Source organism: Streptomyces sp. NPDC012888 (genome assembly GCF_042900645.1).
In the GTDB taxonomy this organism is placed as follows: domain Bacteria; phylum Actinomycetota; class Actinomycetes; order Streptomycetales; family Streptomycetaceae; genus Streptomyces.
This window is the reverse complement of the sequence record NZ_JBIBBM010000004.1, coordinates 195122-252792: the sequence shown is the minus strand read 5'-3', so window position 1 is coordinate 252792 and position 57671 is coordinate 195122. Positions and strand designations below refer to the sequence as shown.

At 74.2% G+C, this 57671-nt stretch carries 48 protein-coding genes (1 of these 48 cut by a window edge); 29 read left to right on the top strand and 19 right to left on the bottom strand.

Annotation, left to right across the window (positions count from 1 at the left end):
* Nucleotides 1-182, bottom strand: partial view of an RrF2 family transcriptional regulator gene (locus ACFY61_RS08540; RefSeq protein ID WP_389468721.1) — the 5' end (the start) only. Its footprint begins 289 nt before the window's first position; only the first 182 of its 471 coding nucleotides appear in the window; its start codon is at nt 180-182; its stop codon lies off the left edge, out of view.
* Nucleotides 183-379: 197 nt separating this feature from the next.
* On the opposite strand from ACFY61_RS08540, the gene ACFY61_RS08535 reads away from it, so the two are divergent.
* The 4 genes from ACFY61_RS08535 (at nt 380) to ACFY61_RS08520 (ending at nt 3846) form a co-directional block, all read left to right on the top strand.
* On the top strand, nt 380-1789 hold the full coding sequence (locus ACFY61_RS08535) for a family 2B encapsulin nanocompartment shell protein (RefSeq protein ID WP_389468718.1): 1410 nt from the start codon (nt 380-382) through the stop codon (nt 1787-1789).
* A gap of 4 nt (nt 1790-1793) precedes the next feature.
* Nucleotides 1794-2837, top strand: a complete 1044-nt coding sequence (locus ACFY61_RS08530) for a family 2 encapsulin nanocompartment cargo protein polyprenyl transferase (protein ID WP_389468715.1) — start codon at nt 1794-1796, stop codon at nt 2835-2837.
* A gap of 126 nt (nt 2838-2963) precedes the next feature.
* Nucleotides 2964-3566 carry a GNAT family N-acetyltransferase gene (locus ACFY61_RS08525; RefSeq protein WP_389468712.1) on the top strand — a complete coding sequence of 201 codons (603 nt, stop codon included), beginning with the start codon at nt 2964-2966 and terminating at the stop codon, nt 3564-3566.
* Between the two features lie 82 nt (nt 3567-3648).
* The gene (locus ACFY61_RS08520; RefSeq protein WP_389468711.1) at nt 3649-3846 is read left to right on the top strand and encodes a hypothetical protein; all 198 of its coding nucleotides are present in this window, start codon (nt 3649-3651) and stop codon (nt 3844-3846) included.
* A gap of 52 nt (nt 3847-3898) precedes the next feature.
* Here ACFY61_RS08520 and snpA read toward each other — a convergent pair whose 3' ends face one another.
* Entirely contained in the window at nt 3899-4549 is a 651-nt protein-coding gene (snpA, locus tag ACFY61_RS08515; protein ID WP_389468708.1) for a snapalysin, read from the bottom strand.
* Between the two features lie 219 nt (nt 4550-4768).
* Between snpA and ACFY61_RS08510 the strand changes: the two genes are divergently transcribed.
* The 3 genes from ACFY61_RS08510 (at nt 4769) to ACFY61_RS08500 (ending at nt 8116) form a co-directional block, all read left to right on the top strand.
* On the top strand, nt 4769-5716 hold the full coding sequence (locus ACFY61_RS08510) for a LysR family transcriptional regulator (protein WP_389468705.1): 948 nt from the start codon (nt 4769-4771) through the stop codon (nt 5714-5716).
* Nucleotides 5717-6270: 554 nt separating this feature from the next.
* A complete protein-coding gene (locus tag ACFY61_RS08505) occupies nt 6271-7197 on the top strand; it encodes a DUF4097 domain-containing protein (RefSeq protein ID WP_389468703.1) in 927 nt (308 codons plus the stop codon).
* A 1-nt stretch (nt 7198) separates the two neighbouring features.
* Nucleotides 7199-8116, top strand: a complete 918-nt coding sequence (locus ACFY61_RS08500; RefSeq protein ID WP_389468700.1) for a helix-turn-helix transcriptional regulator — start codon at nt 7199-7201, stop codon at nt 8114-8116.
* A 50-nt stretch (nt 8117-8166) separates the two neighbouring features.
* Here the strand turns inward: ACFY61_RS08500 and ACFY61_RS08495 are convergent, their stop codons facing one another.
* The 5 genes from ACFY61_RS08495 to sodN form a co-directional block, all read right to left on the bottom strand.
* On the bottom strand, nt 8167-8706 hold the full coding sequence (locus ACFY61_RS08495) for a GNAT family N-acetyltransferase (protein WP_389468698.1): 540 nt from the start codon (nt 8704-8706) through the stop codon (nt 8167-8169).
* Nucleotides 8707-8776: 70 nt separating this feature from the next.
* Nucleotides 8777-9334, bottom strand: coding sequence for a Clp protease N-terminal domain-containing protein (locus ACFY61_RS08490; RefSeq protein WP_389468695.1), 558 nt, complete (start codon nt 9332-9334; stop codon nt 8777-8779).
* Nucleotides 9334-9543 (bottom strand): helix-turn-helix domain-containing protein, encoded by a 210-nt coding sequence (locus tag ACFY61_RS08485; protein WP_389468693.1) that lies wholly within the window; start codon nt 9541-9543, stop codon nt 9334-9336. Before ACFY61_RS08485 ends, ACFY61_RS08490 begins: the two co-directional genes overlap by 1 nt.
* A 72-nt stretch (nt 9544-9615) precedes the next feature.
* A complete protein-coding gene (locus tag ACFY61_RS08480; protein WP_389468692.1) occupies nt 9616-10578 on the bottom strand; it encodes a zinc-binding dehydrogenase in 963 nt (320 codons plus the stop codon).
* A 141-nt stretch (nt 10579-10719) separates the two neighbouring features.
* Nucleotides 10720-11115, bottom strand: coding sequence for a superoxide dismutase, Ni (sodN, locus tag ACFY61_RS08475; protein ID WP_389468690.1), 396 nt, complete (start codon nt 11113-11115; stop codon nt 10720-10722).
* 161 nt (nt 11116-11276) lie between these two features.
* On the opposite strand from sodN, the gene sodX reads away from it, so the two are divergent.
* Nucleotides 11277-11699 (top strand): nickel-type superoxide dismutase maturation protease, encoded by a 423-nt coding sequence (gene sodX / locus ACFY61_RS08470; protein ID WP_389468687.1) that lies wholly within the window; start codon nt 11277-11279, stop codon nt 11697-11699.
* Here sodX and ACFY61_RS08465 read toward each other — a convergent pair.
* Nucleotides 11603-12232: a CGNR zinc finger domain-containing protein gene (locus ACFY61_RS08465; protein ID WP_389468684.1), complete on the bottom strand. Its 630-nt coding sequence runs from the start codon at nt 12230-12232 to the stop codon at nt 11603-11605. The two genes, sodX and ACFY61_RS08465, sit on opposite strands and share 97 nt — an antisense overlap.
* Before the next feature lie 88 nt (nt 12233-12320).
* On the opposite strand from ACFY61_RS08465, the gene ACFY61_RS08460 reads away from it, so the two are divergent.
* Entirely contained in the window at nt 12321-13088 is a 768-nt protein-coding gene (locus ACFY61_RS08460; RefSeq protein WP_389468683.1) for a class I SAM-dependent methyltransferase, read from the top strand.
* 109 nt (nt 13089-13197) lie between these two features.
* Here ACFY61_RS08460 and ACFY61_RS08455 read toward each other — a convergent pair whose 3' ends face one another.
* From ACFY61_RS08455 to ACFY61_RS08445, 3 genes are all read right to left on the bottom strand, one after another.
* The gene (locus ACFY61_RS08455) at nt 13198-13959 is read right to left on the bottom strand and encodes an amino acid ABC transporter ATP-binding protein (protein ID WP_389468682.1); all 762 of its coding nucleotides are present in this window, start codon (nt 13957-13959) and stop codon (nt 13198-13200) included.
* Nucleotides 13959-14903: an amino acid ABC transporter permease gene (locus ACFY61_RS08450; RefSeq protein ID WP_389468679.1), complete on the bottom strand. Its 945-nt coding sequence runs from the start codon at nt 14901-14903 to the stop codon at nt 13959-13961. Before ACFY61_RS08450 ends, ACFY61_RS08455 begins: the two co-directional genes overlap by 1 nt.
* Nucleotides 14904-14964: 61 nt before the next feature.
* Nucleotides 14965-15924 (bottom strand): ABC transporter substrate-binding protein, encoded by a 960-nt coding sequence (locus ACFY61_RS08445; RefSeq protein ID WP_389468678.1) that lies wholly within the window; start codon nt 15922-15924, stop codon nt 14965-14967.
* 521 nt (nt 15925-16445) lie between these two features.
* Between ACFY61_RS08445 and ACFY61_RS08440 the strand changes: the two genes are divergently transcribed.
* Together ACFY61_RS08440 and ACFY61_RS08435 are read left to right on the top strand one after the other, a co-directional pair.
* Entirely contained in the window at nt 16446-17663 is a 1218-nt protein-coding gene (locus ACFY61_RS08440) for an NADP-dependent malic enzyme (protein WP_389468675.1), read from the top strand.
* A 197-nt stretch (nt 17664-17860) separates the two neighbouring features.
* Nucleotides 17861-20821: an FG-GAP-like repeat-containing protein gene (locus tag ACFY61_RS08435; protein WP_389468673.1), complete on the top strand. Its 2961-nt coding sequence runs from the start codon at nt 17861-17863 to the stop codon at nt 20819-20821.
* A gap of 49 nt (nt 20822-20870) precedes the next feature.
* Here the strand turns inward: ACFY61_RS08435 and ACFY61_RS08430 are convergent, their stop codons facing one another.
* Entirely contained in the window at nt 20871-21056 is a 186-nt protein-coding gene (locus tag ACFY61_RS08430; protein ID WP_010061466.1) for a DUF6104 family protein, read from the bottom strand.
* Nucleotides 21057-21195: 139 nt separating this feature from the next.
* Between ACFY61_RS08430 and ACFY61_RS08425 the strand changes: the two genes are divergently transcribed.
* The 7 genes from ACFY61_RS08425 (at nt 21196) to fxsT (ending at nt 33856) form a co-directional block, all read left to right on the top strand.
* Nucleotides 21196-23268: a trypsin-like peptidase domain-containing protein gene (locus ACFY61_RS08425; RefSeq protein WP_389468670.1), complete on the top strand. Its 2073-nt coding sequence runs from the start codon at nt 21196-21198 to the stop codon at nt 23266-23268.
* Nucleotides 23269-23367: 99 nt separating this feature from the next.
* A complete protein-coding gene (locus tag ACFY61_RS08420; RefSeq protein WP_389468668.1) occupies nt 23368-24378 on the top strand; it encodes an AAA family ATPase in 1011 nt (336 codons plus the stop codon).
* Nucleotides 24379-24384: 6 nt separating this feature from the next.
* The gene (locus ACFY61_RS08415; RefSeq protein ID WP_389468665.1) at nt 24385-27681 is read left to right on the top strand and encodes an SAV_2336 N-terminal domain-related protein; all 3297 of its coding nucleotides are present in this window, start codon (nt 24385-24387) and stop codon (nt 27679-27681) included.
* A 98-nt stretch (nt 27682-27779) separates the two neighbouring features.
* On the top strand, nt 27780-27983 hold the full coding sequence (fxsA, locus tag ACFY61_RS08410; protein WP_389468664.1) for an FxSxx-COOH cyclophane-containing RiPP peptide: 204 nt from the start codon (nt 27780-27782) through the stop codon (nt 27981-27983).
* 180 nt (nt 27984-28163) lie between these two features.
* Nucleotides 28164-29531 carry an FxsB family cyclophane-forming radical SAM/SPASM peptide maturase gene (locus tag ACFY61_RS08405; protein ID WP_389468662.1) on the top strand — a complete coding sequence of 456 codons (1368 nt, stop codon included), beginning with the start codon at nt 28164-28166 and terminating at the stop codon, nt 29529-29531.
* Nucleotides 29528-30793: an HEXXH motif domain-containing protein gene (locus ACFY61_RS08400; RefSeq protein WP_389468660.1), complete on the top strand. Its 1266-nt coding sequence runs from the start codon at nt 29528-29530 to the stop codon at nt 30791-30793. Before ACFY61_RS08405 ends, ACFY61_RS08400 begins: the two co-directional genes overlap by 4 nt.
* Nucleotides 30794-30877: 84 nt before the next feature.
* Nucleotides 30878-33856, top strand: coding sequence for an FxSxx-COOH system tetratricopeptide repeat protein (gene fxsT, locus ACFY61_RS08395; protein WP_389468658.1), 2979 nt, complete (start codon nt 30878-30880; stop codon nt 33854-33856).
* A gap of 46 nt (nt 33857-33902) precedes the next feature.
* On the opposite strand, the gene ACFY61_RS08390 is transcribed toward fxsT, so the two are convergent.
* Nucleotides 33903-34889: a helix-turn-helix domain-containing protein gene (locus ACFY61_RS08390; RefSeq protein ID WP_389468656.1), complete on the bottom strand. Its 987-nt coding sequence runs from the start codon at nt 34887-34889 to the stop codon at nt 33903-33905.
* Between the two features lie 162 nt (nt 34890-35051).
* On the opposite strand from ACFY61_RS08390, the gene ACFY61_RS08385 reads away from it, so the two are divergent.
* Both ACFY61_RS08385 and ACFY61_RS08380 read left to right on the top strand, forming a co-directional pair.
* Nucleotides 35052-35399: a hypothetical protein gene (locus ACFY61_RS08385; protein ID WP_389468653.1), complete on the top strand. Its 348-nt coding sequence runs from the start codon at nt 35052-35054 to the stop codon at nt 35397-35399.
* A gap of 107 nt (nt 35400-35506) precedes the next feature.
* Nucleotides 35507-35719 (top strand): hypothetical protein, encoded by a 213-nt coding sequence (locus ACFY61_RS08380; protein WP_389468650.1) that lies wholly within the window; start codon nt 35507-35509, stop codon nt 35717-35719.
* Between the two features lie 116 nt (nt 35720-35835).
* On the opposite strand, the gene ACFY61_RS08375 is transcribed toward ACFY61_RS08380, so the two are convergent.
* From ACFY61_RS08375 to ACFY61_RS08360, 4 genes are all read right to left on the bottom strand, one after another.
* Nucleotides 35836-39750, bottom strand: coding sequence for a multifunctional oxoglutarate decarboxylase/oxoglutarate dehydrogenase thiamine pyrophosphate-binding subunit/dihydrolipoyllysine-residue succinyltransferase subunit (locus ACFY61_RS08375; RefSeq protein ID WP_389468647.1), 3915 nt, complete (start codon nt 39748-39750; stop codon nt 35836-35838).
* Between the two features lie 259 nt (nt 39751-40009).
* Complete coding sequence (locus ACFY61_RS08370) at nt 40010-41068, bottom strand: ATP-binding protein (RefSeq protein WP_389469293.1); 1059 nt, start codon at nt 41066-41068, stop codon at nt 40010-40012.
* Between the two features lie 188 nt (nt 41069-41256).
* Nucleotides 41257-41997, bottom strand: a complete 741-nt coding sequence (locus ACFY61_RS08365; RefSeq protein WP_389468644.1) for a response regulator transcription factor — start codon at nt 41995-41997, stop codon at nt 41257-41259.
* A gap of 59 nt (nt 41998-42056) precedes the next feature.
* Complete coding sequence (locus ACFY61_RS08360; protein WP_389468642.1) at nt 42057-42740, bottom strand: spermidine synthase; 684 nt, start codon at nt 42738-42740, stop codon at nt 42057-42059.
* 852 nt (nt 42741-43592) lie between these two features.
* On the opposite strand from ACFY61_RS08360, the gene ACFY61_RS08355 reads away from it, so the two are divergent.
* The 4 genes from ACFY61_RS08355 (at nt 43593) to ACFY61_RS08340 (ending at nt 48928) form a co-directional block, all read left to right on the top strand.
* A complete protein-coding gene (locus ACFY61_RS08355) occupies nt 43593-45032 on the top strand; it encodes a hypothetical protein (RefSeq protein ID WP_389468640.1) in 1440 nt (479 codons plus the stop codon).
* Nucleotides 45029-45892 carry a sulfurtransferase gene (locus tag ACFY61_RS08350; RefSeq protein WP_389468637.1) on the top strand — a complete coding sequence of 288 codons (864 nt, stop codon included), beginning with the start codon at nt 45029-45031 and terminating at the stop codon, nt 45890-45892. The genes ACFY61_RS08355 and ACFY61_RS08350 overlap by 4 nt, the downstream gene beginning before the upstream one ends.
* A 104-nt stretch (nt 45893-45996) precedes the next feature.
* Nucleotides 45997-48396 (top strand): endopeptidase La, encoded by a 2400-nt coding sequence (lon, locus tag ACFY61_RS08345; protein ID WP_389468634.1) that lies wholly within the window; start codon nt 45997-45999, stop codon nt 48394-48396.
* Nucleotides 48397-48490: 94 nt separating this feature from the next.
* Nucleotides 48491-48928 (top strand): MarR family winged helix-turn-helix transcriptional regulator, encoded by a 438-nt coding sequence (locus ACFY61_RS08340; RefSeq protein WP_389468631.1) that lies wholly within the window; start codon nt 48491-48493, stop codon nt 48926-48928.
* A gap of 67 nt (nt 48929-48995) precedes the next feature.
* On the opposite strand, the gene ACFY61_RS08335 is transcribed toward ACFY61_RS08340, so the two are convergent.
* Nucleotides 48996-49787 carry a hypothetical protein gene (locus ACFY61_RS08335; protein WP_389468628.1) on the bottom strand — a complete coding sequence of 264 codons (792 nt, stop codon included), beginning with the start codon at nt 49785-49787 and terminating at the stop codon, nt 48996-48998.
* A gap of 420 nt (nt 49788-50207) precedes the next feature.
* Here ACFY61_RS08335 and ACFY61_RS08330 point away from each other — a divergent pair, with 420 nt between their 5' ends.
* Genes ACFY61_RS08330 through ACFY61_RS08310 form a run of 5 tightly spaced genes read left to right on the top strand, consistent with a single transcriptional unit; the run spans nt 50208 to nt 56233 of the window.
* Nucleotides 50208-53435 (top strand): nitrate- and nitrite sensing domain-containing protein, encoded by a 3228-nt coding sequence (locus tag ACFY61_RS08330; RefSeq protein WP_389468625.1) that lies wholly within the window; start codon nt 50208-50210, stop codon nt 53433-53435.
* Entirely contained in the window at nt 53432-53935 is a 504-nt protein-coding gene (locus tag ACFY61_RS08325; protein WP_389468622.1) for a roadblock/LC7 domain-containing protein, read from the top strand. Before ACFY61_RS08330 ends, ACFY61_RS08325 begins: the two co-directional genes overlap by 4 nt.
* Nucleotides 53932-54327 carry a DUF742 domain-containing protein gene (locus ACFY61_RS08320; protein WP_389468619.1) on the top strand — a complete coding sequence of 132 codons (396 nt, stop codon included), beginning with the start codon at nt 53932-53934 and terminating at the stop codon, nt 54325-54327. Before ACFY61_RS08325 ends, ACFY61_RS08320 begins: the two co-directional genes overlap by 4 nt.
* Nucleotides 54308-54928, top strand: a complete 621-nt coding sequence (locus ACFY61_RS08315) for an ATP/GTP-binding protein (protein WP_389468616.1) — start codon at nt 54308-54310, stop codon at nt 54926-54928. Before ACFY61_RS08320 ends, ACFY61_RS08315 begins: the two co-directional genes overlap by 20 nt.
* A 12-nt stretch (nt 54929-54940) precedes the next feature.
* Nucleotides 54941-56233 carry a styrene monooxygenase/indole monooxygenase family protein gene (locus ACFY61_RS08310; protein WP_389468613.1) on the top strand — a complete coding sequence of 431 codons (1293 nt, stop codon included), beginning with the start codon at nt 54941-54943 and terminating at the stop codon, nt 56231-56233.
* Here ACFY61_RS08310 and ACFY61_RS08305 read toward each other — a convergent pair.
* Nucleotides 56155-57384, bottom strand: a complete 1230-nt coding sequence (locus tag ACFY61_RS08305; RefSeq protein WP_389468610.1) for an NlpC/P60 family protein — start codon at nt 57382-57384, stop codon at nt 56155-56157. The genes ACFY61_RS08310 and ACFY61_RS08305 overlap by 79 nt on opposite strands.
* Nucleotides 57385-57671 lie beyond the last annotated feature (287 nt).

The following is a 57671-nucleotide window of genomic DNA, read 5'->3' as shown; positions in this document are numbered from 1 at the left end:
CCGCGGCCGCGCCGGGCCTCGACCAGGCCGAGGTGCTGCAGCCGGGCGACCACCTTGGCGGTGTGCGTGTACGGGACCCGCATCGTCTCGGCGACCTCGCGGGTGGTGGGCAGCTCCGTGCGCTCCACGGCCAGGCGCATCAGGACGCGCAAGGCCAGGTCGGTGAATCGGGTGAGCCGCATGGGGCGACCGTAGAAAAGTTGCATCTGATGTGCAAGTTAAGTGGCCGAAACCGGGCCCCGCGCGCGCCCGGGGTGACCATAGAGAGTGCCCAGCTCCCGGCGGATCAACCCCACACTTTTGTGTAATGGCCTCGTCACAATCCGTCCTGGAAGGCTTCCGTCCCGCAGACCATGGAGTGATCGAAGGGGAAAGCCACATGTCGGTCCAGGCGGGTTCCGGAACCGAGGCACAGTCGCTGCCGCAACGCAGTCTCGCCACCTCGGCCGCGCGGAACTTGGCAAGCACGACCAAGTCCGTGCCGCAGATGCAGGAGATCACCTCCCGGTGGCTCCTGCGGATGCTGCCGTGGGTGTCCGTGCAGGGCGGCACGTACCGGGTCAACCGCCGCCTCAGCTACGCCGTGGGCGACGGCCGCGTCACGTTCGTCCAGACCGGCGACCAGGTCCAGGTCATCCCCGCCGAACTGTGCGAACTCCCCCCGCTGCGCGAGTACGACGACCTCGACGTACTCGGCGAACTCGCCCAGCGCTGCCGGCAGGTCGACTTCGCCGCCGGCCAGGAGCTCACCTCCTTCGGCAGCCCCGCCGACCAGGTCTTCCTGCTCGCCCACGGCCGCATCGACCAGGTCGGCCCCGGCCCCTACGGCGGCGACGCCGTCCTGCGCACCGTCGCCGACGGCGCCTACTTCGGCGAGGACGGCCTCGTGCACGAAGGGGCGATCTGGGAGTACACCGCCCGCGCCACCACCCCCGGCACCGCCCTCGTCCTCAGCCGCCAGGACTTCCTGCTCCTCGCCGACCGCGTCGACTCCCTCCGCGCCCACGTCGACCGCGTCCGCGCCACGCCACCGCAGCGCACCAACCAGCACGGCGAAGCCGAGATCGACCTCTCCTCCGGCCACGTCGGCGAGCCCGTGCTGGCCGGCACCTTCGTCGACTACGAGGCCACGCCGCGCGAGTACGAACTCTCCATCGCCCAGACCGTCCTGCGCGTCCACACCCGCGTCGCCGACCTCTACAACAAGCCGCACAACCAGACCGAGCAGCAGCTGCGGCTCACGGTCGAGGCGCTCCGCGAGCGCCAGGAGCACGAGATGCTCAACAACCGCGAGTTCGGCCTGCTCCACAACGCCGACTACGGCCAGCGCATCCAGCCCCACGACGGCGCGCCCACCCCGGACGACCTCGACACCCTGCTGTCCATGCGCCGCGGCTCCAAGCTGTTCCTCGCCCACCCCGAGGCCATCGCCGCCTTCGGCCGCGAGTGCAACCGGCGCGGACTGGTCCCCGGCAACATCGACGTCGACGGCACCCGGATCATGACCTGGCGCGGAGTACCCCTCTTCCCGAGCAACAAGATCCCGGTCAGCGACGCCCGGACCACCTCCATCCTGTGCATGCGCACCGGCGAGGACGAGCAGGGCGTGATCGGGCTGCACCAGCCCGGCCTCCCGGACGAGCTGGAGCCCAGCCTGTCGGTCCGCTTCATGGGCATCGACGACCAGGCACTCATCAAGTACCTGGTCACCGCCTACTTCTCGACCGCCGTGCTGGTCCCCGACGCACTCGGCGTCCTCGAGAACGTCGAGCTCGGGCGCTGGTACTGAGCCGGTGAGCGCGATCGCCACCGGCGAGGGCCAGGAAGCCGTGGCCCTGCTGGAACAGACGAGAGAAACGGTCACTCCCGAACTCCGCCGCGCGGTCGAGGGACTGCCCGGCCCCATGCGGCGCGTGGCCATGTACCACTTCGGCTGGGAGGACGCGGACGGCAGCCCCTCCGCCGGCCGGCCCGGGAAGGCCCTGCGGCCCGCCCTGGTCCTCGCCGCCGCCCGGGCGCTCGACGTACCCGGCGGCCGGGCCGCCGAGAGCGCCGTGCGGGCCGCGGTCGCCGTGGAGCTCGCGCACAACTTCACGCTGCTCCACGACGACGTCATCGACGAGGACCCCAAGCGGCGCGGCCGGGCCACGGCGTGGACCGTGTTCGGCATCCCGGACGCGGTCGTCACCGGGGACGCCGTGATGGCGCTCGCCCTGCGGCTGCTGGCCGACGACCCGCACCCGGCCGCCGCGGCCGCGGCGGCCCGGCTGACCGCCTGCGTGATCGAGCTCTGCGCGGGCCAGCAGGCCGACTGCTCCTTCGAGCGGCGGACGGACGTCTCACTGGCCGAATGCACCACCATGGCCATGGCCAAGACCGGCGCCCTGCTCGGCTGCTCCTGCGCGCTGGGAGCGCTGTACGCGGGGGCCGGACCGGACGAGGTCGAGGCGATGGACGCCTTCGGGCGGGAGGCCGGGCTGGCCTTCCAGCTGATCGACGACCTGATCGGCATCTGGGGCGACCCCGAGCACACGGGCAAGCCGGCGGGGGCCGACCTGCTCGCCCGGAAGAAGTCCCTGCCCGTGGTCGCCGCGCTCACCTCCGGCACCGACGCGGGCCGGGAGCTCGCCGAGCTCTACGCCGGGCCGATGACCTCGGACGACATCCGGCTGGCCGCGGAAGCGGTGGACCGGGCCGGGGGCCGCGACTGGGCGCAGGCCCACGCCGCGGACCGGATGGGCCGGGCCGTGCAGCAGCTCTCCCGGGCGGTCCCCGACCTGGGGGCGGCGGGCGGACTGCTGGCGCTCGCGGAGTTCGTGACCCGCCGGACCTGCTGAGGACGCGCCGCCTGTCCCGGAAGGCCTGTTCCGGCACCTCATGGTGCCGGAACAGGCCTTCCGGCGTGCCCGCCCCAACTCTAGGATCGCCGTGGGACGTTGAGGGGCGAACGAAGGGTGGGGCCGGTGGGGCTGGCGATACGCAGGGCCGAACGGGCGGACCGGGACGCGGTGGCCGGGCTGCTCGACGCGGCGTTCCGGGACGACCCGGTGAGCAGCTGGGTGTTCCCAGACCCGGAGCACCGCCGCCGGGTGCACGGCAGGTTCCTCGGCGTGTTCGTGGACGTGGCCCTGGAGCAGGGCCGGATCGACTACGCGGAGGACGGCAGCTGCGCCGCGCTGTGGCTGCGGGTCCCGGCCGGCGAGCACGGCGGCGAGGACGCGGAGGACGACGTACCGGCCCGGATGCGGGCCGCGGCCGACCCGGACAACGAGCGCTGCGAGCTGGTGGGCCGGCTCACCGGGGAGGTCCACCCCACCGCCGAGGAACACGAGTACCTGCTGATGATCGCGGTGGACCCGGCCCGGCAGGGCGAGGGGCTCGGCACGGAGCTGATGCGGCCGGTGCTGGAGCGCTGCGACCGGGACGGGGTCCCGGCGTACCTGGAGGCCTCCAGCGAACGGAGCATGCGGCTGTACGAGCGACTGGGGTGGGAGTTCACCGGTACGGCCGTCCGGCTGCCCGAGGGGCCGCTGATGTGGCCGATGTGGCGCAAGCCGCGCGGCTGAGGCGGGCGGCGCGGGCGGGTGCACCGCGCCCGCCGGCCGCGGTGGAGGCGCTGAACGCCGGAAACCGGCCTACCGTGTAGGTATGACCGGTCATGACCAGCATCCGCACCCCACGGTGGCACCGCAGGCCGGGCACGAGCAGCTCTACTGCCCGGCCTGCGGGCGCCCCGTGGAGACGGTGATCACCAGGCGCAAGGTCCTCGGGGCCTGGGTCCCGGCGTGGGGCCCGGGCCCCTGCCGCAACACCGACTGCCCCGCGTACCAGCCGCCGGACGGCTAGCCGGCGGGTGGCCGGCCGGCCCGCGGTGGTCCGGCGGTGGTCCGGCGGTGCGTCACCGCGCGGCGACCAGCCCGTTGCGCCACAGGTAGTCGACCCGGGAGCGCTCGGCGGAGTTGGGCGTCGCGTTCGTGCAGGACGTGCCGGGGCCGCCGCCCGACATCAGCTCGCTGCACGGGCCCGAGTAGTGGTCCGGGAGGCCGAGCACGTGCCCGGTCTCGTGGGAGGTCACCCGGGTGGAGTTGTAGATCTGGTTCTGCCGGTAGTCCAGGAAGATGTAGCCGCGGCCGTGCCCGTCGGTGCTCGCGTACGAGCCGCGCGAGTCGTTGCCCTCGTAGTAGGCGAAGTTGCCGCCCGAGGACACCTCCTGGAGCTTGACGTTGCTCACCGAGCTGTTCCAGATCTGGGTGGAGCGGGCTATCTGGGTGCGGAAGCTGGGCGCGTTGCGGGTGTTGTAGGTGACGGTGACCGCGAGCGCGCCCGGGTTGGCCTTGCGCTGTTCGGCGACCGAGCGCTGGACCGCCTCGAAGAAGGCGCGGTTGGCGTCCGCGTTCTCCTTGGACCGCTCGTACGCCGCGTAGGCGGCGGGGGATCCGGCGGGGGCGGGGGCCGCGCCGGCGGTGGGCGTGGCGCCGAGGGCGGCGGCGAGGCCGAGCCCGATCGCGGCGGCGAACAGGCTGCGGCGGGGGTGACGGGAGAGGGGCATGTGGGGGGCTCCTACTCGAATGCGGTGCGGGGGGTGGGTCGTTCGGTACCGGAGTCTGAGGGAGCCGAAGCGGGCGGCGGATGATGTCAGAGGCCGATAGCGCCGACCTATCGCTCGGTTTCGGAAACCCCAACCGGCTTTCGTGGACGTGAAATTGGCGTGAATCGGTGGGGTGCCAGTGGCTGGTGCGGTGCGCCGGGCCCGTCCTACCCTCGGGTCATGGAGCTAGAGGTGAGGCATCTGCGGGCGCTGTGCGCCATCGCCGATGCCGGAAGCCTCCACAAGGCGGCGCGGCAGCTCGGCGTCAGCCAGCCCTCCCTGACCACGCAGCTGCAGCGGATCGAACGGGCCCTGGACGGACAGCTGTTCCTGCGCGAGCGCAGCGGCTGCCGGCCCACTCCGTTCGGCCGGGCGGTACTGGGGCGGGCCCGGCCGCTGCTGGACGGGATGACCCAACTGGTGGCCGAGGCGCGGGCCCAGGCGTACGGGCCGCGGCTGCGGATCGGCTCCACCGCCAGCCGGGCCCTCCCGGGCTGGCTGCGACGGCTGCGGCGGCGCCTGCCGGACACCGAGACCACGCTGGTGGTGGACGTCTCGGCGAACGCCCTCCTGGGCATGACGGCGGCCGGACAGCTCGACGTCGCGTTCGTGCACGAGGTCGAGGGCAGCCCGCTGCGGGTGCCGGCGGGGCTGCGGACGCGGGTGCTGGTGGAGCGCGAGCCGCAGTTCGTGTCGATGTCGCGGGCGCATCCGGCGGCCCGGCAGGAGGTCGTGGACCTGCGGGACCTGGCGGCGGACCGGTGGACGGTGGACCCGTCGGTGGACGGCGAGTGGGACGGCCTGCGGCGGGTCTTCGCCCGGGCCGGACTCGACCCGCCGGTGCTGCACACCGACTACCACACGGCGGCCTCGCTGATCGTGTCCGGGGAGGCGGTGGCGCCCTGCCAGCCGACGTCCGGGCCGCGGGAGGACATGGCGATCCGGCCGCTGCACGGGGACCCGCTGGCGGTACGGCTGCTGCTGGCGACGGGGCCGGGGGCGGGGGCGGAGTGCGCGGCCGCGGTCTACGCGGACCTGCGTGCGGCGTACCGCGAAGCGGCCCTGCGGACCCCGCCGTACCGTGCCTGGCTCCGCCGCGCCGGCAGCCCCTTGCTGACCCCGCTCTGACGCCCTCGGCACCGCCTGCCGCGCAGCCCCGGCCCGGGCCGGCCCCGCGCGCCTGCCGCGCTGGCCGGCCCCGCTCGGTGCGCCCGGGCGGTGCGTTGGCTGCGCGGGCTTGGCTCCGCCGGGGCCCGCTCAATCGCCGCTCGGGCTGGATGCGCGGCCCCCGCTCCGTCACGTGCCCGGAGCCCGGGCTGGAAGTGCGGCCCCGGCTCCGTCACGTGCCCCAGGGCTTCGCCCGGGCCCGCTCAATCGCCGCTCGGGCTTGGTGGGCCCCTCGTTGGGTGTGGCCCTGCGGGCCGGTTCCGGGTGGGTGAATCCAGCCACTCCGGCGTTTGAGGCGCGGGTTCGGGGCGGAGCCCCGTGGGGTCGGGCGGAGCGTTGGTGGTGCGGCTATAAGGCCGCCGGGGCCCGCTCGGGCGGGCGGTGCGGTCCGGCCCCGCGACGTGGCCCGGGCCCGGGGGCCGGGCCGGGGCGCTTGACTTGGATGGGGCGCGATATATCGTGTCTATCGGGAGACGCGATATGGCGCGTCCCGCGTCACGAGGAGGAACCGCACCATGGCCCAGCAGACCTGGTCCGTCGCCGAACCGCAGACGCTCGCCTTCGAGGAGCCCGTCGCGGAGCTCCGCGTCCGGATCGTCGGCGGCACCGTGAACGTCGTCGGCACCGACGACGGCGGACCCGCACGTCTTGAGGTCGCCGCCGTCGACGGCCCACCGCTCCAGGTCGTGCAGGACGGCGGCACGCTCACCGTCTCCTACGAGGACCTCCCCTGGAACGGCGCCCAGAACTTCAGGCAGTGGCTCGACACCAAGCCGTGGAAGAGCTGGGCCGCCGGCTCCGGCGGCGGCCGCAAGGCCTGGGAGCGCAGCGCCGTCGTGTCGCTGACCGTCCCCGCCGGAACTCGCGTGCGGATCGCCGCGGTCGGCGCGGCCGCGCTCGTCTCCGGGGTGCGCGGCGGCACCGAGGTCACCGGGGTCTCCGGGGACGCCACCCTCGTGGGCCTGGCCGGGCCCGTCCGTACGCACACCGTCTCCGGCAACGTCGAAGCGCAGTCCCTCCGCGGAGACTTCGGCTTCCACTCCGTGTCCGGCGGGCTCACCCTCGTCGAGAGCGGCAGCGGCACCGTACGCGCCGACTCGGTCAGCGGCGACATGCTGCTCGACCTCGCCCCCGCCGCGGACGGCGACACCGCCGCCCGTCCCGTCGACATCCACCTGAACTCGGTCTCCGGCCAGGTCGCCATCCGGCTGCCGCACCCGGCCGACGCCCGCGTCGAGGCCAACAGCGCCACCGGCGGCGTCTCCACCGCCTTCGACGACCTGCGGGTCACCGGCCAGCTCGGCGCCAAGAGGATCACCGGGACGCTGGGGTCCGGTACCGGTACCCTCCGGGCCACCACGGTCTCCGGCGCCATCGCCCTGCTGCGCCGCCCGTCCGACGAGGCCGCGGCCCCGCTCGCGCTCGACAAGAAGGTGCTCTGACATGCCGCCCGTCTTCGCCCACGGCCGCCTCCGGCTCTACCTGCTGAAGCTGCTGGAGGAGGCGCCGCGCCACGGCTACGAGGTGATCCGCCTGCTGGAGGAGCGTTTCCAGGGGCTGTACGCGCCCTCGGCGGGCACCGTGTACCCCCGCCTCGCCAAGCTGGAGGCCGAGGGCCTCGTCACGCACACCACGGAGGGCGGGCGCAAGGTGTACTCGATCACCGACGCGGGCCGCGCCGAACTCGCCGACCGCAGTGGTGAACTCGCCGACCTCGAAGTCGAGATCCGCGCCTCCGTGTCCGAACTGGCCGCGGAGATGCGGGACGACGTACGCGGCGCCGCCGGCGACCTGCGCCGCGAACTGCGCGCCGCCGCGGCCGCGTCCGCGCCGCCGCGGCCCGAGGACGACTCCTGGGCCGCGGCGAAGGAGGAGCTGCGCCGCGCCCGGCAGGAGTGGAAGGAACAGGCGCGGCGGGCCAAGGACGAGAGCCGCCGGGCCCGCGAGGAGGCTCAGCAGGCGCGCCGCCAGGCCAAGGAGGCGCAGGACCGGGCCCGCGAGGAGCTCCAGCGCATCACCGGGCAACTGCAGGAGCAGTTCGCGAAGTCGGGGGTCCGCGGACTGTCGGACTTCACGGACCGGCTCGGGGCGTGGCTGGGCGGCACCGCCCCGACCGGCCCGACCGGCCCGACCGCCCCGACCGCCCCGGCGGGCCCCCGGCCCACGGACTGGGCCGCGGACCTCACCCCGACCGGGGATCCGGCCCGTGACCTGGACCGGCTCCTCGACCGGTTCCGGGACGACGTGCGCGACGCGGCCCGGGACCACCGGGTGGGCGGGGCGCAGGTCGCGGAGGTACGCGGCCACCTCGCCGAGGCGCTCGCCCGGGCCCTGGACGCCGTCCGCGGCGGGGAGGCCTGAGGGTGCCGTACGGGGCCGTGCACCGCCGGGGCTGACGCGCGGGGGGAACGTCAGGCCTTCGCGCCACGGGCGATGCGGAACAGCACGTTCGGGCGCAACGGTCCTTCGGGCGCGGCGGGGTCGTCGAAGTCGTCGGCCGGGTCCCGGGTCATGCCGATCCTGCGCATCACCGCCTGGGAACGGAGGTTGGAAGCCGTGGTAACGGCGAGGATCTCGGGAAGCCCGAGCGTGCCGAAGCCGTGGGCCAAGGCGCCCAGCGCGGCCTCGGTGGCGTAGCCCTGGCCCCAGGACGGCCGGGCGAGCCGCCAGCCGATCTCCACGCCGGTGAACGGCATGCCGTCATCCACCCGGTCCAGGCCCGCGAAGCCCACGAACTCGCCCGTGGCCCGGACCTCCACGGCCCACCAGCCGTACCCCCGGCGGTCGAACTCGGCCTGGAAGCGTGCCACCGAGGCATCGCTCTGTTCACGGGTGAGCAGGTCGCCCAGGTGCTCCCGGACTTCGGGGTCGGCGTTCATCGCCGCCCACGGTTCGAGGTCGGATTCGCGCCATCGACGCAGGAAGAGGCGTTCGGTGTGCAGTTCGGTCATGCCGCCCAGCCAACGTCAGCCCTCCCCCCGGGGCAATCCGTTTCCCCGGCCCCGTGCGACACCGACGCCCTCAGGCGGCCAGGGCGCGTTCCGCCGTGGCGTAGGTGACGCCGTGGTCCGCCAGGGCGTCGGCCGCCGGGCCCGGGCGGGAGACCAGGGCCAGCAGGAGGTGCTGCGCGCCGATGGTCCGGTCGCGGCGGCCCAGGGCGATGCGCAGTGACTGCTCCAGCACCCGCTTGGCGCCGCCGGTGAAGGGCCGGTGCCCGGCCGCGCCGGGCTCGCGGCGCCGCGGGAACAGGGAGGCCGGGAAGCGCCTCGGTGTCGGCGCGGCGGCGGCGAGGACGCCCTCGCCGTGGGTGTCCTCGACCCGGGCCACGACCTCCGAGACGTCGATGCCGAGCTCCGCGAGCGCCGCCTCGTCCGCCTTGGACAGCCCGCCCCGGCGGCGTGCCGCGGCCAGCGCCGACCGCAGTCCCGCCCGGTCCACACCGAGGGGGTCCAGCGCGCCCGTTTCCAGCAGGGCCAGCAGCAGGTGCTCCTCGGTGATCGCGGGCGCCCCGGCCCGGGCCGCCTCGGTCCGGGCGTCGACCACCGCCTGGCGCGCCTCCGCCGTGAACCGTTCGAACATCACAGCCTCCCGTACTTCTTGTGCACGGCCTGCCGGCTGACGCCCAGCTCGGCCGCGATCTCCTGCCAGGACCATCCCTGGGTCCGGGCGCTGCGGACCTGTACCGCTTCCAGCTGTTCCAGGAGCCGCCGCAGGGCGGCGACCGCGCGCAGTCCCACTCGGGGGTCGCGGTCGCCGGCCCGGGCGGCGAGATCGGTTGCCTCGGTCATGCATGTCAATCTAGGTTGACAGGGGAGGGCTGTCAACCCTGATTGACATGACGGACGGGGGCCCGGCGCGCGTCAGACCGTGAGGACCACCTTGCCGAACAGCTCGCCGGTGGCCAGCTTCTCGAAGCCCTCCCGGGCCCGGTCCAGCGGCAGCACCTCGTCGATGACCGGACGCACACCGGTCGCCGAGCAGAACGCCAGCAGGTCCTCCAGCTCGTCCTTCGAGCCCATCGTCGAGCCGACGACCCTGAGTTCGAGGAAGAAGATCCGGGTGAGCTCCGCGTGCGCCGGGCGGTCCCCGCTCGTCGCCCCCGAGATGACCAGCGTCCCGCCGGGCCGCAGGGACTTGACCGAGTGCGACCAGGTCGCCGCGCCCACCGTCTCGATCACCGCGTCCACCCGCTGCGGCAGCCGCGCACCCGGCTCGAACGCGTCCACCGCGCCCAGCTCCACCGCCCGCTTGCGCTTCGCCTCGTCCCGGCTGGTGGCGAAGACGCGCAGCCCGGCGGCCTTGCCGAGGACGATCGCGGCGGTGGCGACCCCGCCGCCCGCGCCCTGGACCAGGACCGAGTCGCCGGGGCGGACGCCGGCGTTGGTGAACAGCATGCGGTAGGCGGTCAGCCAGGCCGTCGGCAGGCAGGCCGCCTCCTCGAAGGAGAGCCCGGCCGGCTTGGGCAGCACGTTCCAGGCCGGGACGGACACCTGCTCGGCGAAGGTGCCCTGGTAGCGCTCGGTCAGGATCGACCGCGGCTCGTCCGGGCCGACCCCGTGCCCGGTCTGGCCGATGACGGAGTGCAGGACGACCTCGTTGCCGTCCTGGTCGATCCCGGCGGCGTCACAGCCGAGGATCATGGGGAGCTTGTCCTCGCCGAGGCCCACCCCGCGCAGCGACCACAGGTCGTGGTGGTTGAGGGAGGCGGCCTTGACGTTCACGGTCACCCAGCCGGGGCGCGCCTCGGGCGCCGGGCGCTCGCCCAGCTCGAGGCCGCTCAGCGGCTGGTCACGGTCGATACGGGCGGCATAGGCAGCGAACATGCCTCCGCACGCTACCGCCCGGTAGGGCCTGTTGGCAGCGCTTCGTGACGCGGATCGCGTCCCGGGGACGCCGGACACGCCCGAGGGGCCCGGCCGCGGTCGCGGACGGGCCCCTCGAAGTCGTGCTCGACGCGGCAGGGGTCAGGCCTGCTTGGTCTCCCAGAAGATCTTGTCGATCTCCGCGATGAGCTCCAGCGCCTTCTTGCCGGTGGCCGGGTCGTTCGACCCCTTGGCGGCCGAGATGGCCTTCAGGGTGTCGTTCACCAGCTGGTGGAGCTGCGGGTACTTCTCGAAGTGCGGGGCCTTGAAGTAGTCGCTCCACAGCACGGAGACGTGGTGCTTGGCGACCTCGGCGCGCTGCTCCTTGATGATCAGGGCGCGGGTGCGGAAGTCGGCGTCGGTGTTCGCCTGGTACTTCTCCTGGCACCCGACGACCGACTCGATCTCGATACGGGCCTGGGCCGGGTCGTACACGCCGCACGGCAGGTCGCAGTGGGCGGAGACCTTCACCTTGGGGGCGAAGAAGCGGGAAAGCATGGGGGCTGTCCTCCTCGTGATCGTCTTCTCAAGAGGGGAGATTACTCCGTGGGACAGTCGATTTCGCGGGCGCCCCCGGGGGCTTAGGACAAAAGTCCAGGGCCAGGATGGGGGCGGTGAGCGAACGTACGGACGCCGGGCACCGGCGGTGAGGAGGCGGAATGCCAGGTACAGCGCGCGAACAGCGGCGGATCGGTGTCGCGGAGGTGACCGGTCCGTCGATGGCGCCGACCCTTCGGGACGGGGACCAATTGCTGGTCCGCTACGGGGTACGGGTCCGTCCGGGTGACGTCGTCGTGTTGCGGCACCCCTTCCAGCAGGACCTGCTCGTGGTGAAGCGGGCGGTGGAGCGCCGCCCCGGCGGCTGGTGGGTGCTCGGCGACAACCCGTACGCCGTGCCGCCGGGCGACAGCACCGACTACGGTGCCGTGCCCGACGAGCTGGTGCTGGGAACCGCGGTGCTGCGCTACCGGCCGCGGCGGAAGGATCAGACCTCGCCATCGGCGCGGCTCGGCTGGGCGGCCACCGCGGTCCGCCCGCTGTTCCCGGACGCGTCCGCCTCCAGGCGCTTGCGGGCCCGGTAGGCGGCGACGTTGGCCCGGGTGGCGCAGCGGTCGGAGCAGTAGCGGCGGGAGCGGTTGGTCGAGGTGTCCAGGTAGGCGTTGCGGCAGGGCGCCGCCTGGCACAGGCCGAGCCGGTCCGCCCCGTACGAGGTGAGGTGGAAGGCCAGTCCCATGGAGGCGATCGCCGCGTAGCCGGCGGTGGCGTTGGAGGGGTGGTCGGCGAGGTGCATGTGCCAGTTGGGGGCGCCGTCCTCGCCGAGGGTCTCGTGGCCGGAGATCTGCGGGCTGACCGGGAACTCCATCAGCAGGGAGTTCAGCAGGTCGACCGCGAGCACGTGGTCGCCGGAGTCCGCGGCCTCGAAGACGGACCGGAGCCTGCCGCGGACGTTGCGGAAGCGGGTCACGTCCGCGTCGGTGACCCGGCGGGCCATCTGGACGCTGGGGCCGAACAGGGCGCGCACGGCGTCCACCGAGGTCAGCCCGTCCTTGTTGCGGGCCGGTTCCTCGGTGTTGACCAGGCGCACGGCGTAGTCCGAGTAAGAGGCCAGTTCCACTTGTAGTCCTTACGAGGGCGGTCTAAGCTCGGCGTAACGGCCGAGATGTATTCGAGGGTATTACGTTCGTCGTTGCGGAGGGGTTCTGATGACGGAAGCGGTGACCGGATCCGGTACCGACTGGCAGGCCTGGCAGCAGAGCTGGGACCGCCAGCAGGAGTGCTACATGCCCGACCGCGAGGAGCGGTTCCGGGTGATGCTGGACATGGTGGAGGCCCTGGTGGGGCCGGCCCCCCGGGTGCTGGACCTGGCGTGCGGTACGGGAAGTATCACGGCCCGGCTGCTCTCGCGGTTCCCGGAGGCCACCAGTACGGGGGTGGACCTCGACCCCGCCCTGTTGACCATCGCCGAGGGCACCTTCGCCGGCGACCCCCGGGCGGGCTTCGTCACCGCCGACCTCAAGGACCCCCGGTGGACGGAGGCCCTTCCCCACGACTCCTACGACGCCGTGCTGACCGCCACCGCCCTGCACTGGCTGCACAGCCCGGAGCTCGCCGTGCTGTACGGGCAGATCGCCCCGCTCGTCCGCGAGGGCGGCGTCTTCCTCAACGCCGACCACATGCCCGACCCCGCCACCCCGCGGATCAACGCGGCCGACCGGGCCCAGCGGCACGCCCGGATGGACCGGGCACGGCAGGACGGCGCCCTGGACTGGGCCGAGTGGTGGGCGGTGTGCGCCCAGGACCCGGTGCTCGCCGCACCGACCGCCCGCCGGTTCGAGATCTACGGGGAGCACGCCGACGGGGACACCCCGGACGAGGCCTGGCACGCCCGCACCCTGCGCGAGGCCGGCTTCGCGGAGGCGCGGACCGTCTGGCGGTCCCCGTCCGACGCGATGGTGCTGGCCCTCAAGTAGCGCCCATCGAGCAGCGCCGGACCCGCGCGTCCCCGTGGCGTGCGGACCGCGGAACGCCGGAGGGGCGGTACGGGGGTTCCCGTACCGCCCCTCCGGGCCGGCTGGAGACCTACAGGACCTTCGAGAGGAAGGCCTTCGTACGGTCGTGCTGGGGGTTGGTCAGGACCTCGCGGGGGTGACCCGACTCGACGACCACGCCGCCGTCCATGAACACCAGGTTGTCCCCGACCTCGCGGGCGAAGCCCATCTCGTGGGTCACCACGATCATGGTCATGCCCGACTCGGCCAGGTCCCGCATGACGTCCAGGACGTCACCGACCAGCTCCGGGTCCAGTGCCGAGGTCGGCTCGTCGAAGAGCATCAGCTTCGGCTCCATGGCCAGCGCGCGGGCGATCGCCACGCGCTGCTGCTGGCCGCCGGAGAGCTGCGACGGGTAGTTCGCGCCCTTGTCGCCCAGACCCACCCGGTCCAGCAGCTTGATCGCGCGCTCGCGGGCCACGGCCTTGGACTCGCCCTTGACCATGACCGGCGCTTCCATGACGTTCTCTATGGCCGTCATGTGCGGGAACAGGTTGAACCGCTGGAAGACCATGCCGATGTCCCGGCGCTGGGCCGCGACCTCGCTGTCCTTCAGCTCGTACAGCTTGTCGCCCTTCTGCCGGTAGCCGACCAGCTCGCCGTCCACGTACAGCCGGCCGCCGTTGATCTTCTCCAGGTGGTTGATGCACCGGAGGAAGGTCGACTTGCCGGAACCGGACGGTCCGATCAGGCAGAACACCTCACGCGGGGCGACCTCCAGGTCGATGCCCTTGAGGATGTGCGCCGCGCCGTAGGACTTGTGGACGCCCTCGGCCTTCACCATGGCAGTCATCAGGCCACCACCTTGTCGCGGGTCGAGAAGCGGGAGAGGTTCGCCTTGACCTTCTGCCACGGCGTGGGCGGCAGCGTGCGCAGCGCACCGCGCGCGTAGTGCCGCTCCAGGTAGTACTGGCCGACCGAGAAGATGCTGGTCAGGACCAGGTACCAGATGGACGCGACGAAGAACATCTCCATCACGGCGAAGGAGGTGGAGGCGATGTCCTGGGCGGCGCGCAGCAGGTCGGGATACTGCACGGCGACCACGAGCGACGAGGTCTTCAGCATGTTGATGAACTCGTTGCCCGTCGGCGGGACGATCACCCGCATGGCCTGCGGCAGGACGATCCGCCGCATGGTCTGCGTCTGCTTCATGCCGAGCGCGTGGGCGGCCTCGGTCTGGCCCTCGTCGACCGACTGGATGCCGGCCCGGACGATCTCCGCCATGTAGGCGCCCTCGTTCAGGCCCAGACCCAGCAGCGCCGCGAGGAACGGCGTCATGACCTGGGTCATCTCGTCCTTGTAGAACCCGAGGTTCAGGATCGGGAAGATCAGGGCGAGGTTGAACCAGATGAGGAGCTGGACGTAGACCGGGGTGCCCCGGAAGAACCAGATGTAGAACCAGGCGATGGTGCTCGTCACCGGGTTCTTCGAGAGGCGCATCACGGCGAAGACGACGCCGAGCACGAGGCCCAGCGCCATCGACGCGATGCTGATCAGGACGGTGTTGCCGAGACCCGTGAGGATCGACGGGTCGAACAGCTTCTCCGGGACGGTCGCCCAGCGCACGTTGCCCTGCGAGAAGGCGTAGACGAGGGCGACGACCAGGGCGATGACGACGACGCCGCTGACCCACCGGCCGTAGTGGCGGACCGGGATCGCACGGATCATCTCGGGAGGAACGGTCCCGGCCGGCGGGGTGTCCGCCGGGCCGGAGGCCTTGTCGAGCTTGTCAGTCACAGTGACTGCCCTTCAGTGCTGCAAGTACTACGGAGTGGGGGAGGGGCCACTCCGGGGGAGGTCACTGCCCGGCGTTGATCTTCGCCTCGGTCACGGCGCCGGAGCCGGCGTTCCACTTGTCCAGGGCGGCCTTGTAGGTGCCGTCCTTGATGGTGGCGTCGAGGGCGGCCTTGAGGGCGTCGCGCAGCTCGGTGTTCTTCTTGTCGACGGCGATGCCGAACAGGCCGGCGTCGGTCGGGTTGGCGATGGCCTCGAAGTCGTTGCCGCCGCCCGCGGTCTTCGCGATGTACGCGGCGACCGGGGAGTCGTTCAGGTCGGCGACGGCGCCGCCGGCCTTCACGCGGGTCTGGGCCTCGGCGTCGGTCGGGAAGGACTCGACCTTCAGCTCGCCCTTGCCGTCCTTCTTGCACTTCTCGGCCTGGTCCTTGGCGGACTGCTCGTAGGTGGTGCCGCGCTGGACGGCGACCGTCTTGCCGCACAGGTCGTCGAGGGTCTTGATGCCCTCCGGGTTGCCCTTCTTGACCAGGATGCCGGTCGAGGCGGTGAAGTAGTCGACGAAGTCGACGCCCGCACCGGTCTTGGCGCCCTTGTCGTCCAGGCCCTCCTGGCGGGCCTTGGTGTCGGTCAGGGAGGACATGACCATGTCGCTGCGACCGGTCTGCATGCTGCCGATCAGGGTGTCGAAGGTGCCCGACTCGAACTTGAACTGCACGCCGAGCTGCTTGCTCAGGGCCGCCGCGATGTCCGGGTCGACGCCGACGATCTTGCCGCCCTCGGTGAACTCCATCGGCGCGTAGGTCGCGTCCGTGCCCACCTTGATGACGCCCGCGTCCTGGATCTTCTTGGGCAGCTTGGAGAACAGCGGGGCGCTGTTCGCACCGGCCGACGGGGAGGACTTCGTCCCCTGGTCGGTCTGGTCTCCGCAACCGGTGAGGACCAGGGCGCCGGCGACCGCGATCGCGCCGACCGCGGCGATCCTGGACCGGGAGGCGGTCGTACGACGAGTGGTGCTAGCGGTCATGAGCGGTTCCTCCGACGGGGAAGAGAGCATCGATGCGGTCGTGGCACGCACCTTCGAGTGTCGCGACCTTGTGTGATGAGGGGCATCTTGCCATTCGGACCGACGCATTCAGGCTGCTCGTCAGGTCAAAATCGGATAACGGGCGACCCGGTCAGCGCACATCACAGTGGACCAACCGGACCGGCGCCGAAGTTTCTGCCGTGCGACGCCTGTTCGACAGCGATTTCTACGGCTCGTCTCGATCATCGAAGACAGCCTGTTGGACTTTTCGCCGAAATCTGGACAACAGGTTTAGGTTCGAGTCGGAATCGACTCGTCTGGGCGAGTGTTCTTCGGGTAGAACAGATCCTTACACCCCTCATCCGGGGCTCTGGGCGCGTGTGCGGCGCGCCCGCGCGTACGAACCTCCCCTTCGCGGAGACGGGCCAACCGTCGATGCGGAGCACGGACGCGGTGCCCGCCCACCCCTTAACCAGGAGTGGTCACCCTCAATGATTCAAAGACTTAAGGGGCCAAGAGAAGTGGCAGCGGAGATCGTCAATCCTCGCAGCGACAGCGACAGCGAGAACGACGTGACGGACAACAACCCGGATGCGGTCTTCGCACTGCACCGGGGCGGCAAGATGGCCGTGCAGGCGACCGTTCCGGTCCGGAACAAGGACGACCTGTCCCTCGCGTACACGCCCGGCGTGGCGAAGGTGTGCACCGCCATCGCCGAGCAGCCCGAGCTCGTCAACGAGTACACCTGGAAGTCCAACGTGGTCGCCGTCGTCACCGACGGCACGGCCGTGCTCGGACTCGGTGACATCGGGCCGGAGGCCTCCCTCCCCGTGATGGAGGGCAAGGCCATCCTCTTCAAGCAGTTCGGTGGGGTGGACGCGGTCCCGATCGCGCTCGCCACCAAGGACACGGACGAGATCGTCGAGACCGTCGTCCGTCTCGCGCCGTCCTTCGGCGGCGTGAACCTGGAGGACATCTCCGCCCCGCGCTGTTTCGAGATCGAGCGCCGCCTGCAGGAGCAGCTGGACATCCCGATCTTCCACGACGACCAGCACGGCACCGCCATCGTGACGCTGGCCGCCCTGCGGAACGCCGCCAAGCTCACGGGTCGCACCCTCGGCGACCTCCGGGCGGTCATCTCCGGCGCGGGCGCGGCGGGCATCGCCATCGCCAAGATCCTCGTGGACGCCGGCATCGGCGACGTGTGCGTCACCGACCGCAAGGGCGTGGTCGCCGCCGACCGCACCGACCTGACGGACGTCAAGGCCGAGATCGCGGGCCTCACCAACAGGACCGGTCTCACCGGCTCCCTGGAGTCGGCCCTGGCCGGCGCCGACGTGTTCATCGGCGTCTCCGGCGGCACCGTGCCGGAGGAGGCCGTGGCCACCATGGCCGAGAACGCCTTCGTCTTCGCCATGGCCAACCCGAACCCGGAGGTCCACCCGGACGTCGCGCACAAGTACGCGGCGGTCGTGGCCACCGGCCGGTCGGACTTCCCGAACCAGATCAACAACGTGCTGGCGTTCCCCGGCATCTTCGCCGGCGCCCTCAAAGTCCGGGCCACCCGGATCACCGAGGGCATGAAGATCGCCGCCGCCGACGCCATCGCCGGCGTCGTCGGTGACGAGCTCGCCGCCGACTACGTGATCCCGTCGCCGTTCGACGAGCGCGTCGCCGAGGCGGTCGCCGCCGCGGTCGCCGCCGCCGCCAAGGCCGACGGCGTCGCCCGCCTGGCCTGAAGCACCACGGGCGGCCCCCGGCCGGATCCTCCGGCGCTGCCGGCTGATCCGGCCCTGAACCAGACGTCGGCCTCCACGACCTCATCCCGGTCGTGGAGGCCGACGTCGTCTTTCGGGCGGCTTCCACGTACAACCAAACGGCCCCCTGGTGGGTCACCAGTACGGATCAACCGATCGTTCCGACCAGTGGGGGAATCTTGTTCCATCGCCGGACGTCGGCCGCGATAGCCGTGGCCGCCGCTCTCACCACGCTCGCCGTCCCGCTGACGGCAGCCCCGGCCTTCGCGGCCGACGCCCCGGAACCCGGGGCGGAACTGGTCCTGCCGGCCCCGAAGCACATGGAGATCGGCGGGACCACGCTCCACGCCGCCACGTCCCAGGGCGTCATCCGCGGTCACGGGATCCCCTCCCGCTTCACGCCCTTCGGACAGGACACCAGCGTCGAGTTCGACGCCAAGGGAACGGACCGCGTCTACGGCACGGGCACCGACACCATCGCCCTCCACCAGCAGGCCACACGCACCGTGATCCTGCGGGACGGCCACGCCGGGGCGGAGGAGTCCTTCGTCCTCCCCGCGAACCTGACCCTGTACGCGGTGACCGGCCGGAAGGCCGTCGCCGTGGACTGGACGGTGAGCGGTCGGGGGAGCGTGCACCTGCTGTGGCTGCAGGACGGGCAGCTGCGGGACCGCGAGCTCGCCGTCGTCTCCGGCGTCCAGTCCCACCACTCGAACAGCCGCGGTGTCCTGTTCGTCCACGACAGCCAGAGCCCGAAGGAGCTGTGGATCGACACCACCGGGGAGGGGCGAGCGGTCCCGCTGGGGTCCAAGCTCCCGCCGCCCCTCGTGGTGGGCGACTACCTGATCCGCACCAACCCGCTCGACTTCGAGGTGTACGACACCCGCAAGGACTTCACCACCCCGATCCACCGGTTCCCGAGGTCCTACAACGGCTTCCACGCGGTCGGACTCGTCGGAAGCGAGCTGCTGATCACCGACTACACCCGGGAGATCAAGGCACTCGCCGGGGACGGCTCACGGCGCGTCCTGGGCAAGTTCGAGGTGGACATCTACCGCCCCCGCCTGACGCCGGCGCCCGGAAACCGCCTGCTGGGCCTGGCCGTGCGCGAGGACCGGAACTGGTTCGACATCCACGAGTTCAAGGCGGACGCGGAGGGCAGGGCCCAGGCCGTCCGCGTCTCCGCCGTCGCTCCCCAGCCGGTCGAGATCGCCGACCTGGCCGTGGAGAACGGCCGCCTGCACACGGTGGAAAAGGTGCCGAGTGCCTGGGGCGTCGACATGCCGCACTCCTCCGACCTGTTCCGGACCCGCACGCTCGACCACGCGGACCCGGCCAAGGAGGCCCGCCCCGCCGCCGTCCGGACCACCACGCTGCGGGAGATCGACGAGCTGGTGTCCAACGGCGCCGACCGGCTCCTGTACATGCACCCCGACAGCAAGAAGCTGGCGGAGAAGCGGTTGGACACGTCCTCGTCGTACAAGCCGATCACGAGCGACACCGTGATGCTGCCGAACTCGCTCCAGGCGACCGGCCGGTACGCCGCCTTCCGCACGGCCGCGCCCGGCAACCCGGTGGAGGTGCACGACCTGCTCACCAACACGAAGGGCCGTGGCTTCCCCGCCCCCGGCGGCGCCTTCGCCCTGTCCGGCAGCGCCCTGTGGCGGAACACGGCGACGGCCGGCACGGTGGAGGCGCTCGACGTCCGCACCGGGGCCGTGCTGCGCACGGACAAGCCGGCCGGCTGCGCGATCAAGGAGATGCAGGCCTTCGCCGCCTCCCTGTACTGGAAGTGCGACACGGAGTCCGGCGTCTACGACACCGGGACCAAGACCTCGGTCAGGCTCCCGGCGTACGACGGGACGGCCCGGCTGGGCCAGGGCTTCGTCGCGTTCACCGACGGCCCGGCCCTGAAGGTGGCGGACGTCAAGGGCGGCACCGGCGTGCGGGAGATCGCCCGGCCGCTCACCACCCGGCCGGGCAAGGGCTGGGCGGTCGACCGGTTCACCGGCCGGATCGCCCATGTGGACGAGGCGCACGCGGTGCACGTCAGGTCCGCCGGCGTGGCGGCGCCCCTCGGCGTGTACGACCAGGCCGCCCCCACCACCGCCGAGCTCGGCGCCGGCCGGACCTGGACCCCGTCCTGGTGGCTGACGAAGCCGGCCGCCTCCTGGACCCTGACCCTGACGTCGAAGGCCACGGGCGCGTCGGTCCTCGTCCGCACCGGCTACGAGACCCGCGGCGCGATCACCACGTCCTGGGACGGCCGGGACGCCTCCGGGCGGAACGTCCCGAACGGGGCGCACACGTGGACGCTGACGGTCAAGCCGGCCGACGGCCAGGGCCCGGAACTCAAGCGCGCCGGCTCGGTCACGCTGACCGGCAGGGCGGCCCACCGGGACTACACCGGTGACACCCGCGGCGACATGTTCACCCGGGACTCCAAGGGCGGCCTCCAGCTGCACACCTCCTCCGGCCCGCAGAACGCGACGGGCTGGCCGGCGACCTCCACCGCCGTCCCCTTCGGCGACATGAACGACGACCGGGCGAACGACGTCCTGGTCCGCGACGCCTCGGGCCTGCTGCGGGTGTACCTGGCCGCGCCGGGCAAGCCCGTCTCCCCCCGCACCCCGTCGAAGTACATCGGGTCGGGCTGGGGGCAGTACGACGTGCTGACCCTGCCGGGCGACATGACGGGCGACGGCCGTGGGGACCTGATCGCGCGCCAGGCGACCACGGGTGACATCTACTTCTACGCACAGGACGGCGCCGGCGGCTTCAAGCCGCGGGTGCGGATCATGCTGAACTGGAAGCTGTACAAGCACGTGCTCGGCGCGGGCGACCTGAACGGCGACGGCGTGGGCGACCTGCTGGCGGTCGACGGCAACGGCACGATGTGGCGCTACGACGGCGTCAAGGGAGGCACGGTCAAGCCGCGCGTCCAGGTCGGCCCGGCCGGCTGGCTGTCGAAGCGCTTCCAGTTCGCCGGTACCGGAGACGTCACCGCCGACGGCAAGCCCGACCTCGTCTCCCGTGACGTCTACGGAAACCTGCTCCGCAACGCCGGCACCGGCACCGGCGGGTTCGGGCCGACCTTCGGCATGCGCACGCCCATGGGCGGATACGTGAGCATCCACTGAACCGGTGCCGGCCCCCACGACCCGGTCGTGGTCGTGGAGGCCGGCGCCGTCACTCGTCCTCGTCGTCCTCGTCGTCCAGGCGCGCCAGCCAGGTGGCCAGGCGCTCCACCGGAACCTCGAAGTCCGGGTTCAGGTCGACGAAGGTCCGGAGCTGCTCGGCGAGCCACTCGAAGGTGACCTCCTCCTCGCCGCGCCGCTTCTCCAGCTCCTCGATGCCGCGATCGGTGAAGTACAAGACAGGCTCCATGGGTCATGGGTGATTCCCGGCCAGGATAAGCCGGGTCCGTCGCGGATCTCCCCTCCGGCCGGGAAGGGGGTCTAGCCTGCCGTTACGGGCAACGGGGCGGCACGGGCAGTCGTGGGGGAGGGCCGGCATGGGCGACGGGCGCACGTGCGATCCCGCGCGCGCCTTCGAGCTCCTGGAACCCCTGGTCCGCGCCGCCACCGTACGCATCCACGCCCCGTCCGACGGGTATGGGAACCCGGGGGCCGGCGACACCTGGGGGAGCGGCTTCTTCATCGCCCCCGGCTGGGTCCTGACGTGCGCGCACGTGGTCGGCGAAGGGGGTGGTGGGTCGGTGCGGCTCACGGGCCGGGAGATCGGCATCACCTTCCACGCCGGGGACGACGCCACCGGGACCGTCCACGGCCGGGTCGAGTGCGTCCTTCCCGACGAGGACGAACCCCCGCCGCGCGCCCCCGCCGGCCCGTACGGGCGGACCGCCCGCGGCGGCGGACTGTGGCCCCTGCCCGACCTGGCGCTGGTCCGCGTCCTCGCCCCCGTCTCGCACGCCTGCGCATGGCTGTCGGACCGGCCCCGGCCCCGGTTCGGGGAGGTCGCCTACTTCGGCTGCACCGACGAGACCGGCCGGCCGGAGATCACCGGCCGGCCCACCCGGCTGCGCGGCGCCCTCGGCCGGCAGGCCGCGCTCCGGCTCGGCGCCGAGGACGAGATCGACCCCGGCATGTCCGGCGGCCCCGTCGTCGACCTCGCCCGCGGCGAGGTGGTCGGCGTGGTCAAGGCCCGCCGCCGCGACGGCGGCGGCGGACTGGCCGTGGCCGTCACCGAGCTGCGGGACCTGCCGGCGGCCGCCCGCGGCCGGCCCGGCCTCTACCGCCGGGTGATGCAGGGCCACGACCTCCACCACTACGACCAGCACCTCAGCGACCTCAACACCCGCCGCACCTGGACCGACGTCCACGACGAGCTGTCCGGCCCCGAGCCCTTCCTCAGCCGGCGGCGGCTCACCGCCGCCGAGCGCACCACCCTGCGCGGACTGCTCGCCGAGCTCCCCGCACCCGGCTCCTGTGAAGCCGTCCAGCAGCTGGTCGAGGCCGCCCGCGGCGAGGACCGCGACCCCAGCCTCAAAGCCCCGCTGACCTGGCGCGACGGACTCGGCCTGCTCTACGACCCGCCCCCCGACGTGGTCACCGAAGCCGTCGCCATGCTGCGCTACGCCACCGACGTCAGCACCGCCGACCACCGCGAGCCGCCCTCGCCCGGAGCCGACGACGAACTGTGGGACTGGGTCCGCGGCACCGCCGAACGCCTGTCCCGGCCGCTGCGCCGCGAACTCGGCGAACGCTACGAACACGGCCTCGCGGCCCGCGAACGCCGCCGCCGCGCCCGGGCTGCCCGGCCCGCGCCCGGTCCGGTCCGCCCCCGGCACCTGCTGCCCGCCGGCCCCTCCGTACTGGTGGAAGCCTGGGCCCACACCTGGGAGGACGTCTGCGACTGGCGGGTCTCGGTCCTGCTCGGCCCCGAGCGCGTGGACCCGGTGGACTCCGGCGTCCGGACCACCCCCGCGGACCTGCCCGCCGCGTTACGGGCCCCCCTCGCCGAGGCCTTCCGCCGCTGCGACACCCACGAGGCCCCCGCCCTGCTGGAGGTCGCCGTGGCCCCCGAACTCTTCACCCTGCCCGTGGACGAGTGGACCGGGCCCGGCGGCGTCCCGCTGGGCGTGCAGCGCCCGGTGGTGTTCCGCTACCCCGCCGCGCCGCCGCCCGCCGAGGCCGAGCGCGCCGTACGCGCCGAGCGCTGGGCCCGGGTACAGGGCGGGCAGCTCCAGGTCGAGCGGGCCGACTGCGCCCGCGGCCGGCCGCGCAGCCCCTCGTACGCCTGGCTGCACGCCCTGCCCGGGCACACCGTGCTCGTGCACTGCCGGCTCGGCGGGCTCCACGAGGACCGGGAGGCCGGCTACGGGGTCGCCGTGACCCGCCGGCCGCCGCCCGGCCCGGCCGGGTCCTGCGCCCCCTTCCACCGGGGCGTGCGCGAGGAACTGGCCGAGGCCGGCCGGGCCGGACCGCTGCCGCTGCGGCTCCAGGCCCTGCGCGGCCGGGCGTACGGCCGCGACCCCGACGCCTACTGGGCGGCCGGGGTCGGCCTGGTATGGGAGGACCCGGACCGCCCGCTCCCGTTCGACGAACCCCTCCAGGGAGACCTGTGAACGGGCCCCGCGCCGGCCGCGCCCGGCCGCCGCCCCGGGACCCGGAACCCTCCGGTGCACCACCCCGCCCCGCACGCCCTCGCCGCAGAAGGAGCGACCGTGAACGAGGAGTGGCTGATCTACCGGGGCGTCGGCGAGCCCCACGACGGACTGGACGCCCTGCCCGACCCCCCGCCCTGGCGCGACTTCGACGGCGGCCCGCTCGTCGTACCCGGGGCCGCGGCCACCGCCCCCGACAGCGCCGCCACCCGGCGGCTCGGCGCCCACCGGCACGCCGCCGAACTGCACCGGCCCGAGCCCGAGGAACTGGAGGCCGTCAACGCCGCCCTCTACCTGCGCCGCCCGCTGCTGGTCACCGGCTACCCCGGGACCGGCAAGTCCACCCTCGCCCACGCCGTGGCCCACGAGCTGAAACTGGGCCGGGTGCTGCGCTGGCCGATCGTCTCGCGGACCGCCCTCCAGGAGGGCCTCTACCGCTACGACGCCATCGCCCGGCTCCAGGACGTGCAGATCGCCGCCGGCGGCGGATCCCCCGACGGCCCGCCCCCCATCGGCAAGTACGTCCGGCTGGGACCGCTGGGCACCGCCCTGCTGCCCACCGCCCGACCGCGGGTCCTGCTCGTCGACGAACTCGACAAGAGCGACATCGACCTGCCCAACGACCTGCTGAACGTCCTGGAGGAAGGCGAGTTCGCGCTGCCCGAGCTGGAGCGGGTGGCCGACCGCGAACCGGAGGTGGAGGTGCTCACCGACGACGGCACCAAGGTCACCGTCCGGGACGGCCGGGTCCGCTGCCGCGCCTTCCCCTTCATCATCCTGACCAGCAACGGCGAACGGGAGTTCCCCGCCGCCCTGTTGCGCCGCTGCATCCAGCTCAAGCTCGGCCAGCCCGGCGAGAAGCGCCTGGCCACCATGGTCCGCGCGCACCTCGGGGAGGAGGCGGCCCGGCTCGGCGCCGAACTCATCCGGGAGTTCCTCACCCGCTCCCGGACCGAACTCCTCGCCGCCGACCAGCTCCTGAACGCCATCTACCTCACGCACTACGCGGCACCGCCCAGCCGGGAGGACCTCGCGGACCTGATCGTCCAGCGCCTCGACCGCCCGAGGTGAGCCGCCGTGTCCGTCCCTGACCTGCGCCGGCTGGTCGGCGTCCTGCGGGCCGGGGGACTCGACCCGACCGACGAGGAACTCGCCGACGCGCTCTGGCTGGCCGGCCACACCGCCCGGGCCGCCGGACACCGCCCGGGCGGCGCCCCGCCCGCCGCGGACACCGGCGAGGAGGACGAGGACCACGACGACCGCGCCGCCCGGCCCGCCCGGCCGGCCGGGCGACGACCACCGGACCCCACCGGACGGCCCCCGGGCTCCGGCGACGACGGCCCGCTCACCCTGTACGTGCCGGGCCCCCCGGAACCCGCGACCGCCCGCGGCGGCCCGGCACAGCCACCGCCCGGCGGCGCCGCCCTGCCCGTACGGGTGCCCGGAGCGGCGGCCCTGCCCCGCATCCTCGACATCCAGCGGGCCCTGCGCGCCCTCCAGCGGCACCGGCCCCCCGGCCCGCCGGCCCGGATGGTCCTGGACGAGGCGGCCACCGCGGAGGCCAGCGCCCGGGCCCTCGGCCAGGTCATCCCCGTCCTGCGGCCCGAGACCGGACGGGAGGCCACCATCCGGCTGGTGATGGACGCCTCCCCGTCCATGGCCGTGTGGCAGGACATGTTCGACGAGCTCCGGGCCGTCTGCGAACGCCTCGGCGCCTTCCGCGACGTCCAGGCGCACTTCCTGCACCGGCAGCCGGACGGCACCCCGGCCGTCGGCCGCGGCCCGTCCCCCGGGACCGGACTCCGCTCCGCCGACCAGCTGCGCGACCCCACCCGCCGCGGCATCACCCTGGTGGTCTCCGACTGCACCGGCCCGATGTGGCGGGAGGGCCGCGCGCAGCGGCTCCTGCACCGGTGGACCGAGTGCACCCCGACCGCCATCGTCCAGCCGCTGCCGCAGCGGCTGTGGGGCCGGACCTGGCTGCCCACCGAACGCGGCACCCTCTCCCGCGTCGAGGGGGTCCCGGGCGGGCTCGGCTTCCGGGCCGGGCGGGCCGCACTGCCGGACCGGCCGGCCCCGGGCCTGGCCGTACCCGTGCTGCCGCCCAGCGCCCGGGCCCTGGGCGCCTGGGCCCGGCTCGTCGCCGGGCTCGGCACCGGGCCGGTCCCCGCCGAGGTCGGCCGGGTGCTGGCCGGGCACCCGGCGGCGGCGCCGCCCGCGCCCCGGGCCGCCCGCCCGCCGCTCGAACTCGTCCGCCGGTTCCGTTCCACGGCCTCGCCGCGCGCCGTGCAGCTGGCCGTCTACCTGTCGGCCACCCCGCTCACCCTGCCGGTGATGCGGCTGGTGCAGCGGACGATGCTGCCCGACTCGGAGCCCTCCGACCTGGCCGAGGTGCTGCTCGGCGGGTTGCTGCGGCGCACCGCCGACCAGTGGTACGAGTTCGTGCCCGGGGTGCAGGAGGTGCTGCTGGGCCCGCTGGGACGCGACGAGGCCGCGCTGGTGCTCAAGCACGCCTCCGAGTACGTGCTCCAGCACTTCGGGCAGGGCGTACGGAACTTCCCGGCGCTCGCGGCGGCCCAGCTCACCGGCGAACCGGCGGCCGAGCCCGGCCCGGACGCGCCACCCGAACCCTGCCCGGGGCACCGGGCGGCCGCGTCCCCGCTGCCGCAGGCCTTCGCCCAGGTCTCCGCCAAGGTCGTGAGCCGCTACCTGCCGGGGCCGCCGCCCGGCCCCGCGACCCCCTCCGCCACCCCCCTCCCGGACCGCGACGAGGCCGTACGTGCGGCCCGCGCCCGGCTCGCCGCGTACGACCGCGACGGCGGCCAGCGGGCGCTGCACGAGGCGGTGGCGATGCTCCGGCGCGCGGTGGCCGCGAACGGCGCGGGCGGCCCGGCCGGCGCGGCCGGCGACCCGGGCCCGTACCCGGCCGGCCCGCCGGCCCGGGGGACGCCCGGCGAGGCGGAACACGAACTCGCCGGCGCCCTGCTGCGGTTGTGGACCCTGCTCCGGGACCCGGAACTGCTGGCAGAGGCGGAGGCGGCGGTCGGCCCGCTGCCCGGACCGCGGGCCCGGGCGATGCTGGGCCGCGTCCTGGCGGAACGCGCCCGGCTCGCCGGGCCGGCCGGCGAGGCGGAACTCCTCGCGGCCGCCGAGCGGGAGTTCGCCTCGGTGGGCCCCGGCTCCGTCGGCGACCGGGAGTTCGAGGTGGACTGCGCGGTCCGCCGCGCCGGGGCGCTCACCCGGCTGCACGCCCTCCGCGCCGAGGCGGAGCTGCTCCACCGGGCCCACTCCGCCCTGGAGGCCTGGGTGGACGCGCTGCGCGCCGACACCGGCGGGGGGCGGACCTGGCCCGACCGCGGTTCCCCCCTGCTGCTGGCCTCGGGCCGGGTCCTGCTCGCCCTGGCCGAACACGAGGAGGACCCGGAGCGTCGCGCGGCCTGGGCCGAGCGGGCCGCCGGCCGGCTCGGGGAGGGGCTGCGGGCGATGCCCGCCCGGGGCGGCAAGGGCAGCCGGCGCGAACACGCCCGGGCGCAGGTGGACCTGGCCGGGGCGCTGCGGTTCCTGCCCGCCCGGCTGGAGGAGGCCGTCGCGCGGCTCGCCGAAGCCCTGGCCGAGGCGGCCGGGGAACCCGAACTGATGCCCGCCGCGCTGGTCTGCCTGGCCCGCGTGCACCGGTCCCGGTACGCCCAAGGGGGCGCGCCCCAGGCGCTGGAAGCGGCCGCCGAGGCGTACGGGCGGGCCCGGCGGCTGCTGCCCCGCGACGGCGAGGCGTTCGCCGAGCTGCTGCCCGAGTGGGGTGAGGTCCTGCTGGAGCGGGCCAGGGCCGAGGACGGCCGCCGCTTCGCCTCGGCTGCCGTACGGGTGCTGCGGGACAGCCGGGCGGCCGTCCCGCAGTCCGACCCGGGAGCGGCCCGGCGGCTGCTGAGGCTGGCCGACGGGCTGCGGCTGCGCCACGCCTACGAGGGCGACCTGGTCGACCTGCGCGAGGCCGAGTACCTGCTGGAGCTCGCCGTACGGGCCGGTCACGACCCGCTCGACCGGGCCCTCGCCTGGCGCGAACACGGCGACGTGCAGCGGGAGATCCACACCCGCACCCGGGCCGTGGACCGGCTGGACCGCGCCGCGGACTCCTACCGGCGGGCCTGGCGGGCCGCTCTGGAGGCCGACCGGGCGGGCCGGGGCGAGCCCGCCGCCCGGCTCGCGGCCCGGGCACAGCAGCTGCGCGGCGAGGTGCTGGAGCGGTTGGAGCGGCCCCGGGCGGCCCTGGACGCCTACCGGGCGGCGCTGGAGCTGTGGCTGCCGCTGGACGCGGAGACCGACCGGGACCTGCGGGCGGCGACCCTCGCACGGGTGCGCGCCCTGGGGGGCCGGTGAACGGCGGCGGCCGGGCCGGGCCGTTTCCGCCCGGCCGGCCACGGGAAAGGGCAGTGGGTCGCACGGCCCGGACGGCACACGAGGGGGCAGGGCAGCAGATGGTGGCGAAGCATCAGCGACACGGGGGCGCCCCCGCCGGAACGGCGGCCTGCGCCGGCGGCCTGCCGGACCTCTCCGGCTTCGACCTGGCCGCGCTGCGGGGCATCGACCACCCCGTGCTCGCAGAGGTGATCGAGAGCATGGTGGAACGCGTCACCCACCCCGCGGAGATCCTCAACGCCTTCGACTCCGGCGTCGACTAGCGCCGGCCGCGGCCCGCGGGGCCGCCCACCTGCCGCGTCCCGTGGTCGGCCCACTGAGGCGGGACGCGGCGGGACGCGGCCGGAGGCGGACGGACGCGGTCCCGGGTTGACCACTTTCCGCCGTTAGCCGCACCTCCGCGCAGGGCAGGGATGGACCGTCCGCAGCGGGAGGGACAGGCGATGAGGCACACGACCACACCGGAGTCCGTGTTGCCCGCGCACCGCCTCCACGCCCCCTGGCCGTACGCCCGGCTGGACGTCCCCGCGCTCCGCGCCGCCGGCCACCGCCCCTACCCCGTACGGCAGTTCGTCCTGAAGACCCGCAGCCGCTGCAACCTCGCCTGCACCTACTGCTACGTGTACGGGATGGCCGACCAGAGCTGGCGGGCCAGGCCCGCCGCCATGACCCCCGCCACGATCCGGCTCGCCGCACACCGGATCGCCGAACACGCAGCCACCCACCGGCCCGCCCGCGTCGACCTGGTCCTGCACGGCGGCGAACCCCTGCTCGCCCCGGCCGGCCGCCTGACCGCACCCGTGGACGCCATCCGCGCCGAACTGGCCCGAAGCGCGCCGGCCACCCGGGTCACCGCCACCGTCCAGACCAACGGCACCCTGCTCACCCCCCGCCGCCTCGACGCGCTGGCCGCCGCCGGCGTCCGCGTCGGCGTCAGCCTCGACGGCGGCCTGCCCGCGCACAACACCCGCCGGGTGGACCACTCCGGCCGCCCCGGCTTCGCCGCCGTCGCCCGGGGACTGCGCCTGCTCGCCCTCCGCCCGGAGAGCTACGCCGGGGTGCTGTGCGTGGTGGACCCCGCCCAGGACCCGGTCGAGACCTACGAATCCCTGCTCGGCTTCGCCCCGCCCGCCATCGGGCTGCTGCTCCCCCTGGCCAACTGGAACACCCCGCCGCCCGGGTCCCGGCCCGGGGCCACCCCGTACGCGGACTGGCTGACCGCCGTCTTCGAACGCTGGTGGCACGACGAGGTCCGGCGCACCCGCGTCCGGCTCTTCGAGGAGATCATCGCCCTGCTGCTCGGACTTCCCGCCGCCACCGAATCGCTGGGACTGGCCCCCGCGACCACCGCCGTGATCGAGACCGACGGCAGCATCGAACAGGCCGACTCCCTGAAATCGGCCTACGAGGGCGCCGCCGGGACCGGACTCACCCTGGACCGGCACGGCTTCGACGACCTCCTCGACCACCCCGGACTCGTCGCCCGCCAGCTGGGCCGGGCCGCGCTCGCCGCCGCCTGCCGCTCCTGCGAGCTGGTCGAGGTCTGCGGCGGCGGCCACTACCCGCACCGCTACCGCGCCGGACATGGATTCCGGCAGCCCTCCGTGTACTGCGCCGACCTCCAGGCGCTGATCCGGCACATCGCCACCGCCCTGCACCGAGCAGCGACCACGGCACCAGCCCCGCCCACCGCGCCCACCGCGCCAGCCGGGCTCGTCCCGCCCGCGGGGAGCGTCGCCGCGGCCCCGCCCGGCGCGTCCGGACCGGACGCAGCCGCCGGCGCCGGCCTCGGCCGGGGGGCCGACCGATGAGTGGGGAGCGCGGGGCCGGCGTCACGGTCGCGCTCGCCCCGCTCACCGTGCCCCGGCAGACCCTGCGCGCCCTCGCCGGGACCGAACCGTCCCCCGAGGGCACCCGTCTCGTCCAGGACGTCCGCTGGTCCAAGCGGCTCGTCGTACTGCGCGCCATCCTCGACGCCGCACCCCCCGGCGAGACCCACGACCACTGGCAGCTGCTGGAGGCCGCCGAGCGCCACCACCCCGACGCCGTCCGCGACGTGCTGCTCTACCCGGCCACCGGCGTCTGGGCCGAGGAGACCCTGCGGCGGCTGCACGACCCGGACGGCCCGCCCGCCGACCTCGCGCACCTCGGCGCCCTCGCGGCCGCCGCGGCCCTGCGCGCCGGCCTGCCCTTCACGACCGTGCTGAGGCCCGTGCAGGGCCGGGTCGCCCTCCCCACCCTCGGGCTCCTGCGGCCCGCCCGCCCCGGCCGGGCCGCCCTCGACGAACGCTCCTGGGACCCCGACGACCCCGCCGTGCTGCCCCTGCACACCCTGCCCACCGGCCGGACCGTCCTCGACGACCTCGACCCCTACCGCGCCCCGTCCCACACCGGCAGCGTCCGGCCCGCCCGCCGGCTCACCCCCAAGGGCCACAAGCGGTGGGACACCCAGTGGTCCGGCGCGCAGACCCTGCTGGAGCGTTACGACACCGCCCGCGCGGGCGAGATCGGCGAACTCCTCCGCTCGGTGGTGCCCCTGGCCGGCGGTGCCCGCTCCGCGGGCGCCACCCTCCCGGCCGCCGCCGGCAGCGTCCTCGCCCGCGGCCAGGCCCCGCCCGCGCTCGCCGCCACCCTCGTCCACGAGGTCCAGCACGGCAAACTCGGCGCGCTCACCGACGTACTGCCCCTGCACACCGCCGACCGCACACCCCGCTACTGGGCCCCGTGGCGCACCGACCCGCGCCCCCTGGAAGGCCTGCTGCACGGCACCCACGCCCACCTGGCCCTGGCCGGCTACTGGCAGCGCGCCGCCCTCTACGGAGCCCGGGCCGCCTGGGCCGGCCACGCCCGCTGCCGCGCCCAGGTCGCCGCCGTCCTGCCCGTCCTCCGCCACGAGCCCCGACTCACCGCCGCCGGGCGGGAGTTCGTGGACGCCATGATCGAGGCCGAGCAGGCCATGGACGCGCTCGCGCCCCCCGGCGACCAGCACGCCACCGCCCGCCGGGCCCTGGACCTGGAACGCCGCGCCTGGCGCGCGGCGCACCCCGAACTCGCCGCCTCCGCAGCCGGTTGAGCCGCCCGTCCCTGCGCTACATTCGTCTCTCGACACGCAGGTCACACCCCCCGTCCACGCCCGGATACCAGGGAGACGGCCAGCATGACCACCAGCGCCGCGACCGCACAGCGATTCGTCATCAGCTACGCCGGGTTCAACCGCCCCTGGGCGGTGTGGATCGCCCACCGGCTGGAGGAACACGGCCACCGCGTCACCCTCCAGCGCTGGGACCCCCACCGCAGCTCCGGGCTGGCAGAAGCCCTCGACGACCTCGCCCGGGCCGGCGCCCGCGTGCTGGTGGTGCTCAGCGAGCGCTACCTGTCGGCCGGCACCCACACCGAAGACGAATGGAACGCAGCGCTCCGCACGGTCACCGAAGCCCATCCCGACCGGTTCGCCGCCGTCAGCCTGACCGACGCGCCCATGCCCAGCGCCGTCGCCGCCCTGGAGAAGACCGACCTGTGGGGGCTGGACGCCTACGAGGCCGAGTACCGGGTACTGCGCCGGCTCGAACTGCCCACCGACCGGGTCGGCGCCGAGACCGGCCGCCGCGGCCCCCGGTTCCCCAACGACCCGCCCGAGATCTGGGGACGGGTCCCGCGCCGCAACCCGCGCTTCACCGGCCGCAGCAACGTCATCGCCGACCTGCGCGAAGCCCTCGCGGGGGCCCCGCCCGGCGCCTCCACCGTGACCCTGCTCGGCCTGTCCGGCGTCGGCAAGACGCAGGTCGCCACCGAGTACGCCTACCGGTTCTCCTCCGAGTACGACGTGGTCTGGTGGGTGCCCGCCGAGGACCGGCCCACCCTGCGCGAACGGCTCGCCGACCTCGCCCCCGCCCTCGGACTGCCCCGCGGCGCGGGCAGCTACGGCGAGCAGATCCGGGCCGTCCTGGAGGCGCTGCGCCGCGGCACCCCGTACGCCCGCTGGCTGCTCGTCTTCGACGGCTGCGACAGCCCGGACGACCTCGCCGACCTGCTGCCCACCGGCGCCGGCCACGTCATCATCACCTCCCGGAACCGGGAGTGGGCCTCCCGGCACACCCAGGTCATGGAGGTGCCCCTGTACGCCCGGCCGGAGTCGATCACGTTCATCCGCCGCCGGGCCCGCCGCCTGACCGGAGAGGAGGCCGACCAGCTCGCCGAGGCACTGGAGGACTACCCGCTCGCCCTGGACCAGACCGCCGGCTGGCTCGCCGACTCCGCCCTGCCGGTGGGCGACTACCTGACCCTGCTCCAGCGCCGGCTGGACTCCCGGGAGGCGGTGACCGTCTCCGAGGACTATCCGCTGCCCTTCCCGACCGCGCTGGCGATACTGCTGAACAACGTCCGGGAGAACTTCCCCGACGCCCTCGACCTGCTGCGGCTGTTCGTGTTCTTCGCCCCCGGCCGGGTGCCGCTGAGACTGCTCCGGGAGTTCCCCGCCGAGGGCGTGCCCGAGCAGCTGGCCGGGCTCATCAACGACCAGGTCCGCTGGAACGCGGCCCTGAACAAGCTCGTCCAGTTCTCCGTCGTCCGGCTGGAGTACTCCGACCTCGCGGTGGAGGAGGGCGGCGGCACCGAGACCGTCCAGCTCCACCGCATGGTGCACGGCATCGTCAGGGAGAACCTCGACGAGGGGACCGCCGCCTCGCTCTCCCGTGCCGTACGGCAGGTCCTGGCGGCCTCCGACCCCGGCCGGCCCACGGACTCCCGGCTCTGGCCCCGCTACGCCGAACTCATCCCGCACCTGGAGCCGGCCGGGGTGCCGGCCAGCTCCAACCCGCGCATCCAGAACTTCCTGCTGCACTGCCTGCGCTACCTCATGCTGGCCGGCGAGTACCGCACCTGCCTGCGGCTGGCCGAACAGACCGACTCCGCCTGGCGGGCCATGCTCGGCGACGACCACGACCAGGTCCGCGAGCTCAGCTACCACTACGGCGGCGCCCTGCGCATGCTCGGCCACTACCGCCGGGCCGAGTTCCTCGGCCGCACCGTCGCCGAACGGCTGCGCGCCGAACGCGGGGACCGCGACCTGGAGACGCTGCGTGCCCTGAGCACGTACGCGGCGGTCCTGCTCAGCACCGCCCGGTTCGAGCAGGCCCGGGAGCTGCTGGAGCACTGCTTCGCCGGCTACCGCGAACTGCTCGGCGAGGACGACGTCATGACCCTCAACGCCGAGAACAACGTGGCCGTGGTGCTGCGGCTGCTCGGCCGCTACCAGGAGTCCTACGAGACCGACCTGGACACGCTGCGCCGCCGCGAACGGGTGCTGCGGGTCCGGCACATCGCCACCCTGTCCAGCGGCATCGGCTGCGCGATGGGCCTGCGGCTGATGGGCCGCTACCGGGAGGCGCTGGCCCGCCAGGAGCAGGGGCTGAAGCTGAACGCGGCGGTGCTCGGCGAGAACCACCCGCAGACCCTGCGGGCCGAGCACAACCTGGGGCAGTGCCTGCGCAGGTCCGGGGACATCCCCGGGGCCGGCGCCCGGCTGCGCAGCGTCCTGGAACGCTCCACCCGGGTGCACGGGGCGGAGTTCCCGTGGACGCTGATGGTGGCCTCGGACTACGCGACGTACCTCCGCGAGTACGGGGACATCGACGAGGCCCGCCGGCTCTCCGAGCAGGTGGTCCGCGGCTACCAGACACAGCTGGGCCTGGCCCACCCGTACAGCATCGGCACGGTCGGCAACCTCGGGCTGGTGCTGCGCGCGCAGGGCGAGCGCACGGAGGCGCTGAGCCTGTGCGAACAGGCGCTGGTCGGGATGCGGAACGCCATGGGGGACCGGCACCCGTGGACCCTCGGCTGCGCCGTCAACGCGGCCGGCTGCCGCAACATCACCGGCCGCCGCGAGGACGCGCTGGCCCTCGACCGCGACACCCTGCGCACGGCCGAGCAGGTGCTCGGCCCGGACCACCCCATGTCCCTCACCCTGCAGATCTCCCTGGCGGCGGACCTGCGGGCGGTGCAGCAGGACGAGGAGGCCCAGGCGCACGAGGACGCGGCGATCCGCGCCCTGGCCCGCACCCTCGGCCCCCAGCACGTCCACACGGTCTCGGCCCGCCAGCGGATGCGCCCGTACTGGGACTTCGAGCCCCAGCCGTAGGGCCGTGCCGGCGGCGGGGGAGGGCCGGGAGACCGGCCCTCCGCACCTACGACAGCCAGCCCTCCCGGACGGCGCGCACACCCGCCTCGAAGCGGCTGCGCGCCCCCAGGCGTTCCATCAGGCCCGTCGCCACGCGGCGGGCGGTCCGGTGCGAGACGCCCAGCCGCTTCGCGATGGCCTCGTCGGTGAACCCGTCGGCCAGCAGCTTCAGCGCCGTCGACTCCGTGTCGGTCAGGCCGCACTCGTCGCGGCGGCCGCGCTCGCCCAGCGGCTTCGCCGTCTCCCACACGCTCTCGAACAGCGCGCACAGCGCCGTGAGCGTGCCCTGGCCGGTGAGCACCACGGCGCCGGCCGCGGTGTCGTCGCTGTTGACCGGGATCACGGCGGTGGACCGGTCCGTGATGATCATGCGGATGGGCAGCGTGGGCGCGGTGCGCGCCTGCCGCCCGAGCTCGCTGAGCCACTCCGCGTAGGCGACGGTGTGGGGGCTGTTGCGCACGCTGTCCAGGTAGACCGTACGCATTCGCACACCCCGCCTGAGCAGGGCCTCGTCCAGCGGACGGGAGGCCTCCAGGTTCTCCGGGGTCTGCTCCCCGTCCGGGGCGAAGACCATCACCTCGTGCTCGACCTCGCGGTGCAGCAGGCTGAGCCGCTCACGGATCCGGTCCAGTCCGACCAGCTGCTCGACGCCGGGCTCGGAGGAGTCGGGGCGCAGGTCGGCGTACTCGGAGATGAGCTGCGCGGCCGCGGCCCGGGAGGCCTCGATCCGCTGCTGCTGGGCCGCGAGTTCGGCCTGCTGCCGGGCCAGCAGGATCTCCATGCCGACGTCCGGGCTGACCGCGCGGAGCCGGCCCGGCTCCTCGTACGACGGCCGGACGAGAGCGAGCTCGCTCAGCTGGTCGAGACCGGCGCGGACCGCCTCCCGTTCCACCCCCAGGCGGTCGGCGATCTCGGCTACCCCCGCACGCGGATGCGCCAGCATCGCGCGGTAGACGGCCTCTGTCTGTCTGTCGAGACCCAGAAGGGTCAACATACGCGCCCCCATTGCATGATCTTGGTCCTGATAATCGCACGCTTTCACGCGCGGAGGAGTGCCGGAAGGGCTCCGGAGCGCTGTTGGCCCCTTCCGTCCAGTGCCACAACGGGCCACCGGCGCGCTCTGGCCCGCGGGCGACGCACTTGCAAACCTCGGAGCATGTACCTGATTCACGCTCAGCTGCTCGCGCCGCCCGGTACGACCCTCCCGGCTGACGCCGCCCGGTACGCGCTCGCCCTCGCACGCCCGCACGAGGGCGTCGAGCACGTCACTCCCCACCCGCACGCGCTGCCCCATCCCGTCCTCGGGGTGTTCCTGGTGGCCGACTCCCTGCACGAGGCCGAGGACCGTGCGGCGGCGCTGTGCCGGCGGCTCCTGGAGTGCCATGAGGGGATGGCCGGCTGGGGCCTGCGCAGGGCCGAAGTGCCGTTGCTGGCCCCATTGGGTCATGGACCATTGGGTCCACTGGAAAGCCCTTCCACCCCTTCCGAGCTGCGGCGAAAGTAGTTCTCGCCAGCAGGGAACACCGCCCGGCAGGCGACACCGGCACCGAATCACCGCGGGATGCGGGCCGGATCCGTCCACGAAGCGCCACCACCGAAGGGTCGACAGTCATGAACGCCGTCCGTAACGCCAAGGCCGCCGCGGTCACCGTCCTCGCCGCCGGATCCCTGCTGCTCGGCACCGCCGCCGTCCAGGCCACCGCCGCCCTGCCGAAGAACGACTTCGGCTGGCAGTCCGTCACCGCCGCCTCCCTGCCGAAGAACGACTTCGGCTGGCAGACCACCCCGGCCGGCGCGCCGCTGGGTGACCTCGGCCGGCAGTAGCCGGACGCGCCGCGCAGCCGCACCTGCAGGGCGGCTGATCCGGACCGGACGCCGGAAGGCCCGGCCCCCCAGGGGGCCGGGCCTTCCGCATCGCCGGTGGCGGCGTACCGCCGGGACTAGGCCTCGAAGACCTCGTTGATCAGCTGGACCTGCTCGGCCTGGTGGCGCTTGGCCGAGCCGACCGCCGGGGACGAGCCGTGCGGCCGGGAGATCCGGCGCAGGCGCTCGCCCGCCGGGATGTCCGCGCCGACGGCCAGGTCGAGGTGGTCGATCAGGTTGAGCGCGATGAACGGCCAGGCACCCTGGTTCGCCGGCTCCTCCTGGGCCCAGATGTACTTCGCCGCGTTCGGGTACTTGGCGATCTCCGCCTGGAGCTCCGCACCCGGCAGCGGGTACAGGCGCTCGATGCGGATGATCGCGGTGTCCGTGACGCCGCGCTTGACCCGCTCGGCCTCCAGGTCGTAGTAGACCTTGCCCGCGCAGAACACGACCTTGCGGACCGCGTTCGGGTCCACCGTCGAGTCGCCGATCACCGGGCGGAAGGAACCGCTGGTGAACTCCTCGGCCTTCGACGCCGCCGCCTTCAGACGCAGCATCGACTTCGGGGTGAAGACGATCAGCGGCTTGTGGTGCGGGTTGTGGACCTGCCAGCGCAGCAGGTGGAAGTAGTTCGACGGCAGGGTCGGCATGGCCACCGTCATGTTGTTCTGGGCGCACAGCTGCAGGAACCGCTCGGGGCGGGCGGAGCTGTGGTCCGGGCCCTGGCCCTCGTAGCCGTGCGGGAGGAGCAGGGTGACGCCGGAGGTCTGGCCCCACTTCTGCTCGGCCGAGGAGATGAACTCGTCCACGACGGTCTGCGCGCCGTTGACGAAGTCACCGAACTGGGCCTCCCACAGGACCAGCGCGTCCGGACGGGCCAGCGAGTAGCCGTACTCGAAGCCCATCGCCGCGTACTCGGACAGCAGCGAGTCGTAGACGTTGAACCGGGCCTGGTCGTCCGACAGGTACAGCAGCGGGGTGTAGTCCTCGCCGGTCTCCCGGTCGATGAGCACCGCGTGCCGCTGGCCGAAGGTGCCGCGGCGGGAGTCCTGGCCGGACAGCCGGACCGGGGTGCCCTCCATCAGCAGCGAACCGAAGGCCAGGGTCTCGCCCATGCCCCAGTCGATGGTGCCGTCGTCGATCATCGCCGCGCGGCGCTGCAGCTGCGGCAGCAGACGCGGGTGGACGGTGACGTTGTCCGGGATGTTGACCTGGGACTCGGCGATCCGCTTGACGACCTCGAAGGACACCGCGGTACCGACCTCGGCCGGGAACTCCGCCTGCTCCACCGGGGCCGGGATGCCCGCGGCCGGCTCGGTGGCGGCCTCGCGGACCTCCGCGAACACCTTCTCCAGCTGGCCCTGGAAGTCCTGCAGGGCCTGCTCGGCCTCTTCCAGGGTGATGTCGCCGCGACCGATGAGCGACTCGGTGTACAGCTTGCGCACCGAACGCTTCTTGTCGATCAGGTCGTACATCAGCGGCTGCGTGAACGCCGGGTTGTCCGACTCGTTGTGACCGCGGCGGCGGTAGCAGATCAGGTCGATGACGACGTCCTTGTTGAACGCCTGGCGGAACTCGAAGGCGAGCCGCGCGACGCGGACCACGGCCTCCGGGTCGTCACCGTTCACGTGGAAGATCGGCGCCTCGATCATGCGGGCCACGTCGGTGGCGTACATGGAGGAGCGCGAGGACGTCGGCGCGGCGGTGAAGCCGACCTGGTTGTTGATGACGATGTGGACCGTGCCGCCGGTGCGGTAGCCGCGCAGCTGCGACATGTTCAGCGTCTCGGCCACGACGCCCTGGCCGGCGAAGGCCGCGTCGCCGTGCAGGGCGACCGGCAGGACGGTGAAGTCCGTGCCGCCCTTGTTGATCAGGTCCTGCTTGGCGCGGACCACGCCCTCCAGGACCGGGTCCACCGCCTCCAGGTGCGAGGGGTTCGCGACCAGGGAGACCTTGATCTGCTCGCCGTCGAGGCCGGTGAAGGTGCCCTCGGCACCCAGGTGGTACTTGACGTCGCCCGAGCCGTGCATGGACTTCGGGTCGAGGTTCCCCTCGAACTCCCGGAAGATCTGCGCGTACGACTTGCCGACGATGTTCGCCAGCACGTTCAGGCGGCCGCGGTGGGCCATGCCGATGGCGACCTCGTCGAGGCGGGCCTCGGCCGCGGAGTCGATGACCGCGTCGAGCAGCGGGATGACCGACTCGCCGCCCTCCAGCGAGAACCGCTTCTGGCCGACGTACTTCGTCTGCAGGAAGGTCTCGAACGCCTCGGCGGCGTTCAGGCGGCGCAGGATGCGCAGCTGCTCCTCGCGCTCCGGCTTGGTGTGCGGGCGCTCGATGCGGTCCTGGATCCACTTGCGCTGCTTGGGGTCCTGGATGTGCATGAACTCGACGCCGGTCGTGCGGCAGTACGAGTCGCGCAGCACGCCGAGGATGTCGCGGAGCTTCATCATCGACTTGCCGGCGAAGCCGCCGACCGCGAACTCCCGCTCCAGGTCCCACAGGGTGAGGCCGTGCTCGGTGATGTCCAGGTCGGGGTGCTTGCGCTGCTTGTACTCCAGCGGGTCGGTGTCGGCCATGACGTGGCCGCGGACCCGGTAGGAGTGGATCAGCTCGAAGACGCGGGCGGCCTTGGTGACGTCGTCGTCGTGGCTGGCGTCGATGTCCCGGAGCCAGCGGACCGGCTCGTACGGGATGCGCAGCGACTCGAAGACGTCGTCGTAGAAGCCGTTCTCGCCGAGGAGCAGGTTGGCGACGATCCGCAGGAACTCGCCGGAGGCCGCGCCCTGGATGACCCGGTGGTCGTAGGTCGAGGTCAGGGTCATGACCTTGGAGATGCCCAGCTTGTTCAGGGTGTCCTGGGAGGTGCCCTGGAACTCGGCGGGGTAGTCCATGGAGCCGACGCCCATGATGACGGACTGCCCGGGCATCAGGCGGGGCACGGAGTGGACGGTGCCCAGGCCGCCGGGGTTGGTCAGGGAGACGGTGACGCCGGTGAAGTCGTCCATCGTCAGCTTGCCGACCCGGGCGCGGCGGACGATGTCCTCGTACGCCTGCCAGAACTCGAAGAAGTTGAGGGTCTCGGCCTTCTTGATGCCGGCCACGACCAGCTGGCGGTCGCCGTTCGGCTTCACCAGGTCGATGGCGAGGCCGAAGTTGACGTGCTCCGGCTTGACCAGGGTGGGCTTGCCGTCCTTCTCCGCGAAGGACCAGTTCATCGAGGGCATCGCCTTGATGGCCTGGACCATCGCGTAGCCGATCAGGTGCGTGAAGGAGATCTTCCCGCCCCGGGCCCGCTTGAGGTGGTTGTTGATGACGATCCGGTTGTCGAACAGCAGCTTCACCGGGACGGCGCGGACGGACGTGGCCGTCGGGACGTCGAGGGAGGCGTTCATGTTCTTCGCCACGGCCGCGGCCGGGCCGCGGAGCGTCACCAGCTCGGGGCCCGCGGGGGCCTCGGTGGAGGGCGCGGCCTTGGGGGCGGCGGGCGCGGGGACCGCCGGAGCGGCGGCCGGGGTCTGGGAGGTGACAGTCACAGCAGGGGCACCAGAGGGGTCGGCAGGAGCAGGGGCGGGTGCTGACACGGGAGCGGTCGCGGCGGCGGTGGTCGCGGCGGCGGTGGAGGTCGTGGCGCCGGCCGCCCCCGTGGCGGCGGCGTCGGTGACCCGGGTCGCCGGGGCGTCGGAAGCCGGGGCGGCCGGAGCGGCCGTGGCGGGAGCCGGGGTCGCGGCGACGGCGGTGGTGGCGGCCTGTGCGGAGGCGCCATCCGTCGTCGTGGACTGTTCCGCCTTCACCGGAGCGGCAGCGCCCCCCGGCTTGTAGTCGGCGAAGAAGTCCCACCAGGCCCGGTCGACCGAGTTCGGGTCCTGGAGGTACTGCTGGTAGATCTCGTCGACGAGCCACTCGTTGGCTCCGAAGCCTGAGGCAGGGTTCTTCCCGCCCTCTGCTGCTTCGGTCGTGGTACTCGGGTTACTGGGGGACTGTGGCGACACGGCGGCAACCGCCCTCTTCCGCTTCACAAGGTATGGACAGCGGGAATAAAGGCTACGCCTCCCCGGGCGGGAGATGCAGACCGGGCGGGAGATCCGTCACGTAGGTCACACCGAACGGCGGGTTTCGCCGCCCGGAATGGCGGGAAACAAGCGTGGTTCGGGTACGGCTGACCGTGGTTGCGGCCCCCTGGCTTCGCACCCCTGACGGATCCCGGGCACATGTGGCCGAGATCATCTCCTTCCCACCTCGAACCCTACGTCAACCAGCACCCTTCGGACTGCCCGGAAGGGTGACCAGGATCCGGCAGCCCCGGGGGGATTCGGCCACGCCGATGCTGCCGCCGTGCAGCTCGACCGCCCACCGGGCGATCGCCAGGCCCAGTCCGGTGCCCCCGTCGCCGCTGCCGGGCAGGCCGGCGTTGCCCCGGTTGAACCGCTCGAAGACCCGGTGGCGCTCCGCCTCGGGGATCCCCGGGCCCTCGTCGAGCACTTCCAGCGCCAGACTGCCGGGCGTGTCGCCGGCCCGGGCGCGGACCGTGACCCGGCCGTGCTGGGGGCTGTGCTTGACCGCGTTGTCGATCAGGTTGGCCACCACCTGGTGCAGCCGCTCCGCGTCCGCGTGGGCGGTCAGCTCGGACGGGAACACGTCGAGGTGCAGGTGCACGTCCTTGCGCGTGTGGTGGCCCGAGCCCGTGAGCGCGCCCCGCTGCCCGGCGGCCAGGCCGGCCTCCTTCAGCACGCCCGACAGGTACGGCCACACCTCGAAGCGGCGGGCCTTCAGCGGCACCACGCCGTTGTCCACCCGCGACAGGTCCAGCAGGGTCTCCACCAGCCGGCCCAGTCGCTCGGTCTGTTTCAGCGCGGTCCGCATCGTCTCGGGGTCGGCGGCGGACACCCCGTCCACGACGTTCTCCAGGACCGCGCGCAGCGCGGCGATCGGGGTGCGCAGTTCGTGCGAGACGTTGGCGACGAGCTCCTTGCGGTGCCGGTCCACGGCTTCCAGGTCGTCCGCCATCACGTTGATGGTCGCCGCCAGGTCGCCCAGCTCGTCCCGCCGGTCGGCGCCGTGCACCCGCCGCGTGTAGTCGCCCCGGGAGATCGCGCGGGCGACGGTGGTCATGTCGTCCAGCGGGGCGGTCAGGCCGTGCGCCACGAACTGGGTGATCAGCATCGAGGCGATCACCGAGAACACGGTGATGAACCGGAGCTCCGTCTTGGTCCGCAGCGCCACCATCAGCAGGCCGGTGGTGATGAAGACGGACACCACGACCAGGGTGCCCAGCTTGGTCTTGATCGAGAACGGCGAGAACGGGCGCAGTCCCTGTCCGGACCCGTGCCCCTGCCCGGGCCCCTGCCCGTGTCCTCGCCCGGGCTGGCGACGGGCGTCCGGCGCCCGGCGGGGGGCCGGCACCGGGCGGGGGTCCGGCCCGCGGCGCCGGCACGGGACGCTCACGCGCCGGCGGCGGTGCCGGTGCCCGTGCCCGCCCTGGCGTCGGCCCGGGACGTTCACGCGCCCGCCGGGGTCTCCAGGGCGTACCCCACGCCGTGCACGGTACGGATCCGCTCCGCCCCGATCTTCCGGCGCAGCGCCTTGATGTGGCTGTCGACCGTACGGGTGCCGGAGGCGTCGGCCCAGTCCCACACCTCCGCCAGCAGCTGCTCGCGGGAGAGCACGGCGCGGGGCGTGCCGGCCAGGCACACCAGCAGGTCGAACTCGGTGGGGGTGAGGTGGACGTCCTCGGAGTGCACCCGTACGCGGCGCTGGGCGTGGTCGATCTCCAGGTCGCCCAGCCGCAGGGTGGAGCCGCGGGGGGCGGTGGCGGCGATGGCCGCCCGCTCCACCCGGCGCAGCAGCACGTGCACCCGTGCGGCCAGCTCGCGCATCGAGAACGGCTTGGTCATGTAGTCGTCCGCGCCGACGCCGAGGCCGACCAGCATGTCGGTCTCGTCGTCGCGGGCGGTCAGCATCAGCACGGGCACCGGGCGGTGCGCCTGCACCCGCCGGCAGACCTCCAGGCCGTCGAAGCCCGGCAGCATCACGTCGAGCACCAGCAGCTCCGGCTGCCAGCTCTCGGCCGCCGCGACGGCGGCCGGGCCGTCGCCGGCGGTCTGCACCTGGAAGCCCTCGGCGCGCAGCCGGACCGCGATGGCCTCGGCGATGGTGTGGTCGTCCTCGACGACGAGCACCCGTCGCTGGGCGCCGGGGGTCGCCGCGGCGCCGTTGTGGGTGGTGTGTGTCTGTTCCATCTTCCCGCCCCGGTAGTCCGCGTGATGGGGTGCAGCGTAGAGGAGCCTCCGGCCTGCGGCTATGCGGGGTCCGGGCCGGGATGACGGCCGAGATGGATCACGTCCGGGACACCTCGGGCAACGGGCACCTCTTCCGTCCGTACCGAGCTGAATCCGGCATTCCGCATCGCCCGTTCGAACGCCGCGGAGGGCTGCGCGGACCACACCGCGAGGACCCCGCCGGGGGTCAACCGGGCCCGGCAGGCGGCGAGTCCGGCGGGGGAGTACAGGCCGCGGTTGTCCTCGGTCACGGTCCAGTCCGGGCCGTTGTCGATGTCCAGGCAGAGGGCGTCGTACCGGTCCGGTGACGTGTGCAGGTGGGCCACCAGGTCGGTGTGCAGGATCGTTACCCGGGGATCGGCCAGCGCGGCCGCGGAGACCGCCCCGAGGGGGCCGCTGCGGTGCCAGTCGATGATCGCCTGCTCGCGTTCGGCGACGACGATCCGGGCCCAGCGGTCCTGGGCGGCGGCGTGGGCGAGGGAGAAGCCGACGCCGAGGCCGCCGATGAGGACGGAGGGGCGGGGGCGGGGGCGATGGCCGAGGGCGAGGAGGGCGGCGTCGACGAGGAGCCGCTCGGAGCGGCCGTCGGAGGTGTCCATCAGGAAACAGCCGTTGGCGATGATCTCGTACGTCGCGTCGCGGCGGCGGAGCACGACTTCGCCGTGGGGGCCGGTGCGGCGGTCCAGCGTGACGGGAGTGGTCATACGGGCCCCAACGACCCGCCCCGGCCCCGCGTTCCGCCCCCGCGCTTTCCGTCATGTCCCGCCCCGCCCCCCGGCGGCGCCCCGGACGTCGCCCCAGCGGCCCGACCCCGGCCCGGCCCGCGTTCCGGTCGGGCTCGCGGGGCTCCGCCCTGCCCGGGCTGGGCCGGGCTTCGGTCGGGCCGGCCCGGCCTGGCCCGCGTTCGGGTGCTCGGGCCCGGCCCGGCTCGGCCTGGCCCGGCCCGCGTTCCGGCCCGGCCCGGCCCGCGCTCCGGTCGGGCTTGCGGGGCTCTGCCCCGCACCCCGCGCCTCAATCGCCGGCGGGGCTGGTTTTGGCCCGGCAGGGCTGGTTTGGTCCGGCGGGGCCGAGTTGGCCCCGGGGCCGGGTGGATGGGCCGGGGCTGGTTGCGCGGGGCGGGCGTGTCCAGCCCGAGCGGCGTTTGAGCGGGCTGGGCCGGGCTCCGGTTGGGCCCGCGGGGCTCCGCCCCGGCCCCGCGCCTCAATCGCCGGCGGGGCTGGTTTTGGCCCGGCAGGGCTGGTCGGTCCGGCGGGGGCTGGGCGGGCTTGGTCGCGGTTGGTTGCCCCGGGGGCGTATCCAGCCCGAGCGGCGATTGAGCGGGCCCAGGCCGGGACCCGGCCGGCTCGTCCGGGGCTCCGGCCTGGGCCGCCGGGCTCGGCCCGGGTGCGCGGGGCTTCGCCCGGGTGCCCGGGGTTCCGCCCGGGTGGCCGCCGCTTCGGCCGGAGGACCGGGGCTTCGCCCGGGTGCCCGCGGCTTCGGCCGGGCTTCGGGTCGCGGCGTCGGGCCGGCCCGGGCCCCGGGCCGGAGGGGGTGTGGGGGACCGTAGGGTCGGGGGGGTGGGGACGGGCTCGACGGGGGACGGGGAGGACGGCATCGAACGCAGGATCGCGCTCGCCGCCCCCGCCGCCCTCGCCCTCGCGCTGGGCCTGTGGGGACTGCAGCGAGGCGGCTCCATGTGGCGGGACGAGTCCGTGACCTGGCAGGTCGCCCACCGCCCGGTCGCCGACCTGTGGGCCCTGCTCGGCCGGGTCGACGCCGTGCACGGGCTGTACTACCTGCTCATGCGCGGCCTGTACGCCCTCTGGGACGGCGGCCTGTGGACCCTGCGGCTGCCCTCCGTGGCCGCCGCCGCGCTCGCCGCCGCCGGGGTCGCCGCCCTCGCGCTCCGCCTGTCCGGGCGGCCCCGGGCCGGGCTGCTCGCCGGGTGCGCCTACGCCCTGCTGCCCCCGGTGCAGGCCTACGCGCAGGAGGGCCGGTCGTACGCCCTCGTCGCCGCCGCCGTGGTCTGGGCGACGTACTGCCTGGTGCGCGGGCGCTGGGTGCCGTACACCCTGCTGATGGTGCTCGGCTGCTGGCTGCACGAGTTCGCCGCCCTCGCGCTGCTCGCCCACGCCTTCCCCGGCCGCCGGGAACGCGGCTGGTGGTGGAGCGCCGCCGCCGTGGCCGCCTCCCTGGTCCCGCTGGCCCTGGTCAGTGCCCGGCAGGCCGGGGCGCAGCTCGGCTGGCTGGGGCGGCCGGCCGCCGCCGACTGGGCGGCGTACGCGGTGGTCGCCGCGTTGTCCCTCGCCGCCGCCCGACTGCTCACCCGGGCACCGGACGCCGGCCCTGCCGCGCGCCCGCTCGTGCGGGTGGCGCTGCCGCTGGCCCTGCTGCCCGCCGGGCTGCTGCTCACCGTCTCCCTGGTCCACCCCTGGTACGTCGACCGCTACGTCCTCTACTCCCTCGCCGGACCGGCCCTGCTCGCGGGCGCCGTCCTGCCCCGGCTGCGGGCGCGCGCCCGGATCCCGCTCGCCGCCGCCCTCACCGCCGCCCTCGCCGCCGCCCTCCTGCCCTGGAGCCTCTGGCTGCGCACCCCCGACAGCCGCAAGGACGACGCGCTCGCCGCCGCCGCGGCGGTCCGCGAGCTGGCCCGGCCCGGCGACGCCGTGCTCTTCCTGCCGGCGCGGCGCCGCGAGTGGCTCCTCTCCTCCCCCGGGGTGTACGGCGGCCTGCGCGACGTGGCCCTCGACCGCGACCCGGTGTCCTCGCGCACCCTGTGGGGCACCGAGTCGCCCTCGGCCGACATCCTGGACCGGCTGGTGGCCTCGCCGCGGGTGATCGCCCTGATGGACCCGCCGGACCAGCCCCGCGACCCCTACCCGCGCGAGGTGGTCAAGCGCCAGACGCTGGTGGCCCACTTCGAGCTCTGCTCGGTGACCGACGTCCGGGGCGCGCGGATCGGCCTCTACGCCCGCCCCGGCACCTGTCCGCCCCACATCCCCGGAGGTACCGGATGAACCCGCACGACCCGCACGACCCGCACGACGGCCTTCCCGGCCCGCTCGTCGACCCGGCCTGGCTGGCGGCCCGCCTCGGCGACCCCCGCCTCGTCGTGTTCGACGCGTCCGTCGGGGAGAACCGGGGCGCGCCCGCCCGGATCCCCGGCGCCCGCCCCTTCGACCTCGACGGCGAGCTGTCCGACCACTCCGCCGCCGCGCCCCCGCACACCATGCCGGCGCCGGAGGCCTTCGCCGCGGCGGTGCGCGGCCTCGGGCTGGACGACGCGAGCACGGTGGTGGTCTGCGACGGCGCCGGCGTCTACTCCAGCGCCCGCGCCTGGTGGATGCTCCGCGCGATGGGCTTCGACCGCGCGGCCGTACTGGACGGCGGGCTGCCCGCCTGGGCCGCGGCCGGGTTCCCGGTCGAGGAGGAGCCCGCCGCGTACGACGGGCCCCCCGGCGCCTTCACCGCCCGCCCCCGGCCCGGACTGGTGGTGGACGCCACCGCCGTGCTGGACGCCCTGGCCGACCCCGCGGCCGCGGTGCTCGACGCCCGCAGCCCGGGCCGCTTCGCCGGCACCGAGCCCGAACCCCGCCCGGGCCTGCGGGGCGGCCACATGCCGGGCGCGGTCAGCCTGCCCTTCACCGAACTGCGCGCGCCCGACGGCCGCATGCTTCCGCCGGAGCGGCTCCGCTCCGCCCTGTCCGAGCGGGCACCGGCCGCCGGCCGCCTCTACTTCAGCTGCGGGTCGGGCGTCACGGCCTGCGTCCTGGCCCTCGCGGCCGACCTGGCCGGCTACCGGGACCTCGCCGTCTACGACGGTTCCTGGTCGGAGTGGGGCCTCCCCTCCGACCTGCCCGTGACCACCGGCTCCTGACGGCCCGTCGTCCGTTCGCCCCGGGCGAACGCCCCTTGGGGAACACCGGCGGCCTCAGAAGCATTGAGCCTGCATAGCTCAACTTCACTGCCGGAGGGAAGATCATGGCTTCGACGTCCGTATCGCTCACCCTGCCCGTGCTGCCTCTCGATGACGAGGTCGTGCTGCCCGGCATGGTGGTACCGCTCGACCTGTCCGACGCCGAGGTGCGCGGCGCCGTCGAGGCCGCGCAGGCGCTGGGCGGCAGCGGGAAGCCGCGGGTGCTGCTCGTACCGCGCGTCGACGGCACGTACGCGGGCACGGGTGTGCTCGGGACCGTCGAGCAGGTCGGGCGACTGTCCGGCGGTGACCCGGGGGCCCTGATCCGGGCCGTCGGCCGGGTCCGGATCGGCGCCGGGACCACCGGTCCCGGCGCCGCCCTGTGGGTGGAGGCGGAGACCGTGGAGGAGCGGGTCCCCGACCCGCTGCCCGGCGCCGTCGCCGAACTGGTCAAGGAGTACAAGGCGCTCGCCACCAGCTGGCTGAAGAAGCGCGGCGCCTGGCAGGTCGTGGACCGGGTGCAGGGCATCGAGGGCGTCGGCGCCCTCGCCGACAACTCGGGTTACTCGCCGTTCCTGACCGTGCAGCAGAAGGTCGAACTGCTGGAGACCGCCGACCCGGTCGCCCGCCTGAAGCTCGCCGTGAAGTGGCTCACCGACCACCTCGCCGAACAGGACGTCGCCGAGTCCATCGCCAAGGACGTCCAGGAGGGCGTGGACAAGCAGCAGCGCGAGTTCCTGCTGCGCCGCCAGCTGGAGGCCGTCCGCAAGGAACTGCGCGAGCTGAACGGCGAGAAGGAAGGGGAGGAGGCGGACGACTACCGGGGCCGGGTCGAGGCCGCCGACCTGCCGGAGAAGGTCCGGGAGGCCGCCCTCAAGGAGGTCGACAAGCTGGAGCGGTCCAGCGACCAGTCGCCCGAGGGCTCGTGGATCCGCACCTGGCTGGACACCGTCCTGGAACTGCCCTGGAACGAGCGGACCGAGGACTCCTACGACATCCGCGGCGCCCGCGCCGTCCTCGACGCCGAGCACGCCGGACTGGACGACGTGAAGGACCGCATCACCGAGTACCTGGCCGTGCGCAAGCGGCGCGGGGAGCGCGGCCTCGGCGTCGTCGGCGGCCGGCGCGGCGGCGCCGTGCTCGCGCTGGTCGGCCCGCCCGGCGTGGGCAAGACCAGCCTCGGCGAGAGCGTGGCGCACGCCATGGGGCGGAAGTTCGTGCGGGTCGCCCTCGGCGGCGTACGGGACGAGGCGGAGATCCGCGGCCACCGGCGCACCTACGTCGGCGCCCTGCCCGGCCGGATCGTGCGGGCCGTCAAGGAGGCCGGCTCGATGAACCCGGTGGTGCTGCTCGACGAGATCGACAAGGTGGGCTCCGACTTCCGCGGCGACCCGGCGGCCGCCCTGCTGGAGGTCCTGGACCCGGCGCAGAACCACACCTTCCGGGACCACTACCTGGAGGTGGAGCTGGACCTCAGCGACGTGGTGTTCCTGGCCACCGCGAACGTCCTGGAAGCCATCCCGGAGGCGCTCGCCGACCGCATGGACATCGTCCGTCTCGACGGCTACACCGAGGACGAGAAGGTGCTCATCGCCCGCGACCACCTGCTGCCCCGCCAGCTGGAGCGGGCCGGACTCGACGCCGAAGAGGTCACCCTCGGCGAGGACGCGCTGCGCCGGCTGGCCGGCGAGTACACCCGCGAGGCCGGCGTACGGAACCTGGAGCGGGCCCTCGCCCGGCTGCTGCGCAAGGTGGCCTCCCAGCACGAGCTGGGCGAACGGGAACTCCCGTCCACCGTCGGCGCGGAGGACCTGCGCGCACTGATCGGCCGCCCGCACCACGTGCCCGAGTCCGCCCAGGACCCCGCCGAGCGGCGCACCGCCGTGCCCGGGGTGGCCACCGGCCTCGCCGTCACCGGGGCCGGGGGCGACGTGCTCTTCGTCGAGGCCTCCCTGGCCGACCCGGAGACCGGCGCCGCCGGGCTGACCCTCACCGGCCAGCTGGGCGACGTCATGAAGGAGTCCGCGCAGATCGCGCTCAGCTTCCTGCGCTCGCACGGCGCCGAGCTGGAACTCCCGGTGGCCGACCTGAAGGACCGGGGCGTGCACATCCACTTCCCGGCGGGCGCGGTCCCCAAGGACGGCCCCAGCGCCGGCATCACCATGACCACCGCCCTGGCCTCCCTGCTCTCCGGCCGCCAGGTGCGTACGGACGTGGCCATGACCGGCGAGGTCTCGCTGACCGGGCGGGTGCTGCCCATCGGCGGGGTCAAGCAGAAGCTGCTGGCCGCGCACCGGGCGGGGATCCGCACCGTGGTCATCCCGAAGCGGAACGAGGCCGACCTGGACGACGTCCCGGCCGAGGTGCTGGAGGGCCTGGAAGTGCACCCGGTGACCGACGTCCGCCAGGTCCTGGAACTGGCCCTGGCCCCCTCGGAGGTCGCTCCCGTCACCGCCGCCGCCTGACCGGCCGCGGCCCCGGCCCGCCCGCTGCGGACCGGGGCCGCCCGGCTGGGAAATACTGTTCCCGCAAGCACGGACGACGGGATGGGAGCAGGACGTGCACGGCAGCGAAGACCAGGAGTTCCTCGCGCTGGAGCGGGAGCTGTCCGTCTTCCTCCGGCGGGCCCGCGCCTCCTCGGGGGAGATGGCCCGCGAACTGCACCCCGAGCTGGAGCCCGCCGCGTACGGGCTGCTGGTCAGGCTGGAGGACGCCGGCCGGCAGCGGGCCACCGAACTCGCCGCCTACTTCGGCGTCGGCAAGGCCACGATGAGCCGGCAGCTCCGGGCCCTGGAGGACCTCGGACTCGTGGCCCGGGAACCGGACCCCGCCGACGGCCGGGCCTTCCTCGTCGGCCTCACCCCGGAAGGCCGCGAACGGTTCCTGAAGGTCCGCGACGCCCGCCGGGTCCGCTACATGCGGAAGCTGGCGGGCTGGGACCGCGGCGAGGTGGCCGAACTGGCCCGGCTGCTGAACCAGTTGAACCAGGGCGACTGACCGGCAGGGCCGGAGGTCCGGCAGGCCAAGGGGCCCAGCGGCCCGGCCGGCACCGGCCCGGGACCCCCTACAACTCCGCGTACACCGCCGAGGCGTCGTCGTGGCGCTTGCCCCGGCCCACGGGCCGGCCGGGGTCCCCCTCCAGCGCGCGGACCCGGCCGATCAGCCCCGACGCGCCCTCCTTGCGCAGCACGGCCATGCAGTCGGCCCAGCCGCCCTCCGCGAACGTGTCCGTCCAGCGGCTCGCCCCGTCCGTCAGCGCGGCCACCGCCCCCACCTCCTCCCGCGCGGTGCGGCCGGTCACCGCAAGGGCGGCCACCGACGGGTCCGCCGCCGCAGTGAAGAAGCCGTACTCCGCGCCGCGGGCGTTGCGCAGCGCGTCCGTGGCCGCGCGCGAACGCAACACCTCGCGCGGCACCCGGTCCAGGCGGTCGTCGCGCACCGCCGTCACCGCGCCCGCCGGCCCCGGCGCCTGGAGCAGCAGGACGGAGTCGGACAGCACCAGGTGTTCCACCCAGTCGGCGTCCCAGCGGACCACGACCACCGTCGCCTGCGGGGTCCGGACGTGAGAAAGGTCACACCCGCCCCGGTGGGCGTCGGCGGTGCCACGGATCGCCTCGGCCAGGATCCGGGCCAAGGGCATGTCCCGCCGCGATCCCGACAGTTCGGTCAGGCGGCCCCCCAACCGGGCGGTGAACCACGGCACTCCGTGGCCGCATCCGACCTGGCCTGGCGGCGGCGTCACGCCGTCCAGGACGACCAGCACGCCGCCCCCGCCGGAAGCCGGCACGGCGGCCGACACCCAGTCCTCATTGGGGTGTTCCGGATTTCCGGGGGCACTGGCGAGGTCGACGCGCATGGGGACAGTCTGCCCGGCATGCCCGGAACGCGCCCCCGCCCGTCCGCACCCCCGCCCGGCCCGCGACCCCCGCCCCCCGGCCCGCTCCGGGCCGGTGCCGCACACCGTCCCGCGACCCCGGCACAGCCCGCCGCGGCCCGCCCGGCGAATGTGGCCGCGCATCCTGCCAGGGCCCCCCTCGATCTTTCAACCGGCTGTCCACGGACGGGCTCCGGCGGGGGGTGGCCGAGTTGTTCGCCAACTCCTCCGTGATGTTCACTCGTTCGAGTGGCCGGGTGGGCGATGTGAGGCTCTCTCCCCATCACACTGCAATGGTCTGAAGCGGTACGAGGGAGCGGGGGGCGTTTACTTGTTGACCGGCCGTTACCTCGGCCACACGAGTAGACGAGCACGACCACACGTACAGGATTGCGAGCACCGGTGCAGAAGAAGCGGTCTCGGAAGAACGGCACCGCCACCGCCGAAGGACCCGCCATCGCAGGCCTCCCCACGGGCCGCCGCGTACGCGTGCGCCGCAGGCTGGTCATCGGCGTGGCCGTGGCCGGCCTCGCCGTCCTCGGAGCCGGCGCCCCCGCCCTCCTCTCCGCCTCGGCGGAGCTCAAGGACTCCCAGGCACTGGTCACCCAGGCCGAGCGGATCCGCCACACCCTGACGCTCACGCACGCCCTCGCCGACGAGCGCGACGCCGTCACCGAGTACGTCGCCAAGGGCCGCCCCGCCGCCGCCCGCGCCGCCCTCCAGGAACGCTCCGGCCGCGTCGACCGGCAGTCCTCCGAGGTCCAGTCGGAGCTGTCCGGCGAAGCCGACGAGGCACTCGCCGACGCCCTGGGCCGCATCGCCTCCGTCCGAAACCAGGCCCTCACCGGCAAGGGCACCGCCCTCGCCGCCCACCAGGCCTACTCCGGACTCATCGCGGAACTCCTCGCCCCCGGCGCCCGCCTGGCCGAGCGGACCCCGCCCCGCGCCGAGGCCGCCCTCGCCACCACCCGGCCGCTGGCCCCCCTCGGGCTGGCCGTCGACCAGGCCTCCGCCACCCGCGGACTGCTGCTCGCCGCGCTGGCCGTCCCCCGCGGCGAGCAGCTCCCCACCGGCACCTCCTCCCCGGCCGAGGACGAACTGGCCACCGCCGCCCAGCGGGCCCGGGTGCGGGAGCAGGGCGCCCTCGACGACTTCGCTCGGGCCGCCCGTCCCGACGTGCGCGAGACCCTCGCCGCCACCGTCACCGGAACCGAGGTGAAGGCCGCCGAGGACTACCTCGGACGGCTCACCGACCGGCCCACCCTGTCCCCCCAGGACCGGAAGCTGGACCGCGAGACCGTCGGCACAGCCCTCACCGCCCGCATCGACCGGATGCGGTCCGTGGAGTCCACCCTCGCCGCCGAACGGGCCACCGCCATGGCCGCGCTGCGCGACGACGACATCACCGCCCTCGAAGCGCTGACCGCGCTGATCGCCGTGCTGTTCCTGGTGTGCGTGGGCGTGTCCACGGCCGTCGCCCGCTCCCTGACCCGGCCGCTGTCCGTACTGCGGCGCGGCGCCGCCCGGCTCGCGACCGCCGAGGGCTCCGTCGAGCCGGTCCGGTTCACCGGCCGCAACGACGAGTTCGCCGACGTCGTCCGCTCACTGAACTCCGTCCGCGAGATGACCGTCTCGCTGCACACCCGGATCGCCGGCCTGGACGCCGACCGGCGCCGCCTGATGGGCCGCAACGAGGCCCTGGCCGCCGGCCGCACGGAGCTGGAGGAGGAGCTGACCCAGCTCCGGGCGGGCCTGGAGGAACACCGCCGGATCATGTCCACCACCTCGGTGTCGCTCTCCCTGCGCACCCTGGGACTGGTCGAGCGGCAGCTGTCGGTCATCGAGGAACTCGAATCCAGGGAACAGGACCCGGACCGGCTCGCCACCCTCTTCAAGCTGGACCACCTGGCGACGGTGATGCGCCGCCACAACGAGAACCTGCTGGTCCTGGCCGGCCAGGACCACGGCCACGGCCAGTCGGGCCCCGTCCCGCTGGTCGACGTCATGCGGGCGGCCGTCTCCGAGATCGAACGCTACGAGCGGGTCGAGATCCAGGCCCTGCCCTCCTTCACCCAGGTCGCCGGACACGCCGCCGACGACGTCTCGCACGTCCTCGCCGAACTCCTGGAGAACGCCACCACCTTCTCCCCGCCCGAGGCGCGGGTGAAGGTCTCCGGCTGGCTGCTCGACAACGGCGACGCCGTCCTGTCCGTGATCGACGAGGGCATCGGCATCACCGAGGACCGGCTCGCCGTCCTGAACGCCCGGCTCTCCTCGCCCGACGCCTACGAGGCGGAGGCCGAGTCCGAGCACGGCCTCGGACTCGGCCTGTACGTGGCCGGCCGGCTGGCCGCCCACCACGGCGTCGAGGCGGAGCTGCGCGCGTCCCGGCACGGCGGCACCGAGGCCCTGGTGGTCATCCCCGCCGGGCTGCTGCCCCCGGGCCCGCCGGTCGCGCCCGTGCACACCCTCGCCGAGCCCGGCCTGCCGTCCCTGCGGCTGCCCGGCGTCGTCGCCGAGGCCAACGAGCACACCCTCCCGCCGCGCCTGCGGCCGGAGCCGTCCGTGCCGGCACCGGCCGCTCCGGCCGAGAACGAACCGGCCGAGAACGAACCGGCCGAGAACGAACCGGCCGAGAACGAACCGGCCTGGGCCGACCCGGCCGAGGCCGGCGTGGACCCCGCGGCCGGCGTGGACCCCGCGGCCGGGGCCGCTGCCGTGGCGGAGCCCGAGCCGGAGCCGCTGCCCGTGCAGCACGAGCCGGAGCCCGAGCCCGAGCCGCTGCCCGGGCAGCCGGAGCCCGAGGCGGAGTGGGAGCCGGAGGCCGGGCCGTACGCGGCCGGGGCCGCCGGCGCGGTGCCGGAGGTGCGCTTCCAGGAGCCCGGCCCGGAGGCGGACCTGCCGCCCGCCGAGCAGGTGTTCACCGCGGGCGCGGGAGAGTCGCGTACCGGCCCGGTGCCGGCCCCCGGCGCGGACCAGGACGGCGGCACGGGCCCGGCGCCCGTCGGCGCGGCCGTCCCCGGCCCCGGACTGCCGCCCGTCGGCCAGGTGTTCACCGTGCCCGGCCCGGAGCCGGTGCTGCCGTCGCAGGGCCAGGTGTTCACCGTGCCCGCGCCGGACGCGCCCGCGGAGCCGCAGGTCTTCACTGTGCCCGCGCCGGACGCCGCCACCGGCCTCGACGCGGACACCGGCCCGGACACCGGCACGGCCGCGGACGCGGACACCGGCGCGGACGCCGCCGTGCACGCCGTCGCCGATGACGACGCCGAGCCGGCCGTGCACGCCGTCGCCGACGAGGACACGGCCGGCCCGCTGCCCCGGCAGGGCCACCCCGAGCCCGTGGACGAGCAGCCCCACACCCCGGACGGGACCCCCGACCAGGGCCCCGTCACCGGCAAGGGCCTGCCCAAGCGGACCCCGCGCGTCGTCGCGGCCGGCCGGGTCGACGCACCCCGGCCCCAGCCGAAGAAGGTCGACGCCGAGGAGCTCCGCCGCCGGCTCGGCGGCTTCTACCAGGGCGCCCGCGACGGCCGCCGGGTCGTCGCCGCAGAACTGGCCGAACAACAGGACGTACCGCGGGGGCGGGGGCACAACGACCAGGGGGACACCGCACAGGAGGCACGCACATGACCGCGCCCAGCACCTACGGACTGAGCACCCAGGCACGCAACCTGCAGTGGCTGCTCACCGACCTGGTGGAGGAGGTGCCCGGCATCGTGTCCGTCGCCGTCGTGTCCTCCGACGGCCTGCTGCTGCTCTCCTCCGACCCGGAGACGCAGAACCAGGCCGGCGGCCGGACCGACGGCGCCCCGGCGACCGCCAAGGGGCCTCGGGGGGCCTCCGCCGACCTCGCCACCATCGTGTCCGGGCTCGGCAGCCTCACCACGGGCGCCGCCGACCTGATGGACGGCGGGGCCGTCAAGCAGACCATGGTCGCCATGGAGAACGGCTCCGTCTTCGTGATGGCCATCAGCGACGGCTCGCTGCTCGGCGTGCACGCCACCCCCGACTGCGACATGAGCGTCGTCGCCTACCACATGGCGCTCTTCGTCGGCCGGGCCGGCCATGTCCTGACCCCCGAAGTCCGCAGCGAACTGCGCCAGTCCCTGGAGAGCGAGAGCACCACGTGACACCCAGCACGTCACGCCCGTCACGCCCGTCACGCCTGCCGATACGCGGGGCGGACCGCCGCCCCGCGCGCGTCCGCCCGTACTCCCTCACCGGGGGCCGCACCGGCTTCACCCAGGTGCTCCTCGTCGAGACCTTCGTCGCCGCCCTGGACCCCACCCCCCGGACGGCCGACCGGATGCCCGAGATGCGGGCCATCGTCGAGGTCTGCCGCCGGATGCGGACGATCGCCGAGATCGCGGCACTGCTGAAGCTGCCGCTCGGGGTCGTCCGCGTCCTCGTCAGCGACCTCGCCGAACAGGGAAGGCTCCGCGTCTACGGCTCCGGCCACGGCACCGGCCGCCCCGAACGCGCACTGCTCGAAAGGGTGCTCAGTGGGCTCCGCCGTCTTTGAAACGCCGGCCGTCACCGACGGGGACTTCCAGCCCTGGCAGTACGACCGCTCCCGCGCCCCCGTCGCCGTCAAGGTGCTCGTCGCGGGCGGCTTCGGAGTTGGCAAGACCACCTTCGTCTCCTCCGTCTCCGAGATCACCCCGCTCCGCACCGAAGCGGTGATGACCACCGCGGCCGCCGCCACCGACGACCTCACCGGCACCCCGGACAAGAACACCACCACCGTCGCCATGGACTTCGGCCGCGTCACCCTCGACGACGACCTGGTGCTCTACGTCTACGGCACTCCGGGGCAGGAACGGTTCTGGTTCATGTGGGACGACCTCGTCCGGGGCGCCATCGGCGGCCTGGTCATGGCCGACACCCGCCGGCTGCGCGACTGCTTCCCCGCCCTCGACTACTTCGAGAGCTGCGGCCTGCCGTACGCCGTCGCCGTCAACCACTTCGAGGGCTCCACCTCCTACGAGGAGGAGGACGTGCGGGAGGCGCTGACCGTCCCCGCCCACGTACCCGTAGTGATCATGGACGCGCGGGAGCGCGCCACCGTCGTCGAGTCCCTGCTGGCCCTCGTCGGCCACGCCCTCGACGCCACACCGGAATAGGGGCCGAACGCCATGCGGAAGATACTCGTCGTCGGGGCCGGTCAGTCCGGACTCCAGCTCGCCCTCGGCCTCCAGGCCAAGGGGTACGAGGTCACCCTCATGTCCAACCGGACGGCGGACGAGATCCGGACCGGCCGGGTCATGTCCACGCAGGTCATGTTCGACACCGCGCTCCAGCACGAGCGCGACCTGCGGATCGACTTCTGGGCGCAGCAGGCCCCGCGCATCGGCGGCCTCGGCGTCTCCGTCGCCGCCCCCGACGGCGGCGGCCGCGCCGTCGACTGGCTGGGCCGGCTCAAGGGCACCGCGCAGTCGGTGGACCAGCGGGTGAAGATGGCCGGCTGGCTGGACGCCTTCGTCCAGCGCGGCGGCAGGCTGGTCATCCACAGCGCCACCGTCTCCGACCTGGACTTCCTCTCCCGCAGCCACGACCTGGTCCTGGTCGCGGCGGGCAAGGGCGAGCTCGTGTCCATGTTCCGCCGCGACGCGGCCCGGTCCCCGTACGACCGGCCGCAGCGCTCGCTGGCCGTGTCCTACGTCCACGGGCTCGGCCCGCGGCCGGAACACCCGGACACCGAGGCCGTCCGCTGCAACCTGGTGCCCGGGGTCGGCGAGCTGTTCGTGATGCCGACGCTGACCCTCTCCGGGCGGGCCGACATCCTCTTCTGGGAAGGCCTGCCCGGCGGGCCGCTCGACGTCTTCACCGGGGTCAACGACCCCGCCGAGCATCTGGCGCTCACGCTGGCGCTGATGGAGCGGTTCACCCCGTGGGAGTACGCGCGCGCCACAGAGGTGGAGCTCACGGACGGGGGCGGCACCCTGGCCGGCGGCTACACGCCCGTGGTCCGCAACCCGGTCGGGCGGCTGCCCGGCGGCGGCCTGGTGCTGGGCGTCGCCGACGTCGTCGTCGCCAACGACCCGATCACCGGGCAGGGGTCGAACTCCGCGGCCAAGTGCGCCGCCTCGTACCTCTCGTCGATCCTCATGCACGGGGACAGGCCGTTCGACGAGGCGTGGATGAAGGCCACGTTCGACAAGTACTGGTTCACCACCGGCAAGCCGGTGACCCAGTGGACCAACGCGATGCTGGGCGTGCCGCCGGAGCACGTGCTGGACCTGATCGGCGCGGCCGGGACGCTGCAGCCGGTGGCGGATCGTTTCGCCAACGGGTTCGACAACCCGGCCGACTTCGACGGCTACTTCTACGACCCCGAGGACGCGGCGGACTACCTGGCCGAGGTCGCCGCCTCGGTCTCTGCCGCCGGGCCCGCCGGGGCCTCCTCCGGGGGCTCCTCGGCGGAGTAGCCCGTGTCGTCGCCCGTCGCGGCCGCCTCGGGCAGGCGCGGCGGGGTGAACCGGGCGAGCGGGACGCCGGCCGGGTCCGGACGGACCGCCCCGAGCAGCGGGTTGGCCGCGATCGGCGAGACCTTCACGCGGGCGCCGGGGCGGGGCGCCTGGATCACCTTGCCGTCCCCGGCGTAGATCGCCACGTGGGTGGCCTTCGGGAAGTACACCACCAGGTCACCCGGGCGCAGCTCGTTCAGCGGGACCTTCGGGAGCTGGGCCCACTGCTCCTGGCTGGTGCGGGGGATGCTGCGGCCGGCGTGCGCCCAGGCCTGCGAGGTGAGCCCCGAGCAGTCGAAGGAGTCGGGGCCCTCGGCGCCCCACACGTACGGCTTGCCCAGCTGGGCGGTGGCGTAGCGGAGTGCGGTGCCGCCGGCGGCGGTGGGCGTGCGGGTGGCGGCGCTGCCGGGCGGGCCGAGGCGGCCCGAACGCTCCAGCGCGCGCTGGGCCTTGTCCGTACCGGCCGCCTCGCGTGCGGACAGCTCGGCGAGCTGCTCGGCGGAGAGCGAGGCCAGCAGCCGCTCGACCTCCTTGAGCTGGGCGGTGACCTCCTCCTTGTGCCGGCGCTGGTCGGCGGCGAGGGTGCGCTGGTCGGCCACGGCCTTGCGGGCCTCGGCGGCCAGGGCGCCGGCGCGGCGTTCGGCGCCGGCGAGGCGGGCCACGACGGCGGCCTGGTGCGCGGCGTCGCGGCCGGCCAGCCGGCGCTGCTCCAGGGCGCGGTCCGGGTCGCCGGACAACATCAGCCGGGCGTACGGCGACAGGCCGCCGCTGGCCTCCTGGTACTGGGCGCGGGCCAGCCGTCCGGCTTCGGCGCGCTCGCGGTCCAGCGTGCTGCGGGCGGTGCCCAACTGCCCGCTGAGCTTGCGTTCCTCGTCCTGGCGCTGCTTGAGGGCGACCTCGGTGGCGTTGTAGGCCTCGGTGGCTTCCTCGGCCTTCTGGTACAGGCCCTGGAGGCGGAGCAGGAGCGTGCCGATGTCGGTGGGGGTGGTGGGTTCGGCGGACGCGGTGGGTTCGGCGGACGCGATGGTGTGCGGCGGGGCGGTGGCGAGCAGCAGGGCGGCGGTGGCGGCCAGGGCGGCGGTACGGGCGGTGTGCAGGAGCCGGGGGGACAAGGGATCACCTCCGAGCGGGATGCTGCCACGCCCGGTATGACAAATCCCCGGCGGAACGCGGGGGTGCCCGGCGCGCCCACCCGTTTGCCGGGGTCGGCGGGCGCCGGGGGCGCGGCGGGGGCAGGGGGGTGCCGGGGGGCCGGCGGGGGCCGGCGGGGTGGTGCCGGGGGGCTCGGGGGTGGTGCCGGGGGGTGGGGGTTCCGGGTAGGGGTGTGCGGGACTGCATGCTTTTCGGGGGGGTGCGAGGGGCTGTTACGCGGGGGGGCGGCCGCGCCCCACAAAACCCA

Excerpts from the sequence above, each read along its gene's own strand:
- ACFY61_RS08535 (WP_389468718.1), top strand. The coding sequence starts at position 380 with ATGTCGGTCCAGGCGGGTTCCGGAACCGAGGCACAGTCGCTGCCGCAA.
- ACFY61_RS08520 (WP_389468711.1), top strand. The coding sequence starts at position 3,649 with ATGACCGGTCATGACCAGCATCCGCACCCCACGGTGGCACCGCAGGCC.
- snpA (WP_389468708.1), bottom strand. The coding sequence starts at position 4,549 with ATGCCCCTCTCCCGTCACCCCCGCCGCAGCCTGTTCGCCGCCGCGATC.
- ACFY61_RS08510 (WP_389468705.1), top strand. The coding sequence starts at position 4,769 with ATGGAGCTAGAGGTGAGGCATCTGCGGGCGCTGTGCGCCATCGCCGAT.
- ACFY61_RS08505 (WP_389468703.1), top strand. The coding sequence starts at position 6,271 with ATGGCCCAGCAGACCTGGTCCGTCGCCGAACCGCAGACGCTCGCCTTC.
- ACFY61_RS08500 (WP_389468700.1), top strand. The coding sequence starts at position 7,199 with ATGCCGCCCGTCTTCGCCCACGGCCGCCTCCGGCTCTACCTGCTGAAG.
- ACFY61_RS08495 (WP_389468698.1), bottom strand. The coding sequence starts at position 8,706 with ATGACCGAACTGCACACCGAACGCCTCTTCCTGCGTCGATGGCGCGAA.
- ACFY61_RS08490 (WP_389468695.1), bottom strand. The coding sequence starts at position 9,334 with ATGTTCGAACGGTTCACGGCGGAGGCGCGCCAGGCGGTGGTCGACGCC.
- ACFY61_RS08485 (WP_389468693.1), bottom strand. The coding sequence starts at position 9,543 with ATGACCGAGGCAACCGATCTCGCCGCCCGGGCCGGCGACCGCGACCCC.
- ACFY61_RS08480 (WP_389468692.1), bottom strand. The coding sequence starts at position 10,578 with ATGTTCGCTGCCTATGCCGCCCGTATCGACCGTGACCAGCCGCTGAGC.
- sodN (WP_389468690.1), bottom strand. The coding sequence starts at position 11,115 with ATGCTTTCCCGCTTCTTCGCCCCCAAGGTGAAGGTCTCCGCCCACTGC.
- sodX (WP_389468687.1), top strand. The coding sequence starts at position 11,277 with ATGCCAGGTACAGCGCGCGAACAGCGGCGGATCGGTGTCGCGGAGGTG.
- ACFY61_RS08460 (WP_389468683.1), top strand. The coding sequence starts at position 12,321 with ATGACGGAAGCGGTGACCGGATCCGGTACCGACTGGCAGGCCTGGCAG.
- ACFY61_RS08455 (WP_389468682.1), bottom strand. The coding sequence starts at position 13,959 with ATGACTGCCATGGTGAAGGCCGAGGGCGTCCACAAGTCCTACGGCGCG.
- ACFY61_RS08445 (WP_389468678.1), bottom strand. The coding sequence starts at position 15,924 with ATGACCGCTAGCACCACTCGTCGTACGACCGCCTCCCGGTCCAGGATC.
- ACFY61_RS08425 (WP_389468670.1), top strand. The coding sequence starts at position 21,196 with ATGGGCGACGGGCGCACGTGCGATCCCGCGCGCGCCTTCGAGCTCCTG.
- fxsA (WP_389468664.1), top strand. The coding sequence starts at position 27,780 with ATGGTGGCGAAGCATCAGCGACACGGGGGCGCCCCCGCCGGAACGGCG.
- ACFY61_RS08405 (WP_389468662.1), top strand. The coding sequence starts at position 28,164 with ATGAGGCACACGACCACACCGGAGTCCGTGTTGCCCGCGCACCGCCTC.
- ACFY61_RS08400 (WP_389468660.1), top strand. The coding sequence starts at position 29,528 with ATGAGTGGGGAGCGCGGGGCCGGCGTCACGGTCGCGCTCGCCCCGCTC.
- fxsT (WP_389468658.1), top strand. The coding sequence starts at position 30,878 with ATGACCACCAGCGCCGCGACCGCACAGCGATTCGTCATCAGCTACGCC.
- ACFY61_RS08390 (WP_389468656.1), bottom strand. The coding sequence starts at position 34,889 with ATGTTGACCCTTCTGGGTCTCGACAGACAGACAGAGGCCGTCTACCGC.
- ACFY61_RS08385 (WP_389468653.1), top strand. The coding sequence starts at position 35,052 with ATGTACCTGATTCACGCTCAGCTGCTCGCGCCGCCCGGTACGACCCTC.
- ACFY61_RS08380 (WP_389468650.1), top strand. The coding sequence starts at position 35,507 with ATGAACGCCGTCCGTAACGCCAAGGCCGCCGCGGTCACCGTCCTCGCC.
- ACFY61_RS08365 (WP_389468644.1), bottom strand. The coding sequence starts at position 41,997 with ATGGAACAGACACACACCACCCACAACGGCGCCGCGGCGACCCCCGGC.
- ACFY61_RS08360 (WP_389468642.1), bottom strand. The coding sequence starts at position 42,740 with ATGACCACTCCCGTCACGCTGGACCGCCGCACCGGCCCCCACGGCGAA.
- ACFY61_RS08350 (WP_389468637.1), top strand. The coding sequence starts at position 45,029 with ATGAACCCGCACGACCCGCACGACCCGCACGACGGCCTTCCCGGCCCG.
- lon (WP_389468634.1), top strand. The coding sequence starts at position 45,997 with ATGGCTTCGACGTCCGTATCGCTCACCCTGCCCGTGCTGCCTCTCGAT.
- ACFY61_RS08335 (WP_389468628.1), bottom strand. The coding sequence starts at position 49,787 with ATGCGCGTCGACCTCGCCAGTGCCCCCGGAAATCCGGAACACCCCAAT.
- ACFY61_RS08325 (WP_389468622.1), top strand. The coding sequence starts at position 53,432 with ATGACCGCGCCCAGCACCTACGGACTGAGCACCCAGGCACGCAACCTG.
- ACFY61_RS08310 (WP_389468613.1), top strand. The coding sequence starts at position 54,941 with ATGCGGAAGATACTCGTCGTCGGGGCCGGTCAGTCCGGACTCCAGCTC.